General features: G+C 72.0%; 57 protein-coding genes and 1 pseudogene (1 of these 58 only partly in view). 21 read left to right on the top strand and 37 right to left on the bottom strand.

What is annotated here, in order from left to right; genetic code table 11:
- On the bottom strand, positions 1-58 hold the 5' end (the start) of the coding sequence (locus ACWD6N_RS15505; protein WP_354966512.1) for a hypothetical protein. The gene continues 332 nt to the left of window position 1, outside the view; only the first 58 of its 390 coding nucleotides appear in the window; it begins with the start codon at positions 56-58; its stop codon lies beyond the left edge, outside the window.
- A gap of 155 nt (positions 59-213) precedes the next feature.
- On the opposite strand from ACWD6N_RS15505, the gene ACWD6N_RS15500 reads away from it, so the two are divergent.
- A complete protein-coding gene (locus tag ACWD6N_RS15500; RefSeq protein ID WP_354966511.1) occupies positions 214-1,557 on the top strand; it encodes an ABC transporter substrate-binding protein in 1,344 nt (447 codons plus the stop codon).
- Positions 1,558-1,623: 66 nt separating this feature from the next.
- Here the strand turns inward: ACWD6N_RS15500 and ACWD6N_RS15495 are convergent, their stop codons facing one another.
- The gene (locus ACWD6N_RS15495; RefSeq protein WP_387324703.1) at positions 1,624-2,370 is read right to left on the bottom strand and encodes an enoyl-CoA hydratase/isomerase family protein; all 747 of its coding nucleotides are present in this window, start codon (positions 2,368-2,370) and stop codon (positions 1,624-1,626) included.
- Positions 2,367-3,224: a 3-hydroxyacyl-CoA dehydrogenase family protein gene (locus tag ACWD6N_RS15490; protein WP_354966509.1), complete on the bottom strand. Its 858-nt coding sequence runs from the start codon at positions 3,222-3,224 to the stop codon at positions 2,367-2,369. Before ACWD6N_RS15490 ends, ACWD6N_RS15495 begins: the two co-directional genes overlap by 4 nt.
- Before the next feature lie 176 nt (positions 3,225-3,400).
- Here ACWD6N_RS15490 and ACWD6N_RS15485 point away from each other — a divergent pair, with 176 nt between their 5' ends.
- Positions 3,401-3,703, top strand: coding sequence for a hypothetical protein (locus ACWD6N_RS15485; RefSeq protein WP_354966508.1), 303 nt, complete (start codon positions 3,401-3,403; stop codon positions 3,701-3,703).
- 78 nt (positions 3,704-3,781) lie between these two features.
- Here ACWD6N_RS15485 and ACWD6N_RS15480 read toward each other — a convergent pair whose 3' ends face one another.
- Complete coding sequence (locus ACWD6N_RS15480) at positions 3,782-4,561, bottom strand: class I SAM-dependent methyltransferase (RefSeq protein ID WP_354966507.1); 780 nt, start codon at positions 4,559-4,561, stop codon at positions 3,782-3,784.
- Positions 4,562-4,614: 53 nt separating this feature from the next.
- On the opposite strand from ACWD6N_RS15480, the gene ACWD6N_RS15475 reads away from it, so the two are divergent.
- Positions 4,615-5,004 (top strand): PPOX class F420-dependent oxidoreductase, encoded by a 390-nt coding sequence (locus tag ACWD6N_RS15475; RefSeq protein ID WP_354966506.1) that lies wholly within the window; start codon positions 4,615-4,617, stop codon positions 5,002-5,004.
- 70 nt (positions 5,005-5,074) lie between these two features.
- Here the strand turns inward: ACWD6N_RS15475 and ACWD6N_RS15470 are convergent, their stop codons facing one another.
- Both ACWD6N_RS15470 and ACWD6N_RS15465 read right to left on the bottom strand, forming a co-directional pair.
- Complete coding sequence (locus ACWD6N_RS15470; protein ID WP_007073996.1) at positions 5,075-5,284, bottom strand: BldC family transcriptional regulator; 210 nt, start codon at positions 5,282-5,284, stop codon at positions 5,075-5,077.
- Between the two features lie 250 nt (positions 5,285-5,534).
- A complete protein-coding gene (locus ACWD6N_RS15465) occupies positions 5,535-6,374 on the bottom strand; it encodes a hypothetical protein (RefSeq protein ID WP_354966505.1) in 840 nt (279 codons plus the stop codon).
- A 193-nt stretch (positions 6,375-6,567) separates the two neighbouring features.
- Between ACWD6N_RS15465 and ACWD6N_RS15460 the strand changes: the two genes are divergently transcribed.
- Positions 6,568-7,650, top strand: a complete 1,083-nt coding sequence (locus ACWD6N_RS15460) for a Glu/Leu/Phe/Val family dehydrogenase (protein WP_354966504.1) — start codon at positions 6,568-6,570, stop codon at positions 7,648-7,650.
- A 298-nt stretch (positions 7,651-7,948) separates the two neighbouring features.
- Positions 7,949-8,164, top strand: a complete 216-nt coding sequence (locus tag ACWD6N_RS15455) for a DUF3073 domain-containing protein (protein WP_074315844.1) — start codon at positions 7,949-7,951, stop codon at positions 8,162-8,164.
- A gap of 143 nt (positions 8,165-8,307) precedes the next feature.
- On the opposite strand, the gene amcA is transcribed toward ACWD6N_RS15455, so the two are convergent.
- The 5 genes from amcA to ACWD6N_RS15430 all read right to left on the bottom strand — a co-directional run bounded on the left by amcA (position 8,308) and on the right by ACWD6N_RS15430 (position 13,024).
- Positions 8,308-8,544, bottom strand: coding sequence for a multiple cyclophane-containing RiPP AmcA (amcA, locus tag ACWD6N_RS15450; protein ID WP_354966503.1), 237 nt, complete (start codon positions 8,542-8,544; stop codon positions 8,308-8,310).
- Entirely contained in the window at positions 8,513-9,616 is a 1,104-nt protein-coding gene (gene amcB / locus ACWD6N_RS15445) for a cyclophane-forming radical SAM peptide maturase AmcB (protein ID WP_354966577.1), read from the bottom strand. The genes amcA and amcB overlap by 32 nt, the downstream gene beginning before the upstream one ends.
- 131 nt (positions 9,617-9,747) lie before the next feature.
- Positions 9,748-10,902: a phosphoribosylformylglycinamidine cyclo-ligase gene (gene purM / locus ACWD6N_RS15440; RefSeq protein WP_354966502.1), complete on the bottom strand. Its 1,155-nt coding sequence runs from the start codon at positions 10,900-10,902 to the stop codon at positions 9,748-9,750.
- A gap of 62 nt (positions 10,903-10,964) precedes the next feature.
- Positions 10,965-12,503, bottom strand: coding sequence for an amidophosphoribosyltransferase (gene purF, locus ACWD6N_RS15435; protein WP_354966501.1), 1,539 nt, complete (start codon positions 12,501-12,503; stop codon positions 10,965-10,967).
- Positions 12,504-12,670: 167 nt separating this feature from the next.
- Positions 12,671-13,024, bottom strand: coding sequence for a sterol carrier family protein (locus ACWD6N_RS15430; protein ID WP_354966500.1), 354 nt, complete (start codon positions 13,022-13,024; stop codon positions 12,671-12,673).
- 160 nt (positions 13,025-13,184) lie between these two features.
- Between ACWD6N_RS15430 and ACWD6N_RS15425 the strand changes: the two genes are divergently transcribed.
- Entirely contained in the window at positions 13,185-15,242 is a 2,058-nt protein-coding gene (locus tag ACWD6N_RS15425) for a hypothetical protein (RefSeq protein WP_354966499.1), read from the top strand.
- 125 nt (positions 15,243-15,367) lie between these two features.
- Here ACWD6N_RS15425 and ACWD6N_RS15420 read toward each other — a convergent pair whose 3' ends face one another.
- The 4 genes from ACWD6N_RS15420 to purS all read right to left on the bottom strand — a co-directional run bounded on the left by ACWD6N_RS15420 (position 15,368) and on the right by purS (position 19,895).
- Positions 15,368-16,123 carry a 2-phosphosulfolactate phosphatase gene (locus ACWD6N_RS15420; RefSeq protein WP_354966576.1) on the bottom strand — a complete coding sequence of 252 codons (756 nt, stop codon included), beginning with the start codon at positions 16,121-16,123 and terminating at the stop codon, positions 15,368-15,370.
- Between the two features lie 4 nt (positions 16,124-16,127).
- Positions 16,128-18,845 carry a phosphoribosylformylglycinamidine synthase subunit PurL gene (purL, locus tag ACWD6N_RS15415; RefSeq protein ID WP_354966498.1) on the bottom strand — a complete coding sequence of 906 codons (2,718 nt, stop codon included), beginning with the start codon at positions 18,843-18,845 and terminating at the stop codon, positions 16,128-16,130.
- 106 nt (positions 18,846-18,951) lie between these two features.
- Positions 18,952-19,635, bottom strand: coding sequence for a phosphoribosylformylglycinamidine synthase subunit PurQ (gene purQ, locus ACWD6N_RS15410; protein ID WP_354966497.1), 684 nt, complete (start codon positions 19,633-19,635; stop codon positions 18,952-18,954).
- Positions 19,632-19,895 carry a phosphoribosylformylglycinamidine synthase subunit PurS gene (gene purS / locus ACWD6N_RS15405; protein ID WP_030332194.1) on the bottom strand — a complete coding sequence of 88 codons (264 nt, stop codon included), beginning with the start codon at positions 19,893-19,895 and terminating at the stop codon, positions 19,632-19,634. The genes purQ and purS overlap by 4 nt, the downstream gene beginning before the upstream one ends.
- A 354-nt stretch (positions 19,896-20,249) precedes the next feature.
- Here purS and ACWD6N_RS15400 point away from each other — a divergent pair.
- Together ACWD6N_RS15400 and ACWD6N_RS15395 are read left to right on the top strand one after the other, a co-directional pair.
- Positions 20,250-20,932: pseudogene (locus ACWD6N_RS15400) on the top strand (S1 family peptidase).
- Between the two features lie 24 nt (positions 20,933-20,956).
- On the top strand, positions 20,957-21,520 hold the full coding sequence (locus tag ACWD6N_RS15395) for a YbjQ family protein (RefSeq protein WP_354966496.1): 564 nt from the start codon (positions 20,957-20,959) through the stop codon (positions 21,518-21,520).
- A 102-nt stretch (positions 21,521-21,622) separates the two neighbouring features.
- Here ACWD6N_RS15395 and purB read toward each other — a convergent pair whose 3' ends face one another.
- On the bottom strand, positions 21,623-23,047 hold the full coding sequence (gene purB, locus ACWD6N_RS15390) for an adenylosuccinate lyase (RefSeq protein WP_354966495.1): 1,425 nt from the start codon (positions 23,045-23,047) through the stop codon (positions 21,623-21,625).
- A 57-nt stretch (positions 23,048-23,104) separates the two neighbouring features.
- The gene (locus ACWD6N_RS15385) at positions 23,105-24,397 is read right to left on the bottom strand and encodes an acetyl-CoA C-acetyltransferase (RefSeq protein ID WP_387324714.1); all 1,293 of its coding nucleotides are present in this window, start codon (positions 24,395-24,397) and stop codon (positions 23,105-23,107) included.
- Positions 24,398-24,452: 55 nt separating this feature from the next.
- Here ACWD6N_RS15385 and ACWD6N_RS15380 point away from each other — a divergent pair, with 55 nt between their 5' ends.
- The 3 genes from ACWD6N_RS15380 to ACWD6N_RS15370 all read left to right on the top strand — a co-directional run bounded on the left by ACWD6N_RS15380 (position 24,453) and on the right by ACWD6N_RS15370 (position 27,632).
- A complete protein-coding gene (locus tag ACWD6N_RS15380; protein WP_354966493.1) occupies positions 24,453-25,817 on the top strand; it encodes a 3-oxoacyl-ACP reductase in 1,365 nt (454 codons plus the stop codon).
- Positions 25,817-26,782, top strand: a complete 966-nt coding sequence (locus ACWD6N_RS15375) for a MaoC family dehydratase (RefSeq protein WP_387324717.1) — start codon at positions 25,817-25,819, stop codon at positions 26,780-26,782. Before ACWD6N_RS15380 ends, ACWD6N_RS15375 begins: the two co-directional genes overlap by 1 nt.
- A 229-nt stretch (positions 26,783-27,011) precedes the next feature.
- Positions 27,012-27,632, top strand: coding sequence for a DedA family protein (locus ACWD6N_RS15370; protein ID WP_354966492.1), 621 nt, complete (start codon positions 27,012-27,014; stop codon positions 27,630-27,632).
- A gap of 25 nt (positions 27,633-27,657) precedes the next feature.
- On the opposite strand, the gene ACWD6N_RS15365 is transcribed toward ACWD6N_RS15370, so the two are convergent.
- Both ACWD6N_RS15365 and ACWD6N_RS15360 read right to left on the bottom strand, forming a co-directional pair.
- Positions 27,658-28,299, bottom strand: coding sequence for a response regulator transcription factor (locus ACWD6N_RS15365; RefSeq protein ID WP_354966491.1), 642 nt, complete (start codon positions 28,297-28,299; stop codon positions 27,658-27,660).
- On the bottom strand, positions 28,296-29,441 hold the full coding sequence (locus ACWD6N_RS15360; RefSeq protein ID WP_354966490.1) for a sensor histidine kinase: 1,146 nt from the start codon (positions 29,439-29,441) through the stop codon (positions 28,296-28,298). Before ACWD6N_RS15360 ends, ACWD6N_RS15365 begins: the two co-directional genes overlap by 4 nt.
- A gap of 134 nt (positions 29,442-29,575) precedes the next feature.
- On the opposite strand from ACWD6N_RS15360, the gene ACWD6N_RS15355 reads away from it, so the two are divergent.
- Positions 29,576-30,256, top strand: coding sequence for a DedA family protein (locus ACWD6N_RS15355; RefSeq protein ID WP_387324720.1), 681 nt, complete (start codon positions 29,576-29,578; stop codon positions 30,254-30,256).
- Between the two features lie 11 nt (positions 30,257-30,267).
- Here ACWD6N_RS15355 and ACWD6N_RS15350 read toward each other — a convergent pair whose 3' ends face one another.
- Complete coding sequence (locus ACWD6N_RS15350; protein WP_354966489.1) at positions 30,268-30,906, bottom strand: TetR/AcrR family transcriptional regulator; 639 nt, start codon at positions 30,904-30,906, stop codon at positions 30,268-30,270.
- A 69-nt stretch (positions 30,907-30,975) separates the two neighbouring features.
- Between ACWD6N_RS15350 and ACWD6N_RS15345 the strand changes: the two genes are divergently transcribed.
- From ACWD6N_RS15345 to ACWD6N_RS15335, 3 genes are all read left to right on the top strand, one after another.
- The gene (locus ACWD6N_RS15345) at positions 30,976-31,428 is read left to right on the top strand and encodes an SCP2 sterol-binding domain-containing protein (RefSeq protein ID WP_354966488.1); all 453 of its coding nucleotides are present in this window, start codon (positions 30,976-30,978) and stop codon (positions 31,426-31,428) included.
- Between the two features lies 1 nt (position 31,429).
- Positions 31,430-32,644 (top strand): acyl-CoA dehydrogenase family protein, encoded by a 1,215-nt coding sequence (locus ACWD6N_RS15340; protein ID WP_354966487.1) that lies wholly within the window; start codon positions 31,430-31,432, stop codon positions 32,642-32,644.
- 108 nt (positions 32,645-32,752) lie between these two features.
- A complete protein-coding gene (locus tag ACWD6N_RS15335) occupies positions 32,753-34,315 on the top strand; it encodes an AMP-binding protein (RefSeq protein WP_354966486.1) in 1,563 nt (520 codons plus the stop codon).
- Positions 34,316-34,321: 6 nt separating this feature from the next.
- Here ACWD6N_RS15335 and ACWD6N_RS15330 read toward each other — a convergent pair whose 3' ends face one another.
- From ACWD6N_RS15330 to ACWD6N_RS15310, 5 genes are all read right to left on the bottom strand, one after another.
- The gene (locus ACWD6N_RS15330; protein ID WP_354966485.1) at positions 34,322-35,146 is read right to left on the bottom strand and encodes a hypothetical protein; all 825 of its coding nucleotides are present in this window, start codon (positions 35,144-35,146) and stop codon (positions 34,322-34,324) included.
- Between the two features lie 13 nt (positions 35,147-35,159).
- On the bottom strand, positions 35,160-35,690 hold the full coding sequence (locus ACWD6N_RS15325) for a SigE family RNA polymerase sigma factor (protein ID WP_387324725.1): 531 nt from the start codon (positions 35,688-35,690) through the stop codon (positions 35,160-35,162).
- A 51-nt stretch (positions 35,691-35,741) separates the two neighbouring features.
- The gene (gene purD / locus ACWD6N_RS15320; protein ID WP_354966484.1) at positions 35,742-36,992 is read right to left on the bottom strand and encodes a phosphoribosylamine--glycine ligase; all 1,251 of its coding nucleotides are present in this window, start codon (positions 36,990-36,992) and stop codon (positions 35,742-35,744) included.
- A gap of 85 nt (positions 36,993-37,077) precedes the next feature.
- The gene (locus ACWD6N_RS15315) at positions 37,078-37,359 is read right to left on the bottom strand and encodes a DUF559 domain-containing protein (protein WP_354966483.1); all 282 of its coding nucleotides are present in this window, start codon (positions 37,357-37,359) and stop codon (positions 37,078-37,080) included.
- Positions 37,360-38,193: 834 nt separating this feature from the next.
- A complete protein-coding gene (locus tag ACWD6N_RS15310) occupies positions 38,194-39,483 on the bottom strand; it encodes an adenylosuccinate synthase (RefSeq protein ID WP_354966482.1) in 1,290 nt (429 codons plus the stop codon).
- 124 nt (positions 39,484-39,607) lie between these two features.
- Here ACWD6N_RS15310 and ACWD6N_RS15305 point away from each other — a divergent pair, with 124 nt between their 5' ends.
- Positions 39,608-40,684, top strand: a complete 1,077-nt coding sequence (locus ACWD6N_RS15305; RefSeq protein ID WP_387324728.1) for a diacylglycerol kinase family protein — start codon at positions 39,608-39,610, stop codon at positions 40,682-40,684.
- A gap of 340 nt (positions 40,685-41,024) precedes the next feature.
- Here the strand turns inward: ACWD6N_RS15305 and ACWD6N_RS15300 are convergent, their stop codons facing one another.
- Positions 41,025-41,501: a hypothetical protein gene (locus ACWD6N_RS15300; RefSeq protein ID WP_354966480.1), complete on the bottom strand. Its 477-nt coding sequence runs from the start codon at positions 41,499-41,501 to the stop codon at positions 41,025-41,027.
- On the opposite strand from ACWD6N_RS15300, the gene ACWD6N_RS15295 reads away from it, so the two are divergent.
- The gene (locus ACWD6N_RS15295) at positions 41,419-43,332 is read left to right on the top strand and encodes a chromosome partitioning protein (RefSeq protein ID WP_387325155.1); all 1,914 of its coding nucleotides are present in this window, start codon (positions 41,419-41,421) and stop codon (positions 43,330-43,332) included. The genes ACWD6N_RS15300 and ACWD6N_RS15295 overlap by 83 nt on opposite strands.
- 51 nt (positions 43,333-43,383) lie before the next feature.
- Here ACWD6N_RS15295 and ACWD6N_RS15290 read toward each other — a convergent pair whose 3' ends face one another.
- Positions 43,384-43,812 (bottom strand): DUF3151 domain-containing protein, encoded by a 429-nt coding sequence (locus ACWD6N_RS15290; RefSeq protein ID WP_354966478.1) that lies wholly within the window; start codon positions 43,810-43,812, stop codon positions 43,384-43,386.
- 248 nt (positions 43,813-44,060) lie between these two features.
- On the opposite strand from ACWD6N_RS15290, the gene ACWD6N_RS15285 reads away from it, so the two are divergent.
- On the top strand, positions 44,061-45,260 hold the full coding sequence (locus tag ACWD6N_RS15285; RefSeq protein WP_354966477.1) for an LOG family protein: 1,200 nt from the start codon (positions 44,061-44,063) through the stop codon (positions 45,258-45,260).
- 52 nt (positions 45,261-45,312) lie between these two features.
- Here ACWD6N_RS15285 and fbaA read toward each other — a convergent pair whose 3' ends face one another.
- Together fbaA and ACWD6N_RS15275 are read right to left on the bottom strand one after the other, a co-directional pair.
- Positions 45,313-46,338, bottom strand: a complete 1,026-nt coding sequence (gene fbaA / locus ACWD6N_RS15280) for a class II fructose-bisphosphate aldolase (RefSeq protein WP_089018268.1) — start codon at positions 46,336-46,338, stop codon at positions 45,313-45,315.
- 162 nt (positions 46,339-46,500) lie between these two features.
- Entirely contained in the window at positions 46,501-46,884 is a 384-nt protein-coding gene (locus tag ACWD6N_RS15275) for a phage holin family protein (RefSeq protein ID WP_354966476.1), read from the bottom strand.
- 121 nt (positions 46,885-47,005) lie between these two features.
- Between ACWD6N_RS15275 and ACWD6N_RS15270 the strand changes: the two genes are divergently transcribed.
- Complete coding sequence (locus ACWD6N_RS15270; RefSeq protein ID WP_354966475.1) at positions 47,006-47,218, top strand: hypothetical protein; 213 nt, start codon at positions 47,006-47,008, stop codon at positions 47,216-47,218.
- 1 nt (position 47,219) lies between these two features.
- Here the strand turns inward: ACWD6N_RS15270 and ACWD6N_RS15265 are convergent, their stop codons facing one another.
- Both ACWD6N_RS15265 and ACWD6N_RS15260 read right to left on the bottom strand, forming a co-directional pair.
- Positions 47,220-48,284 carry an LCP family protein gene (locus ACWD6N_RS15265; protein ID WP_354966474.1) on the bottom strand — a complete coding sequence of 355 codons (1,065 nt, stop codon included), beginning with the start codon at positions 48,282-48,284 and terminating at the stop codon, positions 47,220-47,222.
- A gap of 2 nt (positions 48,285-48,286) precedes the next feature.
- On the bottom strand, positions 48,287-48,766 hold the full coding sequence (locus ACWD6N_RS15260) for a SigE family RNA polymerase sigma factor (protein ID WP_387324733.1): 480 nt from the start codon (positions 48,764-48,766) through the stop codon (positions 48,287-48,289).
- Between the two features lie 168 nt (positions 48,767-48,934).
- Here ACWD6N_RS15260 and ACWD6N_RS15255 point away from each other — a divergent pair, with 168 nt between their 5' ends.
- Positions 48,935-50,530, top strand: a complete 1,596-nt coding sequence (locus tag ACWD6N_RS15255) for an LPXTG cell wall anchor domain-containing protein (RefSeq protein ID WP_354966472.1) — start codon at positions 48,935-48,937, stop codon at positions 50,528-50,530.
- 143 nt (positions 50,531-50,673) lie between these two features.
- A complete protein-coding gene (locus ACWD6N_RS15250) occupies positions 50,674-51,495 on the top strand; it encodes a DedA family protein (RefSeq protein ID WP_354966471.1) in 822 nt (273 codons plus the stop codon).
- Between the two features lie 170 nt (positions 51,496-51,665).
- Here the strand turns inward: ACWD6N_RS15250 and ACWD6N_RS15245 are convergent, their stop codons facing one another.
- From ACWD6N_RS15245 to ACWD6N_RS15220, 6 genes are all read right to left on the bottom strand, one after another.
- Positions 51,666-52,043, bottom strand: a complete 378-nt coding sequence (locus ACWD6N_RS15245; protein ID WP_007454255.1) for an ArsR/SmtB family transcription factor — start codon at positions 52,041-52,043, stop codon at positions 51,666-51,668.
- 57 nt (positions 52,044-52,100) lie between these two features.
- A complete protein-coding gene (pyrE, locus tag ACWD6N_RS15240) occupies positions 52,101-52,640 on the bottom strand; it encodes an orotate phosphoribosyltransferase (RefSeq protein ID WP_354966470.1) in 540 nt (179 codons plus the stop codon).
- Positions 52,641-52,808: 168 nt separating this feature from the next.
- On the bottom strand, positions 52,809-53,618 hold the full coding sequence (locus tag ACWD6N_RS15235; protein WP_354966469.1) for an SDR family NAD(P)-dependent oxidoreductase: 810 nt from the start codon (positions 53,616-53,618) through the stop codon (positions 52,809-52,811).
- 9 nt (positions 53,619-53,627) lie between these two features.
- Positions 53,628-54,293 carry a hypothetical protein gene (locus ACWD6N_RS15230; RefSeq protein ID WP_354966468.1) on the bottom strand — a complete coding sequence of 222 codons (666 nt, stop codon included), beginning with the start codon at positions 54,291-54,293 and terminating at the stop codon, positions 53,628-53,630.
- 72 nt (positions 54,294-54,365) lie between these two features.
- Positions 54,366-55,205, bottom strand: coding sequence for a hypothetical protein (locus tag ACWD6N_RS15225; RefSeq protein ID WP_354966467.1), 840 nt, complete (start codon positions 55,203-55,205; stop codon positions 54,366-54,368).
- Positions 55,206-55,297: 92 nt separating this feature from the next.
- Positions 55,298-55,794: DUF4178 domain-containing protein (locus ACWD6N_RS15220; protein WP_450004922.1), on the bottom strand; the 497-nt coding region annotated here is incomplete at its 5' end.

Genomic DNA, 55,794 nt, shown 5'->3' with positions numbered 1-55,794 from the left:
GCGCCGAGCGGAGCACGGCGGCCGCGTCATCGAACGTCTGCTGTGGTAGGTCCGTCACTCAGCGCACAGTAGGAGAGGCGGTCAAGGGCCCCGCCGACCGTCACTCTCCGTGTTCAAGGCGGGCGACCTGCGCATTACGCCACCTCCACAGTCCCGCCGCCGGCCCGGGCACGCTAATGTGCGCAGCGGACCTTCGCCGGAGGAAGGACGACCATGCTCGTATCACGCCGCTCGCGGGTGGCCTCACTGGCCGCCTGCGCGACGATCCTGCTTGCCACAAGCGCCTGTGGGAATGACAAGGCCGAGGAGAAAAGCGCCCAACAGGTGCGCCTCTATGGCACGGACGGCAACATGCTCAACTCCTACCCTGCGGAGTTGAAGGAACGTGCCAATCTCGTCGATGGGATGAAGGGAACGACGCCGCTCACCCCGCTACCGGAGGACTTCAAGAGCCGGCTACGGTCCGTCGATCCGGCGCTGACGGACTACCTCTACTCCGCCGAGACGTACGACGCGGTCGTGATCGGGGTGCTCGCCGCCCAACTGGCCGGGAGCACCGACCCGGCGGCCATCGCGAAGCAGATCGTCGGCGTGACCAACAACGGTCAACGCTGCGAGGACCCGGTGACCTGCCTGGCGCTGGCCCGCGCCGGGCGCGACATCGAGTACCGCAGCGTGTCGCTGACCCGGGCGGGCTTCACCGACAAGGGCGAGCCGGCCACCGCGAGCTACGCGACGCTGACCTTCGACGGGCAGCAGATCAACGACGGCAAGACCGAGTTCGTCGGGGCGGGCACCGAGTCGGCGGCGAGCACCAAGACGCCGCCGAAGCCGAAGAAGCAGCCCTCGGGAAAGAACCCCGACCAGGAGCCGCTGATTCTGGGCGGCCTGCTGCCGAAGACCGGTGACCTGGCGCTCTCCTACGCGCCGATGGCGGCCGGCGCGGCGCTGGCGATCAGAGAGGTCAACGCCGCTGGCGGCGCGCTGGGCAAGCCGGTGACCTGGGTGGACGGCGACGACGGCACCAACCCGGCGGTGGCCAAGGCGACCGTGGCCAAGCACGTGGCGGACGGCGTCAGCCTGATCATCGGCGCCGGCGCATCCGGTATCTCCCGGGCGGTGCTGCCGGACGTGGTGAAGGCCGGAATGATCCTCTTCTCGCCGTGCAACACCGACGCCGGCCTGACCGACGTGGAGGACAATGGCCTCTACTTCCGGACCGCCCCGCCGGACAGCCTCCAGGGCCGGGCGCTGGCCGACGTGATCCTCCGCGACGGGTCGCAGAAGATCGTCATCGTCGCCCGCAAGGACTCCTACGGCGAGGGCCTCCAGGCCACCGCCCGCGACGAGCTGCAGAAGGCCGGCATCGCCGAAGACCGCATCAAGCTGCTCACCTATGAGCCGCCGGCCGATGCCAAGGCTCCTCCGGTCGACTTCACCGGTGGTGCGAAGGAGATCAAGGACTTCGGCGCGGACGCCGTGCTGGTCATCGGCTTCGGCGAATCCGCCCAGGTGATCCGGGCGCTCGCCGACAGCGGAGTGCAGATCCGGCACTGAGCACCGACCGCGGACCTCGACGGCCGCACCGGCATCCCGCCGGTGCGGCCGTTTCCGTCCGGGGGGTCAACGGGGCCGGCGGCGCTCCAGAAACTCGGTCATCCGGCGGTGCTTCTCCTCGTCCTCGAAGAGCACCGCCTGGCTGACCAGGTCGAGCTGCGGGTGCGCGGCGGCCGGCGCGTCCACCGCCAGCTTGGTCAGCCGCAGCGCCAGCGACGAGCCCTGGGCCATCTCGTCCAGCAGCCCGTGCGCCACCGCCAGCAGGTCACCGGGCTCGTCCACCACCCGGTTCACCAGACCGATCCGCAGCGCCTCCGTGGCATCCACGCGCCGGCCGGTGAAGAGCAGCTCCTTGGCCCGGGCCTCGCCGATGAGCGCGGGCAGCCGGTGGGTCGCGCCGGCGCCGGCCAGGATTCCCAGCCGGACCTCCGGCTGGCCGAAGACGGCCCGCGCGGTGCACACCCGCAGATCGCAGGCGTACGCCAGTTCCGCGCCACCGCCCAGCGCCGGACCGTCCACGGCCGCCACGCTCGGCATCGGCAGCGCCCTGATCCGGGCGAAGGCGGCCGAGTTGATCGCGGCCAGGGCGTCCGTACGGCCCCGCTCGCGGAGCTGACCGATGTCGGCGCCACCGGCGAAGATGCCCGCCGCGCCCCCCGTGAGCAGCAGCAGCCGGGGGTGCGCCTCCAACTCGGCACAGACCTGGTGCAGCTCGGTGATCAGGTCGGCGTCGATGGCGTTGCGCTTCTCCGGCCGGTCCAGGGTGACCACCAGCCGGTCCGGCCGCTCCTCGATCCGCAGTCCCCCGCTCACTGCTTGGCACCGCCGTCCCACCGGTAGAAACCGTGCCCGGACTTCTTGCCCAGCCGTCCGGCGGCCACCATCTCGACCAGCAACGGCGGCGGCGCGAAGCGATCCCCGTACGCGGCCTGGAGGGTGCGGGCGATGTCCAGCCGCACATCCAGGCCGACGAGGTCGGTCAGCTCCAGCGGCCCGACCGGGTGCCGGTAGCCCAGCACCATCGCCTTGTCGATGTCGGCCGGGCTGGCCACCCCGTCGGCGACCATCCGGATCGCCTCCAGGCCGAGGGTGACCCCGAGCCGCGAGGTGGCGAAGCCCGGCAGGTCGCGTACCACGACGGGGTCCTTGCCCAGCCGGGCGGCGAGCGCGACGGCCGCGGCGGTGGTCTCCTCGGCGGTGGCCGGGCCGACCACGATCTCCAGCAGCGCCATCGCCCAGACCGGGTTGAAGAAGTGCAGACCGAGGAAACGCTCGGGCCGGTCCAGACCGGCGGCCAGGTCACCGATGGCGATGCTGGAGGTGTTGCTGGCCAGCAGCGCCGGGTGCAGCGCGGCGGCGTCACGCAGCACCGCCCGCTTCAGGTCGAGCCGCTCCGGCACCGCCTCCACGATCACCTCGGGCGCGGGGGCGACCTCGGCGAGAGTCGGACGCAGCGTCACCCGCTGACGGTTCGCCGCGGCTTGGTCGGCGTCCAGTTTCCCGCGCTGCACGGCCCGCTCCCACAGCTCGGCGAGCCGGTTCAGCGCGGTCGCGCCCCGGTCGGGGTCCACCTCGACCAGCTCGACGGCGTGCCCGGCGCCGGCCGCCACGTACGCGATGCCGAGCCCCATCGTGCCCGCACCGACGACCACGAAACGATCGCTCATCACGCCTCCCTGTCCCGCCCGGCGGCGCGCGGGGTCCCCGCCACGCCGGCCCGGGTGATCCGCCTGGTCCGCTCGCTCATGGTGCGACCCTATTCAGCACGTGGAGCCGGCCCATGCGTGGGGGAGCGTGGGATCGGGTACAGACGGCCCGTCAACCGAGGGAAGGACCAGTCGACATGAGCCAGGCACCGGAGAGCGTCACCGACCCGGGCAGCACCGACGGGGAGACCGTGGAGACCCGGGGAGACGAGCGGGTCGACCTGCTGCGCGCCGACACGAACAACGACGGCCAAACGGACGTGTGGGTGGTGGACACCGACGGCGACGGCAAGGCCGACCTGTTCCAGTTCGACACCGACGGTGACGGCAAGGTGGACATCACCATGGTCGACATCGACGAGGACGGTACCCCCGACGAGGTGGTCGATGGCGACGGCGGCCTCCCGCCCGAGCAGCTCCCCCCGACCGTCCAGGTCTGAGCCGTAAGGAAGGGCCCCTTGTTATCGCCTGGCGATAACAAGGGGCCCTTCCTAACACTGGGCGGGCGTGCCGGGCGGTCAGTTGGCGAGGCGCAGGGTGGCCAGGTAGTACGGGGCGTCCCGGTCGTCCACATCGGTCAGCCGCCAGGCGCTGCCCCGCACCAGCTCGGCGAACTCGTCGGCCGAGCAGACCAGGTAGTCGAACCACTCGGTGCCCAGCTCCCGGTAGCGCAGGCGGAGCCGGAGCTGGCCGCCGAGCCTGCCCCGGCGGCGGTTGCGCTCGTGGTAGCCGGTGTGCAGCGGGTCGCGGGTGCCGTACGGGTCGGTGCCGTGCGCGATGATCTGCGCCCCCGGCCGGGCCAGCGCGGCGAGAGCGGCCAGGAACTGCGGTGCCCGCTCCCGCCCCTCGAACAGCCCCAGGTTGTTGCCGAGGAGCAGGAACGTGTCGTACCGCTGGCCGTCGGCGACGTGCGTGTCCACGGTGCCGTGCACCAGCCGTTGGACCCCGCGGCGCCGGCTCACCGTCAGCGCACCCGCCGAGGTGTCCAGCCCGGTGACCGGTACGCCGCGCTCCTGCAGCAGCAGCGCGATCCGGCCGGCACCGGTGCCGATGTCCAGCGTCTCGCCCCGGACCCGGTCCACCGCCCGGTGGTCGTACGGCTGCCAGTCCGCTGGCCCGTCCAGGTAGTGCGCGGCCGGCGCACCGTTGATCAACCCGTCGTCCCGCTCGATGATCTCGATGACCGGCCGGGGCAGCCGCCCGCCGACCAGCGGTCGGGGGCCCACCCCGGTGGCCACGGCGAGCGTGTCCCGCAACAGTTCGCCGATCACGTCACCGACTTTAGGCTCCCCCGTCATGACGTCACGCTATCCGGCCACTCAGCGGCCCGCAGCGGCCGTATCCTGGCGGCGTGACCATGCTGGACCGGCTGTCGGTTGAGAAGTACATCCTGCTCACGACCTTCCGCAAGGACGGTCGGGCGGTGCCGACGCCCGTCTGGTCGGTCCGTGACGGCGAGACATTGGCGGTCTGGACCCGGGCCGACTCCGGCAAGGTCAAGCGGATCCGCCGCAACGGCGACGTGACCGTGGCGCCGTGCGACGTGCGGGGTCGGCCGCACGGGGCGGAGGTGACCGCCCACGCGACGATCTGCGACGGCGGCGACACCGGCCGGATACGCGACCTGCTCAAGCACAAGTACCGGCTGATCGGTCGACTGAGCCTGCTCGGCAGCCGGCTGCGCCGGGGTGAGGGTGGCACGGTCGGCATCCGGGTGACGCTGGCCGAGGAAAAGGGCTGAGGCCGGCCGGGCATGGAAAGGGGCGGTGGATCGCGATCCACCGCCCCTTTCCCGGAAAACTACTGCCGGCTCAGTCGCCCTGCCGCTGCTGCGGGATCTGGCCCTGCAACAGCGCCCTGACCTCCGACTCGCGGTATCGACGGTGACCACCCAGCGTGCGGATGGCGCTGAGCTTGCCAGCCTTGGCCCACCGGGTCACCGTCTTCGGGTCGACACGGAACATCGACGCCACCTCGGCCGGCGTGAGTAGCGGCTCTGGTTCGTGCGTTCGCGATGCCATCGGTCACTCCTCCACATGTATAGACATCGGCCGGGGTCCCGCCGGCCGACGCGTCTCCCATGGTCCGGCTAGTCCCCGATGTCCGACATGGGCCGAACGGATGAAGGTCCCTAGACGGACGGATGAACCATGCCCGATTTTTACGACTTTTACACGGAAGAAAGTACCTTATTCGGACTCATGATCACGGTTCGTGATGCGTCAACTACGAGCGCACCTCGCCTTGGGAGCGCTGTGCGGGTGATTTGCCTCAGTTGCACCGCTCCAGCAGCTGCACCGCGCGCCACCGTGCCACCAGCTTGTCGTACGCGGCGGACGCCTCGTCGGCCTCACCACGGGACAACCCGGCGAGACCGCCGGCGACCAGCTCAGGGGAATCGTCCGCGGCCAGCGTCTCATCGGAGAGCAGGTCGACCAGACCGCCGTAGTCCAGCTCCACCACCGAGCGCGGGTGGAACTCCTCCAGCCAGCGGGCCGCCTCCTCCACCGCCTCCGTGATCGGCGCCTCGCCCACCGACTTGCGCAGCACCGAGAGCGCCCGCGACGAACGGCGGCGGGCCTTGGATATCTCGGTGCGGTAGCGCAGCGCGCGGCGGCCCGGCTGGGTGACCAGGTCCCGCTCCGCAGGGTCGAAGAGCACGAACCAGCGCAGCGGCACGCCCCAGGTGGCGATCTGCTCGTGCACCCGGGGCACCCCGTGCTCCAGCACCCGGGCGCCGCTGCGCCAGTCGTCCACGACCGCTCTGGCCTGCCCGGCCAGCACCTGCGGCACGAAGGCGTCGGCGAGCACCGAGGGCACCCCGTCCCGGGCGCTGAGCGCCGCCTCGGCGACCCGGATCCGCAGGTTCCATGGGCAGACCAGCAGGCTGTCGTCCGTCTCCAGGACGTACGCCTCGTCCGGCGGGTCCGGCAACCGCGTCCAGCCCGCACCCAGTGCCTCGATCACCGCCGTCCGCTGCCGGCCGGGGCCCTCCACCGGGGCCACCGCCCGCCCCTCGGAGACGTAGCGACGCCAGTAACTCTGGCGGTCCCGGTCGAAGGCGGTCAGCGGTTCGTACACGCGCAGGTAAGAAGCGAAGAGCGACGGCACGGCGCGATCCTCCCACGAACCGCACCCCTACGCGGTCAGCGGCCGGACCACGCGCGCCGCAACGTGAGACGGCGGCGGCGCGTCGGGCGACGCCACGGCGGCCGATACTAGGCTCGACCACACCGGCAGCATCCCCGCCGGGGTCCACCAGGTCCGCGTCCCACAAGGGCGCACACCACTCCAGGAGCAAGCCATGGGCGTATTCGCGAGCACCGACGACCCGGTATCGACCGGTCACGAACAGATCGTGTTCTGCCAGGACAAGCAGAGCGGCCTGAAGGCGATCATCGGGATCTACTCCACCGCGCTGGGGCCGGCGCTGGGCGGCACCCGCTTCTACCCGTACGCCAACGAGGACGCGGCGCTCGCCGACGTGCTCGACCTGTCCCGCGGGATGGCGTACAAGAACGCTCTCGCCGGGCTTGACCTGGGCGGCGGCAAGGCGGTCATCTGGGGCGACCCCGAGCAGATCAAGAGCGAGGCGCTGCTGCGCGCCTACGGCCGCTTCGTGGAGTCGCTGGCCGGCCGCTACTACACCGCCTGCGACGTCGGCACGTACGTGGCGGACATGGACATCGTGGCCCGGGAGACCAGCTACGTGACCGGCCGCAGCGTGGAGCACGGCGGTGCGGGCGACTCCTCGATCCTGACCGCCTGGGGCGTCTTCCAGGGCATGCGGGCCGCCGCCGAGCACGTGTGGGGCACCCCGAGCCTGCACGGCCGCCGGGTGGGCGTGGCCGGCCTGGGCAAGGTCGGCAAGTACCTGACCGGGCACCTGCTGGAGGACGGCGCCGAGGTGGTGGCCACCGACGTCAACCCCAAGGCGCTGGAGTGGGCACGCACCAACCACCCGCAGATCACCCTGGTGGACGACGCCGCCGCGCTGGTCGCCGCCGACATCGACGTCTACGCCCCGTGCGCGCTGGGTGGCGCGCTGAACGACGAGACCGTGCCGGCGCTGCGGGCCAAGGTTGTCACCGGGGCCGCGAACAACCAGCTCGCCCACCCGGGCATCGAGAAGCTGCTCGCCGACCGGGGCATCCTGTACGCGCCGGACTACGTGGTCAACGCTGGCGGCGTGATCCAGGTGGCGGACGAGATCGAGGGCTTCAACTTCGACCGGGCGAAGCTGCGCGCCACCCGGATCTACGACACCACCCGTCAGATCCTGCACCTGGCCGATGCCGAGGGCGTGCCGCCGGCGGTGGCCGCGGACCGGCTGGCGGAGCGGCGGATGGCCGAGGTCGGCCGGCTGCGCACGATCCACCTGCGCTGAGCGTTCCCGGAGGCGGACCGACCGGATCCGCCTCCGGGCCCCGCGCCGGTCCGCGATCGGTAGGCTGGGGTCGGGTCAACTTCAGGGTGTTTGTCCGGTGTCACGGGTGCTCTCCGCTCCGCTCCTTACCAGGTACACTGGGTGACGGCCGGTTCGCCGCGACTCGCAGAGCCGGCTGACGGTAACCCGAGGTGCCGAACGATGGCATCCCCATGTACCGTAAGAGCCACGAGAGATGCCTGACGTCATCGGGGCCCGCCTTCGGGCTGCCCCGCATTCTGTGCGAGGGGGTCGAGCCATGGGGCGCGGCCGTGCTAAGGCCAAGCAGACGAAGGTGGCCCGGGAGTTGAAGTACCACTCCCCGAACACCGACCTCACCGCCTTGCAGCGTGAACTGGCGGGTGCTGGTAAGTCTGAGCACCACTTCGACGACGACTCTAAAGAGTTCGTCGACGACGATGATGAGGATCACGCGGACGACGACCCGGATCCCTGGATCCGTCCGACCCGCTGACCTCTCGACGTAGCTGAGCACGCGGTGACCCCCGCGTGCTCACGCATGTGCCCGTCGGGAGCGACACCGGTGCCGACGATCAGGGGCCTGTCCTGGCCGGAGACCACTCCGGCCGGCCGACAGGCCCCTGATCGCGGTCACCGTCAGCGCGGGCGGTTGTTCCAGTTGTAGAAGGTCGGGATGTTCTCGAAGTGGTTCCAGGCGCAGACGGCGCTGGTGCCGCCTCCGCCCGGCACCTCCGCCCGCAGCCGTCGCGCGTCCTCGGCCTCCTGCAGGAGCGCGACGAGCCCTGGGGCCGCGTCCCGCACCCGCTCGGCGACGCCGTCCGGAGCGTCATCCGCTCCGCGCTCAGGGCGCCGGTGACTGGTGGTCTCGGGCATGCTCCAACACTCCCTCCAATAGGCGGATCTTGCTGTTGCGGCAGTGCTCGGTCTCCGTGCCGTCGAACCGCCCCAACTCGAAGTAGCGGTTGGCGGCATGACCGCCGCCGCAGAACCCGAAGTACGAGCAGGAGGCCCGACACGCCTCCACCCCGGCCAGGAACTCGCCCACCCACGGGGTCGCCCCGGCGCCGGTGAGAATCTCGGCCAGCGGGGTGGTCAGCACGTTACCGCTGCTGAAGTCGCCGTAGCGGGGGTCGGTGAAGCCGGCGAGTTCCGGGGAGAGCACGGTCACCGAACCGTCGTGCCCGATGGTCGGGATCGGGTCCAACCGGCGGGGCAGCACCGCGTCCGCCGAGTCATCGAGCACCGCCGCCGCGTAGCGCAGTGACCACTCGATCTCGCGCAGGTGGATCCGCGGCTCCCGGCGCCAGACCGCCACCAGCTCCGCCCAGAACGCGGTCACCGCCGCCCGGTCGTGGCGGTTGTCCCGGGTGTTGACCCCCTCGGTCTCCTCGATGTTGATGCCCAGCACGTCACAGCCCAGGCCGAGGAAGTAGTCGTACAGCTCGGCGGCGAGCCCCGGCTCCGGCCGGGACACCACGGCCAGCGCGGAGAAGGGCAGGCCGTGTCGGCGCAACGCGTCCACCCCGCGCAGAATCCGGTCGTACGCGGGCTGACCACCCCGGTTGACCCGGTCGCCGTTGCGCTCCCGGGGCCCGTCAACGCTCACGCTCACCCGCACGTCATGCTCCGCGAAGAAGGCGCACCAGTCATCGTCGATCAGCGTGGCGTTGGTCTGCACGTGGTGCTCGACCTCTGGCCCGAACGGCGCGATCAGGTCGCCCAACCATTCCCGGCCGGCCGCCAGCGGCTCTCCGCCGTGCCAGACCACGGAGAAGCGGCCGGCCGCCGCCCACGGGTTGACCACCGCCGCCACCGCCTCGGCCACCGACACCGGCATCCGCCGGTCGGCGGCCCGGAAGGGCAGGTAGCAGTACGCGCAGTCGAGGTTGCAGAGGGTGGTGGGCTGCATGACGACGTACGACGGGACCGTGGCCAGGCCACGCATCCCGCTGAACGACCGTCCCCGAGCAGCCATCGCCCTCCTCCACCTAGCCTGAGGGGTGCCCTTCAGGCTAGGCGGCGTTGGCCACTCGGGTGAAGCCCTGATCAGGTGCCCGTACGATCACCAGAGCGTGATCAGCCGCGGGTGTGCTGGCCAACCATCTGCACCTTGCCGGTGCCCTCGATGATCTCGCCGGCCTGCCACGCCTCGACCCCACGGCCGGTCAGCGTGGCCAGCGCCCGGTCGGCGTCCTCGGCCGAGACGATCGCGAACATGCCGACACCCATGTTGAAGGTCGACTCCATCTCCGGGTCGTCGATCCGGCCCTTCGACTGGATCAGGTCGAAGACCGGCTGCGGCTTCCAGGTGGACCGGTTGACCACCGCGTCGACGTGCTCCGGCAGCACCCGGACCAGGTTGCCGGGGATGCCACCACCGGTGACGTGGGCCAGCGCCCGCACCTCGGCCTCGGCGATCAGCTTGAGGCAGTCCTTGGCGTAGATCTTGGTCGGGGTGAGCAGCTCCTCACCCAGGGTCCGCTGCCGGCCGAAGTCGTCGATCACGATGTCCAGCCGCATCCGGGCCGCGCCGAGCAGCACGTGACGGACCAGCGAGTAGCCGTTGGAGTGCAGGCCGGAGGAGCGCATGGCGATCACCACGTCACCCACCTCGACCCGATCCGGGCTGAGGATGTCGCTCTCCTCGACCACGCCGACGCCGGTCGCCGAGATGTCGTACTCGTCCGGGCGGAGCACACCCGGGTGCTCCGCGGTCTCCCCGCCCAGCAGCGCGCAGCCGGCGTACCGGCAGCCGTCGGCGATGCCCGCGCCGATCTCGGCGACCTTGTCCGGGACAACCTCGCCGGTGGCGATGTAGTCGAGCAGGAAGAGCGGCTCGGCACCGCAGGCCACCAGGTCGTCGACGACCATCGCGACCAGGTCGATGCCGACCGTGTCGTGGATGTCCATCTGTTGGGCGATCACCAGCTTGGTGCCCACACCGTCCGTGGAGGAGGCCAGGATCGGGTTCTTGTACTTCGTCGTGTCCAGACGGAACAGGCCCGCGAAGCCGCCGAGGTCGCCCAGTACCTCGGGGCGACGGGTCTGGCGCACCTTCGACTTGAGCAGTTCCACCGCGCGGTCGCCCGCGTCGATGGAGACACCGGCGTCGGCGTACGAGACCGAGCGTTTGCGCGCCTGACGGCTGGCGCCGGCCGTCCAGAGCTGGCGGTCGCCGCCGGCGCCGGTCGGGCTGCTTCCTGCGCCGCTGCGCTCGGACACGTGCGTCACGGTTCTCCCCTTTGTGGTTCTCGGTGCCGCGCCGGCGGTGGCCGGGCCGCGCCAGTTTGGTGCTACGGGCGGTTTGCGGTCACGCCACCTGGAGTGGCGACGAGCGGGCCGTCGGTGTGCGGGGCCTCCGGTGCCGAGTTGGCGACCCGTCGGCCCACCCCTTCGAGCACGTGCTTGCCGATCAGGTTGCCAGCCGGCAGCTCGATCGGGTACTCCCCATCGAAACACGCCCGACACAGCCGGGTCTTCGGCTGCTCGGTCGCGGCGATCAGGCCAGGAAGCGAAACGTAACCCAGCGTGTCGGCACCGATGGACCGCCGGATGCCGTCGTTGTCCAACCCGTTGGCCAGCAGCTCCGCCCGGGTGGCGAAGTCGATGCCGTAGAAGCACGGCCAGCTGACCGGCGGGGAGGAGATCCGGACGTGCACCTCCAGCGCCCCCGCCTCGCGCAGCATCCGCACGATGGCCCGCTGCGTGTTGCCGCGGACGATCGAGTCGTCGACGACCACCAGCCGCTTGCCCCGGACGTTCTCCCGCAGCGGGTTGAGCTTCAGCCGGATGCCGAGCTGGCGCAGGGTCTGCGACGGCTGGATGAAGGTGCGCCCCACGTACGGGTTCTTCATCAGGCCGGCGCCGTAGGTGATGCCGGACGCCTCGGCGTAGCCGATCGCGGCCGGGGTGCCGGACTCGGGCACCGGGATCACCAGGTCGGCCTCGACCGGGTGCTCCTTGGCCAACTGCCGGCCGATCTGCACCCGCGCCGCGTGCACGTTGCGCCCGGCGATCGTGGCGTCCGGGCGGGCGATGTAGACGTACTCGAAGAGGCAGCCCTTCGGCTCCGGCGACGCGAACCGGGTCGAGCGCAGCCCGTCCTCGTCGATCGCGATCAGCTCGCCCGGCTCGACCTCGCGCACCACGCTGGCGCCGACGATGTCCAGCGCGGCGGTCTCGCTGGCCACCACCCAGCCGCGCTCCAACCGGCCGAGCACCAGCGGGCGTACGCCGTGCGGGTCGCGGGCCGCGTAGAGCGTCGTCTCGTCCATGAAGACGAAGCTGAACGCGCCCCGCAGCTGCGGCAGCACCTCCAGCGCGGCCGCCTCGACCGACAGGTCCGGACGGCTGGCCAGCAGCATGGTCACCAGCGAGGTGTCGTTCGTCGAGCCGTCCGCGACGAGGCCGCGCTCGGCGACCTCCTTCTCAAGCTCGGTGGTGTTGACCAGGTTGCCGTTGTGGGCCAGGGCGATGGTCGTGCCGGAACTCGTCGACCGGATCGTCGGCTGGGCGTTTTCCCAGTTCGAGGCGCCGGTCGTGGAGTAGCGGGCGTGCCCGATCGCCAGGTGGCCGCGCAGGCTGGCCAGGGTGGGCTCGTCGAAGACCTGGGCCACCAGGCCGAGGTCCTTGTAGACCACCACGCCGGAGCCGTCGCTCACCGCGATGCCCGCCGCCTCCTGGCCGCGGTGCTGCAGCGCGTAGAGACCGAAGTAGGTCAGGTTGGCGACCTCTTCACCGGGGGCCCAGACGCCGAAGACGCCGCAGGCATCCTGGGGGCCGGGTCGTTGGGGGTCAAGGTCGTGGCTCAGCCGGCCGTCGCCTCGGGGCACTACCGCTCCCTCATGCTGGTCTGGACCGGCTTGGCGGGGATCACGGGTGGATCCACACTCCTCTGCCGGGACCACTGTCGTCGCCTGACAGTGTACGCGAATCGCCGTCAATACAGAAAGTCACGATTTCCCTGCCGAGCGTCACGGAGAGCTGGACATCCGGGCAGCTAGAGGGGCAGATATGCCGAGAGGTCCGCCCGGACTCCGCTCACCTGGATGCGACCCTCGGTGACCGCCTCGACCCAACCAATTCGCCCGGTGGCCAGCGCCAGCCAGGTGTCCGGGGCCATCTCGACCACGTTTGGCGGGTTTCCCCTGGTGTGTCGAGGGCCAGGAACGCACTGGATCGCACCGTATGGTGGGACGCGCACCTCCACCGATCGGCCGGGGGCGCGCTCCGCGAGGCCGGCCAACAACGACCGGACCGCCTCCCGGACTACCGGCCTTTCGGGCGTACGCCCCTCGTCGAGCGCCGACAATACCGCCGCAACGGCGGCGGACTTTCTGTACGGAGAGGACACGACGGGACGATACGACCCGCGGGCAGAGTGCCCGACGTTGGCCCTGGGTCGCGCCGATCCAGTCAGACAAGGCATAGTTGCCGACGGCGTATTCGTACCGTGATAATCCCCGGCCCGGCGCCCCGCCGGTCAAGGGAAGTCAGTCCGGAAGGCGGTGGACGTGTCAACACACCGACGTGCCTGGAAGCAGCGGGCCGGTGTGGTCGTAGCGCTGGTTGCCGGCGCTCTGCTCGCCGTCCCCGCCACACCAGCCCTGGCCGCAAGTGTCGACGTATCACCTGGGTCGGTCACCGTGAGCGCCGGCAGCGACGCCACGATCACCGTGCGCGTCACTCCCGATGACAGCGACCGTAACGCGAAGATCAGCCTCTCCGGGCTACCGTCGGGCGTCAGCTGCGCCAGCGGGTGCGGCGACGTCGATTTCCCCGGCCTTGGCAATCCCCAAGCGAAGTCGGTGCTGGTCAGGATCGCGGCCAACGACAACGCGGGCGACGCGACCGCCACCGTCACGGTGGCCGTCGAGGCCGACTCCGGCCCGGACACCAAGACCTTCTCGCTGACCGTCAAGGGCAAGGCCGCGCCACCACCGCCGCAGGCGCAGACCGTGAAGTCGGTCTCCGGCAAGGTGATCGTGCAGGCCAACGGCGACGCCGTGCCGAACGCCGTGGTGATGCTCCTGGACAGCGCGGGCAAGCGCCACGACACCACCAGCGACGGCAGCGGTAACTTCCGCTTCACCGGCACCACCGGCAACCCGATCGCGCCCGGCAGACTCGAGCTGGGCGCCAGCTTCGACAACGTCCTCGGCCGGAAGACCATCAACGCGGGCGCCGGGCAGTCCGTCACCGGCCAGCGGGTCAGCCTGGCCCTCAAGGTCGAGGTGACCCCGAGCCCCACCCCGTCCGCCAGCGCCGAGGCCACCCCCACCGAGGAACCGGTCGAGGAGGGCACCGAGGAGGAGGCCACCGAGGAGGCCAGCGCGGGCGCCCCGGCGAACGCCTCCAACGAGGAGGACGGCGGCGGCCTCAGCTCGTACCTGATCATCCTGCTCGGCGGTCTGCTCGTCGCCGCTGGTGTCGGCACGATCGTGCTGCTCTGGATGAAGCGCAAGGAGAACGGCGACGAGGACGACGACCCTGCCGGTGCCGGCGCCGTGCCGGCGGCCCGGGGCGGGTTCCGCGGGGCCGACGACCAGACGCGGGTGGTCAACCGCCCGCTCGGCGCACCGGACCCGACGATGGTCGGCGGTGCGGGGCTGAGCGAGGCGCCGACGATGATGCACCGCCCGGTGGTCGACGACGTCCCACCGGACCCGTACGGCGCGCCGGCGCAGCCGTACGGCGCGGCGGGCCAGCAGAGCTGGGGCGGCACCGGCTACGGCGACGAGCCGGCACCCGGCGGGTACGGCGCGGGCGGCTACGGCAACGCCTCCGCCTCGGGTGGCGGCTACGGCACGGCGGCAACCCCCGAGGGTGGCTACGGCGCAGCCGGTGACGGCTACGGTGCGGGCGCAGCTGGCGACGGCTACGGCGCTGGCGCGGCTGGCGACGGCTACGGCGCGCCCGGCTCCGGTGCGGGCTATGGCGGCGCACCGTCCTCCGGCGGCGGCTACGGCGGCACGCCGTCCTCCGACGGCGGCTACGGGAGCCGCGACTACACGGCCCCGGCCGGTGCGGCCGGCTATCCGCCGGCTCCCGCTGGCGGTGCGGGCTACGGCGAGCGTTTCGACGAGCCGACCGGCCGGTACACCGGCGACAGCACGCAGTACCCGGCTCCGGCCGACCCGTACGCCACCGGCGTCTACCAGCCGGAGCAGGGCCAGGGGTACGGCCAGTCCGACCCCGCCCCGTACGGCGGTCGGGCGGCAGAGCCGACCGGTGGCTACGGCCAGCAGGCCGGCGGGTACGACCAGGGTGGCTACGGTCAGCAGCCCGCTGGCGGGTACGACCAGGGCGGCTACGGCCAGGAGCCCCCGGCCCAGCGCGGCGGCGGCTACGACGACCGCGGCTACGACCAGAGCGGCTACGGCCAACAGGCCGCTGGCGGGTACGACCAGGGCGGCTACGGCCAGGAGCCCCCGGCCCAGCGCGGCGGCGGCTACGACGACCGCGGCTACGACCAGGGCGGCTACGGTCAGCAGTCCGGCCGGGCTCGGCCGGCGGACAGCCCGCCGCCGACTGAGCGGGGGGGTCGACGCCTCGACTGGCTGGACGACTGACCCGGCACGCACTGCCTACGGCACAGCGAAACGGCCGCCCGGAGATCCGGGCGGCCGTTTCGCTGTCGGAAGGTTCACTCGTGGACAGTGAGGTCGGGGTGTAACGGCAGGCCGACGCCCGGCGGTCAGGCGGCGGAGAACACGCCCTGGCGGAGCACCGGAACGACGTCCGACACGCCGACCTGGACGGCGACGTCGACGTCCTCGGCGAAGCCACCCTCGGTCAGCTCCCGGCCCGAGACGCTACCTCTCACCGCGGCGGGCACGTCCGGAGTGCTCGCCAGGGCGGCGAGCGCCATGGCCGCCTCCACGGAGAGCCCACCCGGCACGCCGGAGAGGCCGTCGAGCACGCTGGCCGCGCCGAGCTGGTCCTCCACCGACGGGCGCAGCGAACCGTCCGGCCACCGCTCCCCCGACGCGATCACGCCGATCGGGGCGTCCGTCGTGCCGTACCCCTGGCGGCGCAGCCAACGCCCGACGGCCCCGGCGTTGCGCAGGCACGCCGCGACCACCGGCAGCCCGGTGGCGCTGGCGGCGGCGCTGATCGCGGAGCCGTTCGGCGAGGGCAGCACCAAATCCGCCACCACCGGCGCGGTGCTCAGCGCGGCGGGCGAGAGCGACCACGGATGCTCCGCTGTCACCCGCCGACGGCCCACCGCGGCCACCGCGCCGACCCGCAGCGCGTACTCGGCGGCCTGCTCACCCCACGGGAACGGGTGCACCCGCATGCCCCGGCCGACCGCCACCTCCACCGAGGTGGTGAACGAGAGCACGTCCACCACCACCAGCGCGGCGCAGACCCGACCCAGCTCCGCCGCCCCGGTCAGCCCCCAGTCGAACCGGGCACCGGAGCCGGGTTGGCCGTAGACGGCGGCCGCCAACGCCTCAGCGCTCGTCAGGCGACGGCTCGGTGACACCGGAGTCAGCCTCGGACGACTCACCGGGCCCGGCGGGCTCGGTGTGCTCGACCGGGCTCTCGGCAGCCTCGGCGACCGGCTCGACGGCACCGGCCTGCGGAACCGGGCCGGCCGACGCGATCGGCTCGGAGACCACCGCCGCCACATCAACGGGCTCGGCAGCAACCAGCTCGGCCTGCGCGACCGGCAGCGGCACGGCCTCGACCGCCCCCGCCACGCCAGCAGCCGGTGCGGGCACCTCGACGGCGGCGGCGCCGCCGAAGAGGCGCGGCAACGTCTCGGTGTGCGCGGCGCGCAGCTCGTCCAGCCCGATCCGGAACTGGCCGTGCACCTCCAGCGCGCCGCCGGCCGGGTCGGTGACGCCGATCAGCTCGAACGGCACCCAGCGCTCGGCGCAGAGCGCCGCGAACGCCTTGTCGTGGCCGCGCGGCACCGACACCAGCGCCCGTGCGGCCGACTCGCTGAACAGGTACACGAACGGCATCGAGCCGCCGGCGAAGTGCTCCGGCACCGCGATCCGAGCGCCGACGCCGCGGCGCAGGCAGGCCTCGACCAGGCTCTGGGCGAGGCCACCGTCGGAGAGGTCGTGCGCCGAGGTGAGGTGGCCCACCCGGGCGGCCTCGGCCAGCAGGTCGGCCAGCGCCTTCTCGCGGGCCAGGTCGACCTGTGGCGGGATGCCGCCGAGGTGCTCGTGCGTCACCCAGGCCCACTCCGAGCCGGAGAGCTCCACGTTGGTCTCACCGAGCAGGTAGAGCTGGTCGTGGTCGCCACCGGCGCGCGGGACGAAGCCCATCGGGACCCGGTCGGCGACGTTGTCCAGCACGCCCAGCACGCCGACCACCGGGGTCGGGTGGATGGCCGCCGCGCCGGTCTGGTTGTAGAAGCTGACGTTGCCGCCGGTGACCGGGATGCCCAGCTCCAGGCAGCCGTCCGCCAGACCGCGTACAGCCTCGGCGAACTGCCACATCACGCCCGGGTCCTCCGGGGAGCCGAAGTTGAGGCAGTTGGTCACGGCGATCGGCTTCGCGCCGGTCACCGCCACGTTCCGGTACGCCTCGGCCAGCGCCAGCTTGGTGCCGTTGTACGGGTCGAGCCGGGCGTACCGGCCGTTGCCGTCCACGGACAGCGCCACGCCGAGCCCGGTCCGCTCGTCGATCCGGATCACGCCGCCGTCCTCCGGCTGGGCGAGCACGGTGTTGCCCAGCACGTAGCGGTCGTACTGCTCGGTGACCCAGGTCTTGTCGGCCAGGTTGGGCGACGCGATCATGCGCAGCACGGTCTCCCGCAGCGCCTCCGGGTCGGCCGGGCGGGGAAGCGTCTCGGCCCGGTCGGCCTGGAGCAGGATCAGGTCGGCCGGCTCACGCATCGGCCGCGCGTAGACCGGACCGTCGTCGACCAGCGAGCCCGGCGGCACGTCGACCACCAGGTGGTCCTGCCAGGTGATCAGCAACCGACCCGGGCTGCCGTCCGGCTCCGGCGCGGTGACCTCGCCGATGGCGGTGGCCAGCACGCCCCACTTCTCGGCAGTCTTGAGCACCGCGTCGAGCTTGTCCGGCTCGACGACCAACAGCATGCGCTCCTGGGACTCGCTGGCCAGGATCTCGTGCGGGTCCATCGACGGCTCACGCAGCGGCACGCGCTCCAGCCAGACCCGCATGCCGGTGCCGGCCGCGGCGGCGGTCTCGGTTAGCGCGCAGGTCAGCCCGGCGCCGCCGAGGTCCTGGATGCCGACCACCAACTGGCCGTCGTACAGCTCCAGGCAGGCCTCGATCAGCAGCTTCTCGGTGAACGGGTCGCCGACCTGCACGGCGGGGCGGCGCTGCTCGCTGCCCTCGTCGAAGGTGGCGCTGGCCAGCACCGAAACACCGCCGATGCCGTCCCGGCCGGTCTTGGCGCCCATCAGCACGACCACGTTGCCGGGGCCGGCGGCGGCCTTGTTCTGCAACCGGTCGACCGGCAGCACACCCAGGCAGAGGGCGTTGAGCAACGGGTTGCCCTGGTAGGAGGGGTCGAAGACCAGCTCGCCACCGATGTTGGGCAGGCCGAGGCAGTTGCCGTAGCCGCCCACGCCGGCGACCACGCCGGTGAGGACCCGGGCGGTGTCCGGGTGGTCCGCGGCGCCGAAGCGCAGCGGGTCCATCACCGCGACCGGGCGGGCGCCCATGGCGAGGATGTCCCGGACGATGCCGCCGACACCGGTCGCCGCACCCTGGTACGGCTCGACGAAGCTCGGGTGGTTGTGCGACTCGACCTTGAAGGTCACCGCCAGCTCGTCGGAGACCTGCACCACGCCGGCGTTCTCGCCGATGCCGGCGAGCAGCCGGTCGCTGTGCGGGGCCTTCTCACCGAATTGGCGCAGGTGCACCTTGCTCGACTTGTAGGAGCAGTGCTCGCTCCACATGATCGAGTACATCGCCAGCTCGGACTGGGTGGGCCGACGGCCGAGGATCTGCCGGATGCGGTCGTACTCGTCGTCACGGAGCCCCAGCTCGGTGTACGGCTGGAGCTCTCCCGGGGTGCCACCGGCGCGCGGCACGGTGTCCACGCCCTCGGTCCAGTCGACGGCGGCCGGCTGGGCGGGAGCGGTCGCCGGGGCGGCGGGCTGCGCCGGGCTCGGCTCGGTCGGCTGCGCCGGGGCGGAGTACGCCTCCGGTGTGTCCCGTACCGGGTCCGGATGGGTGGTCATGACCTCTCCTCGCTGCGCTCGTGCCCGCCCGACCGGCGGTTGAGCTGACCGATGATCGTGCCGCCGGTCACCGCCCCACACTTCGTTCGCGGTTCACTCCTCGCGCTCACGCCGGCGCCCCCACCAGGTGCTTGAGGACCGAGGTGAAGAAGCCGAGGCCGTCCAGCGAGGGGCCGGTGAGCGCCTCCACCGCGTGCTCGGGGTGCGGCATGATGCCGACCACGTTGCCGGCGGCGTTGGTGATCGCGGCGATGTCACGCTGCGACCCGTTCGGGTTGCCGCCGACGTAGCGGGCGACCAACCGACCCTCGGCCTCGAGCTGATCCAGCGTGGCGGTGTCGGCGACGTAGCAGCCCTCGCCGTTCTTCACCGGGACGAGCACCTCCTGGCCGGGCTGGAACGCGTTGGTCCACGCGGTGCCGGCCGACTCGATGCGCAGGATCTGGTCCCGGTTGCGGAAGTGCAGGTGCTGGTTGCGGGTGAGCGCCCCGGGCAGCAGGTGCGCCTCGCAGAGGATCTGGAAGCCGTTGCAGATGCCGAGCACCGGCAGACCGCCCTGGGCGGCGTCCACGATCGTCTCCATCACCGGAGCGAACCGGGCGATGGCGCCGCAGCGCAGGTAGTCGCCGTAGGAGAAGCCGCCGGGCAGCACGACCGCGTCCACCCCGTGCAGGTCCGGGTCACCGTGCCAGAGCCGGACCGGCTCGGCCCCGGCGATCCGGACGGCTCGGGCCGCGTCCCCGTCGTCGAGCGAGCCGGGGAAGGTGACCACACCGACCCGGGCGGTCACGAGCGGGCGTCCGCGGTCTCGTCGGCCTCGACCAGGCGGACGGTGAAGTCCTCGATGACCGGGTTGGCGAGCAGTTTGTCGGCGATCTCCCGAGCTCGGTCCAGGTCCGGTTCACCGGTGAACTCGATCTCGATCCGCCTGCCGATCCGAACCGAGGCGACGTCGCTGACGCCGAGCCGGGGCAGCGCGTTTGCGACGGCCTGGCCCTGCGGATCGAGGATCTCGGGCTTGAGCATGACGTCGACGACGACGCGAGGCACTGGGCACTCCTGACTGTGTACGCAGTTGGGTGCCGACCCACAACGGGCGAGCGCAGCCAGCGTACCTGGCAGATACCGCCGCGGCCGCACCGGCCGGCTGCAGTTCAGGCAGTGCTCGGCACAACCGGCGGCCGGGACGGGCCGCCACGCGGGACACGCGGCCTCACCAGGGCATATACGGCGCTGAGGGTGGCCGAACCGTTACATTGGTTAACCTCGATCGAATTCTTGAAAACAGTCGCCGGGGGCTCTACTGTATCGACATCGTTCGATGTCAGCGACGGCGGGGACCCCCGCTGTCGCCCTCCCGCACCCGGCGACCCCGGGGTCCGCCCCGCCCAAGGAGTCCACCCGATGCGCATCCGTCCCCTGCTCGCCCTGCTCGGCATCGCGCTCGCCGGCGTCCTCGGCGCCGCGTCCGGCGCGACCGCCGCCCCGGCCGGCCCGCAACCCATCATCGGCGGCGGCACCGTCTCGTCCGCCCCCTGGGCCGCCGCCGTGATGAGCAACGGCTCGTTCACCTCCTCCGGCAGCGTCATCGCCCCGCAGTGGGTGCTCACCGCCCGGCACTGCATCAGCGGCACCATGTCGGTCCGGGTCGGCAGCGTCTACCGCTCCTCGGGCGGGGTCACCCGTACCGTCAGCGCCACCTACACCCGCAACGACCTGGCCCTCATGCGCCTCTCCAGCGCGGTCAGCACCTCGGCGGTGAGCCTGGCCAGCAGCAACCCGCCGATCAACTCGACCAACTCGATCTACGGCTGGGGCATGACCTGCTACAGCGGTTGCTCGGCGTCCAGCCAGCTCAAGACCGCCACCGTCCGGGTGACCAGCAACAGCGCCACCGACGCGTACGGCGGCCAGGCGATCCGCAGCAGCAGGATCAACGGCAACGCCTGGCGGGGCGACTCGGGCGGCCCGCAGTTCTACAACGCCAGCAGGTCGGGGTGGCCTCGACGGCCGACGGCTCCAGCATCCAGAACTACGGCAGTGTCGCGTACAACCGGGCCTGGATCACCTCGGTGGCCGGTGTCTGACGGTTAGCGCCCCACGCGGCGTGGATGGCAGGCCCTGCGCCGGCCGTCCGCGCCGCGTCGTTTTGCAGCATCCGATCAGGTGAACAATGCGCACGATCGGGTCACGCCGCTCCTGACAGCATCGGAATCGTGCTGGTCGTGACGACGGAGCAACTGCCCGGCTACGAGATCCGCCAGATTCTCGGTGAGGTGGTGTCATCGATGGCCAGGACGCGCAACCCGTACCGCGAGGGGGTCAAGAACCTGCGCGGCGGCGCGTACGACCCGATGGCCCCGGACAACCTGACCCGCTGGCGCACCGACTCGGTGGCCCGGCTCGGCGAGGAGGCCCTGCGGCTCGGCGCCAACGCGGTGATCGGCATGCGGTTCGACAGCCGGGACTGCGGCGAGATGTGGATGGAGATCTGCGCGTACGGCACTGCGGTGATCGTCGCACCCGTCATGCCGGACGTCATGCCCGCCGACCAGCCCGCCATCGCTGCGGAGACCGCGCAGCAGCCAGCAGTCGTGGAGGCACCGGGCGGCATCGCCGAACCAGCCAGCGCCCCCAACCTCCGCACCGCGCCCGAAACCCCCACCGGCGATTGACCCAACCGCCCCGGCCCAGCCCGGTAATCATGAAGTTAGTGCCCTTCGCCTCGGCGTGTCGGGGCAATAACTTCATGATCAACCAGTGAAGGGTCCAGGGGGTTAGAGGATGGGGGGCGGGGAGTAGGTGGCGGCTTCGGGGTGGGCCGTGACCACCTCGGTGATGCGGCGGGTTACCGCTGCCACCTGGGCGGAGGCGGCGCCGACGAAGGCGGTGCGGTCGGCGACCAGGGTGTCGACGTCGGCGCGGGACAGGTTGAGTCGGCCGTCCGCCGCGAGCCGGTCGAACAGGTCGTTCTCCGGCGAGCCCTTCTCGCGCATGGCCAGCGCCACCGCGACCGCGTGCTCCTTGATCACCTCGTGCGCGACCTCCCGGCCGACGCCGCGTCGGACCGCCGCCACCAGGATCTTCGTGGTGGCCAGGAAGGGCAGGAACCGCTCCAGCTCCCGGTTGATCACGGCGGGGTACGCGCCGAACTCGTCGAGCACGGTGAGGAAGGTCTGGAACAGCCCGTCGGCGGCGAAGAAAGCGTCCGGCAGGGCGACCCGGCGGACCACCGAGCAGGACACGTCCCCCTCGTTCCACTGGTCACCGGCCAGCTCGCCGACCATCGACAGGTAGCCCCGGATGATCACGGCGAAGCCGTTGACCCGCTCGGACGAGCGGGTGTTCATCTTGTGCGGCATCGCGCTGGAGCCGACCTGACCCGGCTTGAAGCCCTCGGTGACCAGCTCCTGGCCGACCATCAGCCGGATCGTGGTGGCCAGCGACGACGGCGCGGCGGCGGTCTGCGCCAGCGCGGCCAGCACGTCGAAGTCCAGCGATCGTGGGTAGACCTGCCCGACGCTGTCCAGCACCCGGGAGAAGCCCAGATGCTCGGCGACCCGGCGCTCCAGCTCGGCCACCTTGTCGGCGTCGCCGTCGAAGAGGTCGAGCTGGTCGGCGGCTGTGCCGACCGGCCCCTTGATCCCGCGCAGCGGGTAGCGGGCGATCAGTTCCTCCAGCCGCTCGTACGCGATGAGCAGCTCCTCTGCCGCCGACGCGAAGCGCTTGCCCAGCGTGGTGGCCTGCGCCGCCACGTTGTGTGAACGGCCGGTCATCACCAGCTCGGTGTGCTCGTGGGCGAGCCAGGCGAGCCGGGCCAGGGTGGCCACCACACGATCCCGGATCAGCTCCAGCGAGGCGCGCACCTGGAGCTGCTCGACGTTCTCGGTGAGGTCCCGGGAGGTCATCCCCTTGTGCACGTGCTCGAACCCGGCGAGCGCGCTGAACTCCTCGATCCGTGCCTTCACGTCGTGCCGGGTGACCCGCTCCCGCTCCGCGATGGAGGCGAGGTCCACCTGGTCGAGCACCCGCTCGTACGCCTCGACCACGCCGTCCGGCACGGCCACACCGAGATCGCGCTGCGCGCGGAGCACGGCCAGCCAGAGCCGCCGCTCCATCCGGACCTTCTCCTCCGGTGACCAGAGGGCGACCAACTCGGGCGAGGCGTACCGGTTGGCGAGCACGTTGGGGATCGTCGTCACGTACCTCATTGTCCCGCACGTGCCGGCCAGCACCCGGACCGGGCCGAGGATGCCCGCTCAGCGTTCGAGGATGGCCGTCACGCCCTGACCTCCGGCGGCACAGATTGAGATCAGCCCGCGTCCGCTGCCCTTCTCGGCCAGCAGCTTGGCGAGGGTCGCCACGATCCGCCCGCCGGTGGCGGTGAACGGGTGCCCGGCGGCCAGGGAGGAGCCGTTGACGTTCACCCGGTCCCGGTCGATGGCGCCGAGCGGGGCGTCCAGGCCGAGCCGGTCCTTGCAGAACTCCGGCGACTCCCAGGCGGCGAGGGTGGCCAGCACCTGCGAGGCGAACGCCTCGTGGATCTCGTAGTAGTCGAAGTCCTGGAGCGTCAGCCCGGCCCGGGCCAGCATCCGGGGCACCGCGTACGCGGGGGCCATCAGCAGCCCCTCGTCACCGTGCACGAAGTCCACCGCCGCCGCCTCCGACCAGCTGAACCAGGCCAGCACCGGCAGGTTGTGCGCCTTCGCCCAGTCCTCGCTGGCCAGCAGCACCGTGGACGCGCCGTCGGTGAGCGGCGAGGAGTTGCCGGCGGTCATGGTGGCCTGCTCGGCGTCCGGGCCACGGGTGCCGAAGACCGGCTTGAGCGTGCCCAGCTTGTCCAGGCTGGTGTCGGGGCGGAGGTTCTGGTCGCGGGTGAGGCCCAAGTACGGCGTCATCAGGTCGTCGAAGAAACCCCGGTCGTACGCGGCGGCCAGCCGCTGGTGCGAGCGCAGCGCCAGCTCGTCCTGGGAGCGCCGGTCGATCTGCCAGCCCAGCGCGGTGCGGGCGGCGTGGTCTCCCATGGACAGCCCGGTACGCGGCTCGGCGTTGCGCGGGATCTCCGGCTTGAACGGCTGGAGCGGGCGCAGCTTCGCGGCGATCTTGAGCCGTTCGCCCAGGGTGCGGGCGGAGTTGAGCTTGAGCAGGGTCCGGCGCATCTCCTCGTTGACCGCCAGGGGCGCGTCGGAGGTGGTGTCGACGCCACCGGCGATGCCCACGTCCAGCTGCCCGAGGGCGATCTTGTTGGCGACCAGGATGGCCGCCTCCAGGCCGGTGCCGCAGGCCTGCTGGATGTCGTACGCCGGGGTGTGCGGATCGAGCCGGGACCCGAGCACGACCTCCCGGGTCAGGTTGAAGTCACGGGAGTGCTTGAGCACCGCCCCGGCCACCACCTCGCCGACCCGCTGCCCGGCCAGCCCGTACCGGGCGATCAAACCGTCCAGCGCCGCGCCGAGCAGGTCCGCGTTGGACGCTTCCGCGTAGCGGGAGTTGGAACGGGCGAAGGGGATTCGGTTGCCCCCGATGACCGCGACCCGCCGGATGCTCTGCACGATCCGCCTCCTCGACATGTGTTGCTCGAACCCTACTCGCCAGTAGGCTACGCCCATGACCGACAGGTACGCGAGCTTCGTCCAATCGGCCGCCGGTCGCACGCTGGTCAAGCGCCTGGGGCTGCCCGACCCGCCGCGACTGCGCCGACACCACCCCGGCGACCCGCTGCTGCCCGGGCCGGCGCTGCTCGGCGCGGCCACCGGCGGCCGGCTCGCCGAGCCGGTCGCCAGGATCCTGACCACCGCCGGGGTCGAGCTGGCCGACCCGGCCGCCGCGACCCACACCGACACCCCGCAGCGGTACGGCGCACTGCTCTTCGACGCGACCGGAATCACCGACTCGACCGACCTGCGCCAGCTCTACGACTTCTTCCACCCGCAGGCCCGGGCCGTGCTGCCCAGCGGTCGGGTGATCGTGCTGGGCACCCCGCCGCGGGAGTGCCCGACGCCCCGTGCGGCGACCGCCCAGCGGGCCCTGGAGGGGCTGGTCCGCAGCATCGGCAAGGAGTTCGGCCGGGGCGTCACCGCCCAACTGGTGTACGTCACGAAGAACGCCGACGCGGCCACCCAGGTCAGTCTGGAGTCCACGCTCCGATTTCTTCTGTCCGGCCGGTCCGCGTACGTCTCGGGGCAGGTGATCAGGGTCGGCACCGGCACCGCGAGCGCGCCGGCCGACTGGGACCGCCCGCTGGACGGGCAGGTCGTGCTGGTCACCGGCGCCGCCCGGGGTATCGGTGCCGCGCTGGCCCGGGTGCTGGCCCGCGACGGCGCCCAAGTGGTGGCGCTGGACATTCCCGCCGCCGGGGACGCCCTCGCGGCGGTGGCGAACGACATCGGCGGCACCGCCGTCCAGCTCGACCTGACCGCGCCGGACGCGCCGACCCGGCTCGCCGACCACCTGGCCAGCCGGCACGGCCGGGTCGACGTGGTGGTGCACAACGCCGGCATCACCCGCGACAAGACGCTCGGCCGGATGGACGCCGACCGGTGGGACCAGGTGATCGACGTCAACCTCTCCAGCCAGGAGCGGATCAACGACGTGCTGCTGGAGCGGAAGCTCATCCCCGCCGGCGGGCGGATCGTGTCGGTCTCCTCGATCGCCGGGATCGCCGGCAACCGGGGGCAGACCAACTACGCCACCAGCAAGGCCGGCGTGATCGGTCTGGTCGACTCGCTCTCCCCGGCCCTGCACGACCGGGGGATCAGCGTCAACGCGGTGGCCCCCGGCTTCATCGAGACCCGGCTGACCGCGCGCATCCCGCTGGTGGTCCGCGAGGCGGGTCGGCGGATGAACAGCCTGGCCCAGGGCGGGCTGCCGGTCGACGTGGCCGAGACGATCGGCTGGCTCGCCTGGCCGGCCAGCGGCGCGGTCAGCGGCAACGTGGTCCGGGTCTGCGGCCAGAGCCTGCTGGGGGCGTGATGGGCGCGCGGAGGAAGCCGGACGACGACGTCTCCCTGCACGAGCTGATCGACGGCCCGACGGAGGCGCTGTCGGCGGAGACGCTGGCCGCGGCAGGCTTGCCGGAGTCGGGCGGCCGTACCCGGGTCGAACTGCCCCGGATGCCGGAAGCCGGGGCGCTCTACCGGCGGGCGTTGCTCGGCGCGCTGCCCGGCCTCGGCGGCGGGCGGCGCGGGCCCGGCCTGCCGGCGGTCGAGTTGGCCGCGAGCGGGGTCACCGTCGACCGGGCGCACCTGGCCGACTACGACCGGGTCTGCGGGTTTCGGCTCACCGACCGGCTGCCCGCGACGTTCCCGCACGTCATGGGCTTCCCGCTGGCCCTGCGGCTGATGACCGCGCCGGAGTTCCCCATTCCGCTGACCGGCGTGGTGCACGTGGGCAACCGGATCACCGTGCGCCGCCCGATCACCGCCGACGAGACCCTCGACTTCACGACGTACGCCCAGGACCTGCGCCCGCACGACCGGGGGCGGCAGGTGGACGTGGTGCTGGTCGGCTCGGTCGACGGGGAGGAGGTCTGGCGCGGCGTGTCGACGTACCTCGGTCGGGAGCGCAAGCCCGGAGGCGGTGAGCGGCGCCACCAGAGCGGACGCCCCGAGGCGCCGGTCGCCACGGCCCGCTGGCGGGTGGAGCCCCGCGTCGGCACGCGGTACGCGCGCGTCTCCGGGGACCACAACCCGATCCACACCTCCCTGCTCGGGGCGCGGCTGTTCGGCTTCCGCCGACCGATCGCGCACGGCATGTGGAGCAAGGCGCGCTGCCTGGCCGCACTGGAGAACCGGTTGCCGGACGCCTACACCGTCGAGGTCGCCTTCAAGTTGCCTGTACCGCTACCGAGCACGGCGAGCTTCGCCCTGCTACCGGACGGCGGGTTCGCCCTGCACGACTCGCGCGGTCGACCACATCTGGCGGGTCTCGTGAGCTGACGCCCCCGCCGAGTCGGATTCGGGCTTGGCAGGACCCGACCCTGCCGCTGGCCGACCCCCGCAGCCGGTGGTACTGACCTCGGACGGTCCCACCGCTGGCGACAAGACCCCGCACGTCCCACTGCTCGCCCCACCGGCTCTGGCCCGCTCGGTCTGACGCTCGTGGCCACACTCGGGTGATCCGGCGACTCGGCCACCCCGCCGGGTCGCACCCGGCGAGCATGAAGGCATGGATTCCGCGCTCGACCTGCTCCGACAGCTGGTCACCTCACCCTGGGTGTACCTGCTGATCTTCGGGCTCACCGCGGTCGACGCGTTCTTCCCCGCGGTGCCGGGCGAGGCGGCGGTGATCACCGCAGCAGTGCTCGCCGCCAACGGCGGCCACCCCAACCTGGCCCTGGTGATCATCAGCGCCGCCCTCGGTGCGCTCGTGGGTGACCACATCTCGTATGCCGTCGGGCGGGGCGGCGGCGCGCACCGGCTCGCCCGGTTTCCCGCCGGCAGCCGCCGGCAGGCAAGCACCAAGTGGGCCCGACGCGCGGTGGACCGGCGCGGCGGGGTGATCCTGACCACCTCCCGGTACGTGCCGGGTGGCCGGACGGCGGTCACCCTGACCATGGGCGCGGTGCGGTATCCCCGCCGGACGTTCCTGCTCTACGACACGATCGCGGCGATCACCTGGGCGCTGTACTGCGGTCTGCTCGGCTACTTCGGTGGACTGGTCTTCGAGCGCCACCCCATCAAGGGAATCCTCGCCGGGATCGGCCTCTCGGTGGCGATCACGTTCCTGCTGGAGTTGATCCGCTGGCTACGCCGCCGGGCGCGTCGCCACCCCACCCCCCGCCAGTGACCGGGCCGGGGTGGGCTGCCACCGCTCACAGCAGGTCCGCGTCGTGCACCAGGATCGCCAGCTGCACCCGGTTGTCCGCCTGGAGCTTCGCCAGCGCCCGACTGACGTGCGCCTTCACAGTGGCCTCGCTCATCGTGAGCCGCCGGGCGATCTCCGCGTTGCCGCGCCCGCGCGCCACCTCCCGGACGATGTCCAGCTCGCGGTCGGTGAGCCGGGTGAGCCGCTGGCGGGCCGCGTCCCGACGGGCGGGACCACGCTCGGCGAACGAGCTGATCAGTCGCCGGGTCACCGTCGGGGCGAGCATCGCGTTCCCGGCCGCCACCGTGCGGACGGCTGCGGCCAGCTCCCGGGGAGGGGTGTCCTTGAGCAGGAAGCCCACCGCTCCGGCCCGCAACGCCCGGTGCACGTACTCGTCGAGGTCGAAGGTGGTCAACATGACTACCTTGGGGCCGGCGGCGACCACCTCGGGCGCGGCGGTCAGCCCGTCGATGCCCGGCATCCGCACGTCGAGCAGCATCACGTCGGGGCGTAACCGGTGGGCCTGCTCCAGCGCGCCGGCACCGTCCGCCGCCTCGCCCACCACCACGATGTCCGGCGCCGCCTCCAGAATGAGCCGCAGCCCGGTGCGGACCAGTTGCTCGTCGTCGACCACCACCACCCGGATCACGCCGCACCCGCCACCGGGAGCAGGGCACGGACCAGGAACCCACCTTCCACGGGCGCCGCCTCCAGGCGGCCGCCGAGCAGCTCCACCCTCTCGCGCAGCCCGAGCAACCCGTGGCTGGCACCGGGCAGGGCCCGCCCGCCCGTGGACGGGCCGTTGCGGACCGCCACCTCCAACCCGCCCGGCAGGTAGCGCAGGCAGACCGTCGTCTCGGCGTCGGCGGCGTGCTTGCGCACGTTGGTCAGCGCCTCCCGCACCACCCGGTACGCGGTGCGTCCCACAGTTGCCGGCAGCGTCGTCGCCACGCCCTCGTCCCGCCGGGACACCCGCAGCCCGGCGGCGCGGGACTCCCCGATCAGTTCGTCCAGCGCGTCGAGTGCCAGCTCGGGCACCGGGGTGGCCTGTCGCAGCACGCCCAGCACCTCGCGCAGGTCGGTGAGCGCCTGCCGACCCGTCTCGCGGATCAGCGCGGCGGCCTCGACGGTCTCGGGGTGGGTGGCGGTCACCTCCAGCGCCCCGGCGTGCACCACCATCAGCGACACCCGGTGCGCCACCACGTCGTGCATCTCCCGGGCGATCCGGGTCCGCTCCTCGGCGCGGACCCGGTCGGCGCGGGCCTCCTGTTCGCGTTCAAGCCGCTCGGTTCGGTCTCGCAGGGCGGCGAGCGTGTCCCGACGGGCCCGCACCCAGAGGCCGACGACCAGGGGAAGCCCCACCAGGCAGGCGGTCAGCAGCAGCACGTTGCCGAAGGTGGCGGTGGTGAGTCGACGCACACCGCCCACTGCCAGCCCGACCAGCACGCCACCGGTCAGCACCAGGGCGACCCCGACGAGGTACCTGGTGAGCCGGCGGCCACGCAGCCGCAGGCCCGCCTGGTACGAGGCGACCACTCCGGGTGCCGCGGCGGCGAGCACCAGCCAGCTGACCGCGGCGGCCAGGAACAGTGGCCAACGGCGGGTCCGAACCAGGCCGACCGCCCAACCCGAAGCCAGCGCCACAAGCAGTGCGACGACCCCCGGCAACGGCGAGCGGACCCCGATCGCGCCGGTCGCGCTGGCCCATACGGCGGCGGCGACCACGACGGCGAGCAGCAGCGGGGCGTACCGGTCGACGACCCACCGCAGGACGACGGCTTGGGAAACCACGCAGCGAGCGTAGGGCTCCACTGCCGGATCGTGCCGTCCGCGCCCGACAGACCCGGGTGCGGTGGGGGAAGACCCCTACCCGCCGTCCGGGCCGGACGCTACCTAAGTCGTGTCGCTCGGCTGACCACTGGCCGATGGCGGCGGCCGCCGCCGGCACCAGCATCGGGATCATGGACCTGCTCGACCTGCTGCACCAGACAATGTCCTCGCCGTGGGTGTACCTGGCGATCTTCGCGATCGCGGTGCTCGACGGCTTCTTCCCGGTGGTGCCGAGCGAGACCGCAGTGATCACCGCCGGGGTGTTCGCGGCATCCGGCGCGCCATACCTGCCCGCGGTGATCCTGGTTGCCGCCGCCGGGGCTCTCGTCGGCGACCACGTCTCGTACGCCATCGGTCGGCGCGGTGGCGGCCGGCTGATCGACCGGGTGCCGTCCGACGGACGGCGCCGGGCCGCCATCGAGTGGGCCCGTCGGGGGATCGCCAACCGGGGCGGCCTGATCCTCACCGTGGCCCGCTACGTGCCGGGCGGTCGAACCGCGGTCACCCTCACCATGGGAGCCGTCCACTACCCCCGTCGACGCTTCCTGGCCTTCGACGCGCTGGCCGCCGGCTCGTGGGGGCTCTACTCGGCGCTGGTCGGCTACCTCGGCGGGATGGCCTTCGAGCAGGACCCGGTGCGCGGCCTGCTGCTCGGTCTGGGTCTCGCCCTGACGGTGACCCTGGTCGTCGAGGTGGTCCGCTGGCTCCGCAACCGTCGCCGATCCGCGGGACCGGCTCAGACGGCCGAGCCGGTGGGTCGGACACCGGTGCGGTGATGTCCGGGCGGTCAGTCGGCCGGCGGACGCCAGGTGACGCCGTGCAGGAGTTGGCCGGCGCCGAGCCAGGCCACGTTCATCATCCGGGTGGCGGTCTTCTCCGGGTCGGCCTCCGGGTGGTCGGCGAGCCAGTCGGCCAGCGACTCGGTCGCGCCCACCAGGGCGTACGCGACGACCTCCAGGTCGACGGCGGTGACCTCGCGGCCCTCGGCGCGCAGCGCGTGGTCCAGCATCCCGGCGACCACCTCGACCAGCCGGGCCCGCATGGTGGTGAGCTCGCCGGCGAACGGCTGCTCGCCCCGGGCCTGCCGGTAGAGCACGGCCCAGCCGTCGCGGTACGCGCCGACGAAGCCGAAGAACGCCCGCAACCCTCGCCAGAGCCGTTCGTCGGCCGGCAGGTCGGGCGCGGCGGCGCCGGCGATGGCCTGCATCATCCGGGTGCCCTCCCGGTGCAGGCAGGCGACGAAGAGCTCCTCCTTCGTGCCGAGATACGCGTAGACCATCGGCTTGGAGATGCCGGCGTCCTCCGCGATCTCGTCCATGCTGGCGGCGTGGAAGCCACGCCGGGAGAAGACCTTCACGGCCGCGTCGAGCATCTGCTGCTCACGGACGGCCCGTGGCAGGCGCTTGAAGGCGGGAGCGGTGGACACCTTGCGAGCATACCTACTCGTGCGTAGGGTTACGCGCGAGTAGCCAAATCTTCCCGGAAGGCGCGTCTCATGACTGACTTCGACCCGGCCACCTTCGCCAACGTGGGCCCCAAGGAATTCGCCCAGCTGGTCAAGTCCACCCCGGACGACAAGATCGCCCAGGTGATGTCCGGTGATCTGCGCGGCAAGGTCCTGGGCGAGGTGTTCGACCGGATGCCGTCGCTGTTCCGCGCGGACCGGGCCGGCTCCACCAACGCGGTCATCCACTGGGTCATCACCGGTCGCCCGGACGGCGGCAGCGACACCTACGAGGTGGTCATCGCGGACGGCAAGTGCGACGTGAACGAGACCCCGCAGCACGACCCGAAGCTGAGCCTGACCATGGGCCCGGTGGAGTTCCTGAAGATCGTCTCCGGTGGCGCCAACCCGGTGATGATGTTCATGACCGGCAAGTTGAAGGCGAAGGGCGACCTCGGTCTGGCCGCCAACATCGCCAACCTGTTCGACATCCCCAAGGCCTGAGATGGCCGAGTTCTCGCTCGACCTGACCGAGGAACAGCGGGATCTGCGCGACTGGGTGCACGGCTTCGCCGCCGAGGTCGTGCGCCCGGCCGCCGCCGAGTGGGACGCGCGGGAGGACACCCCGTGGCCGGTGATCCAGGAAGCCGCCAAGGTCGGCCTCTACGGCTTCGAGTTCCTCGCCACCTGCTGGGCCGACCCGACGGGGCTCTCCCTGCCCATCGCCAGCGAGGAACTCTTCTGGGGTGACGCCGGCATCGGGCTGAGCATCTTCGGCACCGCGCTCGCCGTCGCCGCCATCTACGGCGCGGGCACCCCCGACCAGATGGTCGAGTGGGTGCCACAGTGCTTCGGCGACGTCGACTCGCCGGCCGTCGCCGCGTTCTGCACCAGCGAGCCGGAGGCCGGCTCCGACGTCGGCGCGATGCGCACCCGGGCGGTCTACGACGAGGCCACCGACGAGTGGGTGCTGACCGGGCAGAAGGCGTACGCCACCAACGGCGGGATCGCCGGGGTGCACGTGGTCACCGCCTCGGTCGACCCCACGCTCGGCTCCCGGGGCCAAGCGGCGTTCGTCGTACCGCCGGGCACCCCCGGCCTGGCCGCCACCCGCAAGCTGCGCAAGCTGGGGCTGCGCGCGTCGCACACCGCCGACGTCTTCCTCGACGACGTACGCGTGCCCGGGCGCTGCCTGCTCGGCGGCCGGGACGCCCTGCTGGAACGCCTGGACCGGGCCCGCTCCGGGCAGCGGGCCAGCGGGCAGGCCGCGATGCGCACCTTCGAGCTGTCCCGACCCACCGTCGGCGCGCAGGCGCTCGGCGTGGCCCGGGCCGCCTACGAGTACGCCCTGGAGTACGCCAAGGAGCGGGTCCAGTTCGGACGGCCGATCATCGAGAACCAGGCGGTCGCGTTCGCGCTGGCCGACATGCGGATGGAGATCGACGCGGCTCGGCTGCTGGTCTGGCGGGCCTCCTGGATGGGCCGCAACAACCGCCCGTTCACCGCCGGCGAGGGGTCGATGTCCAAGCTCAAGGCCGGCGAGGTCGCGGTGTCGGTCACCGAGAAGGCGGTGCAGTTGCTCGGCGGAGCCGGCTTCCTGCGCGACCACCCGGTGGAGCGCTGGTACCGGGACGCGAAGATCTACACCATCTTCGAGGGCACCTCCGAGATCCAGCGGTTGGTGATCTCCCGGGCGATCTCCGGAATGCAGATCCGCTGATCACAGCGGTTGGGCAGCCCGGCGGATCCGGTGCATGATCGACAGCAGAGTCCGAGGATGGGCCCCTCCGGGGGCCCATCCGTGCACCACTGAAGGAGGCCCAAGGGCATGGACCTGCCGTTCGTCGTCGCCACGCTGACCCGACGCGGCCTGCTCACCCCCGGCCGACCCATCCGCGTCGCCGCACAGCTCAACGCCCTGCGCACCTGGGGCTGGAGCCTCGCCGGTGAGCTGCGCCAAGCCGCCGCCCGGGACCCCGGCCGCCCGGCGGTGCTCGACGAGCACGGCACCCAGCTGACCTATCAGGAGCTGCTCGACCGGGCCGAGCGGCTGGCCCGCGCGCTGCGCGCCGCGCTCGGCGTACAGGCCGGCGACCGGATCGGTCTGCTCTGCCGCAACCACCACGGCCTCATCGAGACGATCGTGGCCGCGACCCTGCTCGGCGTGGACTCGGTCCTGGTCAACACCGGCCTGTCCGCCGCGCAACTGGCCACCGTCGCCGAGGAGCAACGACTGCGGGTGCTGGTGCACGACGACGAGTTCGCCGAGCTGGTCCTCGGGCTCCCGGCCGAGCTGCACCGGGTCGACGAGCGCGCCCACGCGGAGCTGATCGCCGGGGCACTGCCGGGCGAGCTGCGCCCACCGGAGCGGGACGGCCGGATCATCGTGCTGACCTCCGGCACCACCGGCTCGCCCAAGGGCGCCCGCCGGCCCACCCCGAACGGCTTCGGCCCGCTGGTGTCCATCATCGACCGGATCCCGCTGCACACCCGGGACACGGTCATGATCGCCGCACCGATCTTCCACACCTGGGGGTACGCGGCGCTCCAAGTGTCCTTCGCGCTGCGGGCCACCATCGTGCTGCACCGCCGCTTCGACCCGGCCGCCACGCTGGCAACGCTCGCCGCGCACGGGTGTGACGCCCTCTTCGCCGTACCGGTGATGCTCCAACGGCTGCTGGAGGTGCCGCCACCGGACCCGCGGCCCGCGCTGAAGGTGGTCGCGGTCAGCGGCTCGGCGCTGCCCGGCGGGCTCGCCCCGGCGTTCATGGATGCCTACGGCGACGTGCTCTACAACCTGTACGGATCGACCGAGGTCTCCTGGGCCTCCATCGCCGGTCCGGTCGACCTGCGGGAGGCACCCACCACCGCCGGCCGACCCCCGCACGGCACCCGGTTGGAGATCCTCGACGACAACGGCGAGCCGGTGCCCGGCGGCCGGGTCGGCCGGATCCTCGTCGGCAACGAGATGCTGTTCGAGGGGTACACGTCAGGCGCGACCCGGGAGACCCACGACGGCCTGCTCGACACGGGCGACCTCGGCCGGGTCAACGCTGACGGCCTGCTCTTCGTCGACGGCCGCGCGGACGACATGATCGTCTCCGGTGGTGAGAACGTCTTCCCGTCCGAGGTGGAGGACCTGCTCGCCCGGCTTCCGCAGGTTCGTGAGGCCGCGGTGATCGGAGTGCCCGACCCGGAGTACGGCCAGCGGCTCGCCGCGTTCCTCGCCCTGCACCCCGGCGAGACGCTCGACCCCGAGGCGGTCCGCGAGTATGTCCGGCACTACCTGGCCCGCTTCTCCGTACCCCGTGACGTGATCTTCGTGAAGTACCTGCCGCGCAACGCCACCGGCAAGGTGGTCAGCCGCGAACTGCGCCGCTACTACGGCTGAGCCCGGTCAGGGATAGAGCGTCAGGCCGGGCGTGGTGGCGATGGCCGTCAACTGCTCCATGCTGATCAACCGCGGCGGGGCGGGATCCAGCGAGCGGGGACCGTCGGGATTCTTGTCGAGGTTCTCTACCATGGTCAGGAAGTTGCTGGTGCTCACCAACACGTGGGTGCCGTCGGTTCGCCACACCTGCGCCGAACGCTGGTCCACCCCCTTGTGCATCGGATTCAGCGCTGTGCTGGTAGTGAGAAGGCTGCCATCCGCAAGACGGGTGCTCGTGCAGCTGCTGCCATCCGTCACGGCATCGCATCCCCGCGGCTCGTCGACACCCGCCGGGCCCAGCGTCACGGACAGATCCTCGACCTGCTCTCCCCTCCTGACTTCCGGGCTGGTCCCGTAGGACGGCGTGCTCGGGGAGTAGCGGAACTGGACCAGGTCACAGGTGGGCTGCCGATTGGTGATTGTCAGCCCGGCCGGCAGGTGCTCCTCCAGGGCCCGTCGCAGCACGCCGGTCAGCCGGGCCACGCCCTCGTCGGGTGGCTCGGTCGGGCGGGCGCGCACCGTGTCGTACGTCTGAAGTGGCGGTTCGGGCCGATTGGACGGCCGTTTCCATTCCGCACAGAGCGACGGGCCGGCGGACGGTGAGCCGCCCGGCAGCTTCAGAGTGTCCGGAACCGGCCCGACCACCAGTGCCGATGTCAGCGCGAGCGCGACAACCGCCGTCCCCGTACCCGCCATCGCCCAAGCACGGTGGCGGCGGTGCTGCCGGTCGTCGGCGATCAGCCGGTCGACGTCGATTCCGGTGGGCGGCGACGACGCCACCGCCGCGCGCATCTGGTCGGAGAGTTCATCCATCGGTGCCTGCCTCCTCGGCTCGCGCCGACGCACCGACGAGGCGCCCCCGCAGCGCCTCGATCGCCCGCGCCGACTGGCTCTTGACGGTGCCCGGGGTACAGCCCAGTTCGCGCGCGGTCTCCTCGACGGACAGGTCGCAGAAGTAGCGCAGCACGAGGACCGCGCGCCGGCGTGGTGGCGGCTCGGCCAGCAGGGCGAGGATGGTCAGCCGGTCCGCCGTGCCCTCGGTGCCGCCGCCCGTCGCCGGACGGTCCGGCACCTCCGCCCAGGCGGCCTCCCGCCGCCAGGGCCGGCGCCGCTCGTCCAACCAGACCCGCAGGAGGGTACGGCGGACGTATGCGTCCGGACTGTCCATCCCGGACACACGGCGCCAGTGCCGGAGCAGCTTCACCAGCGTCGCCGACACGAGGTCGTCGGCCGTGTGCCAGTCACCGCAGAGCAGGTACGCGGTGCGGCGCAGCGGCTCCAGCCGCGCACCCACGTGCTCGCGGTAACCCTCGATGTCGGCCGGCAATCCAGCCACCTCCTCGCCTCACGGTTCAAACGGAGGCGGGACGGGCGAGGGTTGCCCGAATCAGCCGGGAATTCTGATCCGGCCGTCGATTGCAGCGGCGGCGATGTCGGTGCGGTGCTGCGAGCCGGCCAATTCCACCCCGTCCACCAGGGCGTACGCGGCAGCCCGTGCGGCGGCCAGGTCGGTGCCGGTGGCCGTACCGCAGAGCACCCGGCCACCGGCGGAGACCAGGGCCCCGTCGTCGGCTCGGCGGGCGGTGCCGGCGTGGATGATGCCCGGCCGGTCCGCGCCGGTGATCACGTCGCCGGTACGCGGCGCGGCCGGATAGCCCTCGGCCGCGAGCACTACGGTGACCGCGGCGCCGGACCGCCAGCGCAGCGGCGGGTGCCCGGCCAGCGTGCCGGTGGCCGCCGCGTGCAGCAGCCCGCCCAACGGCGTCTCCAGCAGCGCCAGCACCACCTGGGTCTCCGGATCGCCGAACCGGGCGTTGAACTCGATCACCCGGGGGCCCGCAGCGGTCATCGCGAGCCCGACGTAGAGCAGGCCGCCGAACGGGGTGCCGCGGCGGCGCAACTCGCCCAGGGTGGGGTGGACCACGTCGCGCATGACCTCGTCGACCAGGCCGGGCGAGGCCCAGGGCAGCGGCGCATACGCGCCCATGCCTCCAGTGTTCGGGCCGGTGTCGCCGTCGCCGATCCGCTTGAAGTCCTGCGCGGGCAGCAGCGGCAGCGCCGCCTCGCCGTCGGTCACCACGAAGAGGCTGACCTCCGGCCCGTCGAGGAACTCCTCGACCACGACCCGGCCACACTCGCGGGCGTGCGCCAGCGCGACGGACCGGTCGTCGGTGACCACCACGCCCTTACCGGCGGCGAGCCCGTCGTCCTTCACCACGTACGGCGCGCCGAACTCGTCCAGCGCCCGTCCGGTGCTCTCGTCATCCGTGCAGGTGTAGGCCCGCGCGGTCGGGACACCGGCGGCGGTCATCACGTCCTTGGCGAACGTCTTGGAACCCTCCAGCCGGGCAGCCTCGGCCGACGGCCCGAACACGGCGATGCCCTTGGCGCGTACCGCGTCGGCGACCCCGGCGACCAGCGGCGCCTCCGGCCCGATCACCACGAGGTCCGCCGCGGTCTCCACGGCCAGCGCGGCCACCGCGGCCGGGTCGGTCGGAGTCACCGCCCGCAGCTCGGCCACGCTGGCGATCCCCGGATTGCCCGGCGCCGCGATCAGCGCGGTAACGGCCGAATCGTTGGCCAACCCGAGCGCGAGCGCATGCTCCCGCCCCCCACCACCCACCAGAAGAACCCGCACGACCCAGGATCCTACTGTCCCCCACCCCCACCCCCGTTGATCATGGGGTTGGCGGGCCCATTGGCGATCCACTGAGCCGCCAACCTCATGATCGACGAGAGCGGGCGGCGGCGAGGGCTTGGCGGACTGTCCAGGGGATGTAGTCCGGCTGGAGGGTGTCCGACCAGGTGAAGCGGAGGACGGTCCAACCGGCGTTGACCAGGCGGTTCTGACGGCGGCGGTCGGCGAAGGCCGCCTGCGGCGAGGCGTGCGCGTCCCGGCCGTCGGCCTCTGCGATCACCCGCGGGGCGCGCCAGCCGAGGTCGCCGATTCCGAGCAGATAGCCGTCGACGTCGCGGATCTCTAGCTGCAACGCGTCGGGCGGCACTGCCGTCGACGCAGCGGAGTCGGGTACGGGTCTCCAGCGGCGACTGCGCCCGCCCGTCCGCCTCTGCCAGACAGACCCGCGCCGCGACCGCACCCCGCCGGCCGCAAATCAGGCTCGGGATCATCGCCAGTTGCGCTGAGGTGAGCCGGCCCTGGTTCAGTGCTGAGTCGAGGACGGAGACCGCTGGGTAACGATCGACTTGGAGAATGACGTCGGAGACGTTCTGGAGCGGGGAGGTGGCACGGACACCCGCGACCACGGTGATGTCGCCGGGACCGACGGTCAACTGGTGCACGACGAGCCACGGCGCCAAAGCGCGCTGGGATCGTGGCCGGTCAATCGCAACCGAGACGTGAACCTGCGAAGCCCGGCGAAGCCCCGCGATGCCGTACAGCTCCAGTGCGGTGTCGAAGACAGCGAAGGCACCTGGGCCAAGGCTTGTCACTGCTGCCCGAACCCGCGCCCGGTGCAATGCCGCGTCACTCAACTCGGCGGTCGGCACGAAACAGCTCCGGACGAGGCGTTGCCACCTGCCGGATCGGCAAAGCTGTCGGACCTGGTCCCGGGTCAGGCCGGCGCGTAACGCTTGCGCCAGGGTGACCATCCCATCCTGCTCGGCCGCGACGTCGCGAAGAAGCTGGTGTGGTCCCACCGCCCCACTCTGCCCACGCACCCCACCCCACCAAAGCCCCTGTGGATAACCCCCACAACCCTGTGGAGAACCAGTTCCCACACAGTTGACCAAGAGGTTCGCGTCAGTTTGGAGCCGGATCCTGACGCAAACCTCTTGATCAGCGGGGTGAGAGGCCGGGGGGCCGGGGGCCCGGGGTGGGGTTAGGGGAGGAGGGGGTGGAGGAGGACGTTTTCGTCGCGGCCGGGGCCTACGCCTACGACGCTGACTCTGGTGTTGCAGAGTTCCTCTACGCGGGCGATGTAGCGGCGGGCGTTCTCCGGCAGTTCGTCAGCCGTGCGGGCCTTGGTGATGTCTTCCCACCAGCCGTCGAGCTCCTCGTACACGGGCGTGGCGTGGTGGAAGTCCGTCTGGCTCATCGGCATGTCGTCGACCCGGACGCCGTTGATCTCGTAGCCGACGCAGATCGGCACCTTGGGCAGCCCGGTGAGCACGTCCAGCTTGGTGATGACCAGGTCGGTGACGCCGTTGAGGCGGCAGGCGTACCGGGCGACCACCGCGTCGAACCACCCGCACCGGCGTTCCCGCCCGGTGGTCGTGCCGTACTCCGCGCCGATCTTGCGGAGGTGCTCGCCGCTGGCGTCGAACAGTTCGGTCGGGAACGGGCCCGCGCCGACCCGGGTGGTGTACGCCTTGCTCACCGCGATCACCTTGCTGATCGCGGTCGGCGGGATGCCGGCACCCACGCAGGCGCCACCGGCCGTCGGGTTGGATGACGTCACGAAGGGGTACGTGCCGTGGTCCATGTCGAGCATGGTGGCCTGGGCGCCCTCGAGCAGCACCGTCTCGTGCCGGTCCAGCGCGTCCCAGAGCATCGCCCGGGTTTCGGCGATGTACGGCTTGAGCCGCTCCGCGTATCCCAGGTACTCCTCGACGGTCGCCTCGAGGTCGATCGCCTTGCGGTTGTAGACCTTGAAGAGGATCTGGTTCTTCTCGCGCAGCGCGAGTTCCAGCTTCTTGCGCAGGATGCCCGGGTCGAGCAGGTCCTGGAGCCGGATGCCGATCCGGGCCACCTTGTCGCCGTACGCCGGGCCGATGCCCCGGCCGGTGGTGCCGATCCGGGACGAGCCGAGGTACCGCTCGATCACCCGGTCCAGCGCCCGGTGGTGCGGCATGATCAGGTGCGCGTCGCCGGAGATCCGCAACCGGGACACGTCCACGCCCCGCTCGGCCAGCCCGTCGATCTCGGTGAGCAGCACCTTCGGGTCGACCACCACGCCGTTGCCGATGACGATCATCGCGCTCGGCGAGAGCGCGCCGGAGGGCATCAGGTGCAGTGCGTACTTCTGGCCGTCCGGGGTGATCACCGTGTGGCCCGCGTTGTTGCCACCGGAGTAGCGCACGACGTAGTCGACCCGCTCACCCAGCAGGTCGGTAACCTTGCCCTTGCCCTCGTCGCCCCACTGAGCGCCGAGGAGCACGATCGCTGGCATCTTTTCCGCCTCCAGAAGGCTCGGGTGCCAGGTGGCGACCGGTTGGCGAGCCCGGGGTGTCAGGTTAACAAGTAGTGACGGCGCGGCCGGCAGGGGTCGCGGCGAGAGGCAGGAGGCTCCTTCGGTGTACGACGTGGTGCTGCTCACCCTCGGTTCGGAGCGGGACGCTTCCGGGGGGTGCGGCAGCGGCGGGACCTGCTGCGGCGGTGCGACCGGAGCCGACACCGACCCGGTAACCGGCGGTGACACGACCGGCGGTGACACGACCGGCGGTGACACGACGGGTGACGGCGGTGGGGCGCGGGGCGATGCGGACGGGTGCGCCACCGAGCGGCCCCGGGTGCCGGTGCTGGCCTGCGCCGACGCCCTGACCGCCCGGGGCGCCCGGGTGCAGACGGTCACCGCGCGTTCGGACGCCGAGATCGACGAGGCGCTGTCCCGTCTCGACGGTCCGCCGCGCCCGGACGGCCTCACCTGGCCGGACCCGGACGGCAAGACCCGGCTGGTCGTCGCCACGGCCAGCGACGGGCAGTTGCGCGCAGTGCTGCGCCGGCTGGTCCGGCGGTACGCGCCAGCGCCGAGCCGCCGCCCGGCGGACCTGCCCGCTGATCGAACCCTGCCCGACCTGCCCCCGGTTGCCGTACTCCCGCTCGACCCGGCGCGCGGCGGCACCCACCGGGACCTGGCCGCGCAGCTCGGGCTGCCCCGCGACCCCGCTGCGGTGGCCGCCGCGGTGCTGGACGGCACGCCGCGCCGGCTGGATCTGCTGCGAAACGACGGCGGCTCGGTGACCCTGGACGGCGCCCTGTTCGGCGCCGCCGACGACGCCGGCCGGCCGCTGCACTGGCGGGCCCGGGTCGAGGTGGACGACACCGTCCTCACCGACGGTGACGAACTGTTGCTGGCCTGTGCGATCGGTAACGCCGGTGGGTACGCGATGCTCGACGACGTGACGCTGCTGGCCGCGCCGGACCCGGCCGACGGCCAGGTCGAGGTCGCGGTGGCCGTGCCGGTGGTCGGCCGCTCGGCGCTGGGCAGGAAGCGGGTACGCCTGGAGGTGCGGCGTGCTCGCGGGCGGGCGGTGTCGGTGCTGCCCCGGGAGGGAAAGGTGCCCTACCTCGACGACGGTGTCGAAGGCGAGCTGACCCGGAAGCGGTCCTGGTGGATCGAACCGGGCGCCTGGGCGATCTGGGCGATCTGACCCCGGCTGCGCCGACCGACCCTCGTCGGCCGGTGGGCCTATCCTCGCAGGAGGACTGGGGAGGAACCGTAATGGACGAGAACGCCGACCGGGCGCAGCTGCCCGGCCAGCAGCCGGTGCCGGAGCGGGACATCGAACCACTCTGGCCACCGGATCCGGCCGACCCGGGAGCGGATGCCGCGGCACCGCCATGGGCGTCGATCTCCGAGCAGCGAGGTGGCCCGCCGTCGGCCGCACCGCCGTCGACCGTGCCGCCACCTGTGGCCGCGCCGCCGATGGGCCGTCCTCCGGTACCCGGGCAGCCCGGGGCAGCGGCGCGGACTCCACCGTCACCGTCCGACTATCCGTCGCTCACGGGTGCCGTGCCGGCGCCCGGCGGCTGGGGCGTCACCGGCCCCTCCGGCGGCGCGTCGGGCTGGGCCCCGGCCCGGCCGAGTTGGCCACCGCCGGCCGACCCACCGACCCCCGACGCTCCCGGCGGGACGGCTGACGACGCCCGACCGACGCCGTCGACCACCGGTGCCGCGCCCAGCACCCCGGCGACCGGCCCAGCCCCATCGACCGGCCCTACCCCGGCTACCAGCCCGGCCCCGGCTACCAGCCCTGCCCCGGCGACCGGCGCGGTGGTCGGGGCCGCCGGTTCGGCGACCGGCTCGACCAGGCCCGCGAGCAGCAGCACCGACACACCCGGCGGCAACGGTGGCCCGGCCAGCGCCGCGACACCGAGCACCGCGCTGACGGCCACGAACAGCCCGCCCGGGCCGGCAGGCAACGCGTCCGCGGCAGCCAGCTCCACGCCCGAGGCGGCCAGCGCCACGCCGCAGGCACCCGGCCCCGCGCCACAGGCAGCCAGCCTCGCGCCGCAGGCGGCCGGTCCCACGTTCGAGGCAGCCAGCGCCACTCCGCAGGCAGCCGGTCCCGCGCCGCAGGCAGCCACTCTGCCCGGGTCGGAGCCTTCCGCGTCGGGAACGGCACCGGGGCGGGCCGACAATCCGGGTCCGGTCGCCGTCCCGGCCCCGCCGATCGTGCCGGGTGGCGTCGACCTGGACCTGCCGTTCTCCCTGGACCGCCCGGCGGCGTCCGCCGCGCCCGCCGCCGGCCCGGATCCGGTCGCACCGGCAGCACACGAAGTCGCGACCGCGGACCCCACCACGGCTGGGCCGGCGGCGAGCCGGGCCGGCACCGGTGAGGACGGATCTGCCGGAACGGCACGGCCGGCGACCGAGTCGCCCTGGGCGTATCCGCCGCAGCGGCCGGCCGGCGCGACCGGGACGGCCCACGACGAGGCGGCCGCCGGAACGCCGCCGGTCCCCGCGCCTCCCGTCCCACCGCCACCGCACCCGGCCGCCCCGAACGCCGGGCCCGGCCAGACGCACCCCGGCCAGACGTATCCCGGCCAGACGTATCCCGGCCAGGCGTATCCCGGCCAGGCGTACCCGCCGGCGATCCCCGGTCAGGCCGGCCCGGCACCGATCCCGCCCCCGCCCGGCCCGACGCAGTTCGCCGAGCCGCCGCACGGCAGCCCGGCGCCGCAGCAGGCTGGCCCGGTGGCCCCGCCTCCGGGGCCGTTCCCGCCGTCGCCGGGCTGGTATCCGCCACCCTGGCAGCAGAGCGCCCCCGGAGCACCCCCAGCGCAGCCGCAGTCGTATCAGGAGGCCGCGGGGGTGACCCGGGTGCCGGCCACCGGCTATCCGGACGCCACCTGGGAGCCGGAGACCACCGCGGCGCCGACCGCGGAGGACTTCGCCCGGCGCCGACAGGTACGGCCGGCCGATCCGGTGGCCACGATGGGCGTCCGCGCGGTGGTCAACAAGATGGGGCTGCTCCGGCTGGCTCCCGGGCGGCACGAGCAGGAGCTCAAGCGGGACATCGAGATGGTGCGCCGCAACTTCGGCGGGCTGCGGCAGGTGACCGTGGTCAATCCCAAGGGCGGCGCCGGAAAGACCGTGGCCATCCTGCTGCTCGCGATGACGTTCGGCCAGAAGCGCGGCGGCTACGTGCTGGCCTGGGACAACAACGAGACCCAGGGCACTCTCGGGATGCGGGCCCAACAGGACTTCCACTCCCGCACGGTGCGCGACATGCTGCGCGACCTCGGGCAGTTCCAGGGCGCCCACGGGCGGGTCGGCGATCTGTCGCAGTACGTCCGCTCGCAGGGCGAGGGGATGTTCGACGTGCTCGCCTCGGACGAGTCGGCCACCGGCGGCGAGATGCTCACCGCGGCCGCGTTCGCCGAGATCCGCGAGGTGGTCAGCCGGTTCTACAAGCTGATCTTCGTGGACACCGGGAACAACGTCCGGGCGCAGAACTGGCAGGCCTCGATGGACGCCACCGACCAACTGGTCGTCACCATGTCCGCCCGTAACGACTCGGCGGAGACGGCCGCCCGGATGCTCGACCACCTCGAGCAGAGCGGCCGGCAACGGCTGGTCCGGCAGGCGGTGACGGTGGTGTCGATGCCACCGTCCCGCAAGGAGATCGACCTACCGGCCATCCAGGAGCACTTCGCGGCCCGGACCAGGGCGGTGCTGCTGGCGCCGTACGAGCGGCTCATCGACAGCGGCGAGCCGATCCGGTACGGGGGGCTCTCCTCGGCCACCCGGGACGCCTGGCTCAAGATCGCCGCCGCGGTCGCCGAGGGTCTGTAGCCCGCCGTCGGCCGGCCCGGACGTGTGCCGGACCGGCCGTCGGGTCGGGTGTCAGTTGCTGGCCAGCGCGTCCGCCGCCGCCGGGTCACAGTCGCGGAGGAACTGGGCGCAGCGGGCCGCCTCGTCGGCCTCGCCGATCTCGTCGGCGGCCCGGGAGAGCACGTACAGGCAGCGGAGGAAGCCCTGGTTCGGCTCGTGCGACCACGGCACCGGGCCGTGGCCCTTCCAGCCGCTGCGGCGCAGCTGGTCCAGGCCCCGGTGGTAGCCGGTGCGCGCGTAGGCGTACGCCGTCACCACCTGGCCCTGCGCGAACGACCGGGCCGCGAGCTCGGCCCAGGCGGCGCTGTAGGTCGGGAATCGGGCCGCCACCTCGGCGTACGCCTGGTCGCTGGCTGCCTGTTCGGCGGCGGCCAGGGCTGCGTCGGCCTCGTGGTTCGCGGGTAGGAGGGTGGCCGGTGGCTCTGGCAACAGGTTCTGCATCGTCCCATTCAACCCGCTGGACAGGGCGACACGCGAGCGGGTCGGCCGACGTGCTCCGCTGAACGGCTGAGGAGTTGGTCACGCCTGCGGCCTATGCCGCCGCCAGGTGTTTTCCACTACAACTAATGGTCCGGAGCCTCCCCAGGACCCGGTTACGCAGGAGCCCGGTGGCCACGGCCGCCGGGCTCCTGTCGGTTCCGCCCCGGCCCGGGGTTTGGCTGGTCCCGGCGGACGGGCAGGATGGCCGGGTGCCGACCCCACCTCCCGCGGACATCATCGAGCCGCACCTGCACGTCAACGAGGTCCAGACCCGCGACGAGTTCGACCAGCAGCTGGCCACCGGCCGCCTGACCGGCCTGACCGTGCAGGGGCTCCGCCTCGACCTGGCCCCGGTGCCCGACCTGACCGGCGTCGAGGTCACCGGCACCCTCTTCGTCGGCTGCCGGTTCGCCTCCCGGGAGGTCGGCGCCGACCTGGTCCGGCGTGGGGCGAACGTCGTGCCGCCGTTCTCCGGGCTGCCGTACCCGACCCAACCGGCGCACCTCTACACCCCGGAGGAGCTGGCCGCCGGGTTCGCCGAGGGCGGGTTCACCGGGATGTACGACACCCGGGTGTACGAGCACTACCGGGCGCACGGCGGCGCGCTGCCGGACGTCAAGGAGGCGCTCGGTCAGCGTCTGCACGACCACGGCGTGGACAACGCGTTGACCGACGCCACCCGGGCCTGGCTGGACGAGCACGGGCCGCAGTCGGTGGTGGGCATCATGGGCGGGCACGCGGTGCGGCGCGGCAGCCCGGCGTACCGGATGGCGGCCGTGCTGGGTTGGGAGCTGGCCCGGGCCGACCGGCTGGTGGTGACCGGCGGCGGTCCCGGGGTGATGGAGGCGGCGAACCTCGGCGCCTACCTGGCGGACCAGCCGGCGGCGGAGTTGACCGCGGCGATCGACCTGCTGGCCACCGCGCCCGACTTCACCGACCACCAGCGGTACACCGCCGTGGCGCTGACGGTCCGGCAGCGGTACGCGGGCGTGCCCCGGCAGCGCGGCGCCGACGCGGGATGGGCGCGGGCCGGCGGGCTGGCCATCCCGACCTGGCTGTACGGGCACGAGCCGGCGAACCTGTTCGCGGGGCGGATCGCCAAGTACTTCTCGAACGCGATCCGGGAGGACACCATCCTGCGGCTCGCCCGGGGTGGCATCGTGTTCGCCCCCGGGCGGGCGGGCACGGTGCAGGAGGTGTTCCAGGCGGCGACCAAGACCTACTACGGCACCGACGGTGTCAGCGGCGCCTACGTCTTCCTCGACCGGGCGTACTGGACCCGGGAGCTGCCGGTGGAGGCGCTGTTGCGCCCGCTGCTGGCCGCGTCCCCGTTCGGCGACCTGTCGTCGACGATCCACCTGACCGACGACGTCCGCGAGGCCGTCCGCCTGCTCACCGCGTCCGCCTGACGAAACGACGACGGCCGGCTCCCCGAGGGGGCCGGCCGTCGGTGGGACGTCGTTACTTGGACATCGTGGTGCCGGTGGAGCGCAGGTGCTCGCACGCCTCGACGACCCGGGCGGCCAGGCCGGCCTCGGCGGCCTTGCCCCAGGTACGCGGGTCGTACTGCTTCTTGTTGCCGACCTCGCCGTCGATCTTCAGCACGCCGTCGTAGTTGCGGAGCATGTGGTCCGCGACGGGCCGGGTGAAGGCGTACTGGGTGTCGGTGTCGATGTTCATCTTCACCACGCCGTAGTCCAGCGCCTCGCGGATCTCGCTCAGCAGGGAGCCCGAGCCGCCATGGAAGACCAGGCTGAGCGGCTTGTCCTTGCCGTACTTCGCGCCGACCGCGTCCTGGATCTGCTTGAGGATCTCCGGCCGGAGCTTGACGTTGCCCGGCTTGTAGACGCCGTGCACGTTGCCGAAGGTCAGGGCCGCCATGTAGCGGCCCTTCTCGCCGAGGCCGAGCGCCTCGACCATGGCCAGGCCATCCTCGACGGTGGTGTAGAGCTTGTCGTTGATGGCGTTCTCGACGCCATCTTCCTCGCCACCGACGACGCCGACCTCGATCTCAAGGACGATCTTGCCCTTGGCGGCCTCGTCGAGGAGCTGGGAGGCGATCTGCAGGTTCTCCGCCACCGGCACGGCCGAGCCGTCCCACATGTGCGACTGGTACAGCGGCTGCTCGCCCCGCTTGACCCGCTCCTGCGAGATGCCCATCAGCGGCCGGACGAAGCCGTCCAGCTTGTCCTTCGGGCAGTGGTCGGTGTGCAGCGCGATGTTGACCGGGTACTTCTTGGCCACCTCGTGCGCGTACGCGGCGAACGCCACCGCGCCGGTGACCATGTCCTTGATCGAGGGGCCGGACAGGTACTCGGCGCCACCGGTCGAGACCTGGATGATGCCGTCGCTCTCCGCGTCGGCGAAGCCCTTGAGCGCCGCGTTCAGCGTCTGGGAGGAGGTGACATTGATCGCGGGGTACGCGTACCGGCCAGCCTTGGCGCGGTCCAGCATCTCCGCGTAAGCCTCGGGGGAAGCGATGGGCATATCGAACGCTCCTTACTTACCACTCTCGGCCGTGCTGGCCGCTGTTGTTCACGGGTGCGCCGGACCGCGCTGTCCTCCGCCCGGCAGTATCCCGTAGGTGAGGTGCGCCGAAACAACCGACCCGGCCCTGGCCCACCCGTCGGGCGGTGGCAAGGGATCCGGTCACCGGTTGCCCAGGCGGTCCGGCACGATGACGCTGATCAGCCAGGTGACCACGGTCATCACGATGGCGCCCCAGAACGCCGCCCAGAAACCGTCCACCTGGAACGGCAGGTCGAGCCCGCGGGCGATCCGGTCGGTGAGCAGGAACAGCAGCGCGTTGACCACCAGCGCGAACAGGCCCAGGGTCAGCAGGTAGAACACGCAACCGACGACCTTGATCACCGGTTTGAGCACCGCGTTGATCACGCCGAAGATCAGCGCGACCACGATCAGCGTGAGCACGGTGTTGCCACCCGAGCGTCCGTGCACCTCGACCCCGGGCACGATCAGCGTGGTCACCCACAACGCGACCGCGGTGATCGCCAGCCGGATGAGGAAGCCCACGGCCCCATCCTGGCACCGGGCCGCGCCGCCCATGGGTGATTCGACCGACTCGACTTCCGCGCGGCGCCGGCACAGCCCGTACGGTGGGTGGGAACCGTGCACCGAGCCCCCGGGAGGAACGATGGGTCAGCCCGATGAGGACTTCACCCCCGGCGACCACCTCGCCCCGGACGAACGCGACCCCGAGGCGGAGCCGGCCGACGCGGTCGAGCAGGCCGCGGTGGTCGGCCCCGCCGACGTCGACGGCGAGCCGCACCGCGGCCTGGAGGTCGACGACTGGGACGCGATGGAGCAGGCCCGGGTGGTCACCGGGGACGAGGACGACTACCGCTGAATCAGCGGCCGGCGTCGACCAGCTTCGGGTGACGGGCCGTCCATTCGTCGAGCCGGTCCTCCCGCAGCGCGGTCAGGAACTCCGGGGCGAGCTTCGGGTTGAGGCGCAGGTACCGGTCCTGCCCTGTCGGCTCGACGACCGGCAGGCTGAGCCCGACCGGCTCGACCGATCGCAGCGCGGGGACGAGCCGCAGCAGGTCCAGCACGGCGGCCCGGTCGGGTGACACCACGAGGTCCGGGCCGACGGCGGCCAGCAGTCTGGTGAGGCGTACCGGATCGGTGAGCACGCCCTGGTCGGTGGCCTGGCGGACCAGACCGGCAGCGAAGAGCCGGGCGTTCCGGTCCCGGTCGTGGCCGCCCTCGGGCAGACCGTAGCGCTGGCGGAGCAGGTCGACCGACGCGGCGCCGCCGAGACGCTGACAGCCCGCCGGGAAGACCCGCTTCGTGTGGACGGAGAGCACCCGCTCGGGCAGACAGACCGGCACTCCGCCCACGGCGTCGGTCAGCGCGCGCACGGTGGGGTACGTCAGCACCACACCAGCGTCCACCCGGATCCCGGTCAACTCGGTCACCGTACGCCGAGTCAGCTCGTAACCCTTGGTCATCTCCGGCCGGGTGAACCCGGCACCGAACGGAAACGCGGCGTTCAACTTGTTGGTGCCGTAGCCCGGGATCGGCACCCCCAGGTCACGCGGCAGCGAGATCAGGTACGGACGACTGTGGTCGGCCGGGATGTGCACCAACAGCATCGCGTCAGTTCGCGACACCTCCCGCCGGTCGCCGTCGAGGCCGAGCAGCAGGATGTTCAGCGCGCCCGTCGGCACCGGCCGACCGGACTCGCCGATCAGATCGGCGGCGGGCGGCGGTCCGGCGCGCTCCGGAGTCAGCAGGGGCACCCCGATCCCCAGTGCACCGAGCAGCGCCAACGCCGCACTGCCGGCCTGCCACCGGCGGCGACGACGCCGCCGCCGGGTCACCAGGCGGTCGATCGTGGCCCGCAGCGGACCGGTCGGCGGGGTCATCGGTTCGTGCCGGGCGAAGGCGGCACGCAGGTCATCCTCGATCATGTTCACGCCTCCACGTACTCGGCCCGGAGCGTGGCCAGGGCCCGGGAGATGGACGAACGTACGGTCCCGACGGCGCAGCCGAGGATGTCGGCGATCTCGGCGTCGGGCAGGTCCTCGTAGTAGCGCAGCACCAGGGTGGCCCGTTGCCGGCGCGGCAGCCGGGACAGCCAGGACCAGATCTGGTCCCGGTCGACGGCGGACTGGGCGTGGTCGACGGGTGCCGCCAGCGCCTCATCGGGCTCCCCGCGCAGCAGCACCCGGCGCATCCAGGAACCGCGCTTCCAGTCGACGTACTGGTTGGTGAGCATCCGGCGCACGTAGCGCTCGGGTGAGTCCGCTCGGGCGACCCGTCGCCAGTTGAGCTGGACCCGGACCATCGTCTCCTGCACCAGATCCTGCGCCTGGTGCGGATCGCCGGTGAGCATCACCGCGTACCGCAGCAGCGGGGCCAGTCGCGTGTCCGCGAACTCCTCGTACGTCACTGCACCTCCCGGGGCTCCTGCCTCAGATGACGGAAGCGGGGCGATCGAACGTTGCGGTGACGCCGATCAACCTTTCGGCCGGTCTTGGCATTCGGGGCGGCGGCCAACCTTAGCGATTCCTTAGGATCCGCAGGCTCCACCTGAATCCCCCACTGGAGGAACCCCCACATGCTCACCCACTCCACCCGGCGTTTGCTCGCCGGACTGGGCGTAGCAGGCGCGTTCGTCGCCGCCTCCGCCAGTCCGGCCATCGCCGATCCGGCTGCCGAATTCGACCTCTACTTCCAGGACGTCACCGTCGCGGCCGACTCGCCCGGCGTCGTCCGGGGGCCGAAGCTGTTCGGCTCTGAGCCGACCGTCCTCAACGAGGTCACCGTCCGCTACGACTACCGCTCACTGGCCGACAAGATCACCTTGGCCGGCGACACGGGCAACGACTGCTCCGCCGACGATGCCGGAGTGCTGGTCTGCACGGAACCTTTCCCGGTGGTCGTCGACGAGCTGTACGGAGGATTCCTCGGGGACGTCATCATCGCCCCGACCGACAAAGCGGCTACCGGCGACGCCGGCGAGCTGAAGGTCAGCCTCCAGACCGCCGGCAAGGACGTCGCCAACTACGTCTCCCGCATCCGCGTCGGCGAGGGCGTCGACCTGGCGGGCGGACCCGAAACCCAGGTCAAGGCAGCGCCCGGTGCCGCGTTCCAGGCCCCGCTGACTGTCCGCAACGTCGGCAAGACCGACATCGAGGGTGTGGTGGCGTTGTTCGACAACGACTACGGCATCCGGACCAAGGAGCGGTTCGACAACTGCTACTACGCCGAGGACTTCCTGTTCGCCTGCGAGTTCGACGAGAAGATTCCGGTCGGTGAGGGCGCTACGACGACCCTGAACTACGAGCTGGCCAAGGACACCTACGCACCGAGCACCGAGTTCGGCGACATCTGGTTCATGACCACGGGAGACTTCGAGGACTTCGCCGGCGTCCGCGAGGAGGCCGGCGCCAAGGCGGCCCGCCTGGGTACGGGCAAGACCTTGTCGCTGACCCAGGCCCCGGGTGCGAGCCGCGCCATGCAGACGGACACCGACCCGAGCAACAACCACAGTGCGCTGCGGGTGGAGGTCACCGGCAAGAACGGTACGGACCTGGAGGCCGTCGGCGCCAAGTTCACCGGCGCCAAGGGTGCGGTGGTGACCGCCGCCCTTGGTTTCCGCAACAACGGCCCGGCCACCCTGGAGTACATCCGCACCGAGACCGACGTCACCTTCGTCGACGTCACGGTGCCGACCGGCACCACCGCGGTGGAGGTGCCGGCCGAGTGCGCCCCGCGTACCGGTGAGGACGCGGAGTGGGAGGACGCCGGGACTCCCGGCGCTGCCGAATACCGCTGCTATCCCGGGCCGTTCGCCCCGGCCGGCGAGGAACTGACCGGCGAGTTCAAGTTCCGTATCGACAAGGTCATCGCCAACGCCACCGGCGCGGTGAAGGTCAACGTCCCGTGCGAGTGCGAGGGCGGCTTCTACGCCGACCTGAAGCCGGCCAACGACACCGCCAAGATCCTGGTGAACGCGTCCGGCGACCAGGGCGACCAGGGCGACCAGGGCGACCAGGATGGCAGCGGCGGCCAGGGTGGTGACGACGGTGGCGCGCTGCCGATCACCGGCCAGTCCACCGGCCTGATCGCCGGCATCGGCGCGCTGCTGCTCGCCGCGGGCGTCGGCGGCTACCTGGTGGCCAAGCGCCGCCGGACCCGCTTCGTCGCCTGATCCAACCCGCACCACCGGTGCCCCGCCGACCATCCCGGTCGGCGGGGCACCGTCGTTGCGACACCCTTCGCCTCGGGGGATGCGCCAGCGGGTGGTGTGGGTACGGTCCGGCGCGGCAAGAGACGCGGTCTTCGGTACCCTTTGTGGCCGTGGACACAGCTGAGAAGACCCGCACGCTCGCGGAGAGCGTCGCCCTGAACCCGCTCGATCCCAAGGAGCTGTTGCAGACCTTCGGGCTGATCGGCGTCTGGGTGATCCTCTTCGCCGAGACCGGCCTGCTGGTGGGCTTCTTCTTCCCGGGCGACTCGCTGCTGTTCCTGGCCGGGGTGGCCGCCTCGCCCGTGGCGGACGCCATCTTCGGCGACGGCACCCGACTCTCCCTGGCCGGCCTGCTGATCGGCGGTCCGATCTGCGCGATCGTCGGCGCCCAGGTGGGGCACTGGCTCGGCGCGCGGTACGGCCGGCGGATGTTCGAGCGGCCCAACTCCCGGCTCTTCAAGAAGGAGTACGTGGAGAAGGCGGAGTACTACTTCCAGAAGTTCGGCCCGGCGAAGGCCGTGGTGCTGGCCCGCTTCATCCCGATCGTCCGGACGTTCCTCAACCCGGTCGCCGGCGCGCTCGGCATGCCGGCCCGGCAGTTCCTGCTCTGGAACATCGTCGGCGCGGTGCTGTGGGTGGACGGCATCCTGCTGATCGGCTACCTGCTGGCCGAGCAGATCTACCAGGCCATCGGGGACAAGATCGACCACTACATCCTGCCGGTGGTGGCCCTGATCATCGTGATCTCGGTGCTGCCGATCTTCTTCGAGTTCCTCCGCGACCGGCGGGCACGCAAGCGTGGCGAGGCGGTCGCGGTGGTCGCGGCGGCCAGCGCCGTCGGCGCGGTCGAAGCAGTCCGCGAGACGTTCGACCACGACGAGCACCCGCACGGCCGCCAGCGTCCGGAGCACGGGCAGGAGCGCTGAACCCTGGGTACGACGACGGCCGGCCCCCTGGTGAGGGGGTCGGCCGTCGGCATGTCGGACCCGGCCTCCGGCGGTGCGGCCGGGGACGAGCAGGCGTCACCGAGCGGTGGCGCCACCCCTGGCTCGCCACCGAACACCATCCCGGCGCGGGACGGCGTGCAGCGCCTGCTTCAGCGGGCCTTCTTGGTGGCCCGCTTACGCGGCGGGGTCAGCAGGTCGGCGATCGTCGCGATCGCACTCGGGACCAGCCGGTAGTACGCCCAGACACCGCGCTTCTCCCGCTCCAGCAAGCCGGCCTCGGTGAGGATACGCAGGTGGTGACTGACCGTCGGCTGAGAGAGGCCGAGCGGCGCCGTCAGGTCACAGACGCACGCCTCGCCCTCAGGGGCCGACTGGATCAGGCTGAGCAGCCGCAACCGAGCGGGATCGGCAAGGGCCTTGAGGACCCCCGCGAGACGCTCGGCATCGGCACGTTCGATCGGCTCACCGGCAAGCGGCGAGATCTGAGGCATAGTCATTTCGGCCAACGCAGTTCCCACGTATTCCATCCTTCCACCAGCAGCATCGATCCGCCTGCATATCAGCAGATCCGAATCGGCAAACTTTTACGCCACAAGGCCGAGGTCAGCCAACGTATAGGCCGCCCTGTACGGCAATCCGGCGGCTCGCACCGCGTCGCCGGCGCCTCGATCAACAATAACCGCCACGCCCACGACTTCAGCCCCGGCCTCACGAAGCGCCTCGACCGCGGTCAACACACTTCCGCCTGTCGTGGACGTATCCTCCACCGCCAACACTCGGCGGCCGACCACCTCCGGTCCCTCGATGCGCCGTTGTAGACCGTGCGCCTTACCCGCCTTGCGCACCACAAAAGCGTCCAGGGCCCGACCGGTCGGAGCAGCGGCGTGCAGCATCGAGAGCGCGATGGGGTCCGCGCCCAGGGTGAGCCCGCCGACGGCGTCGTACTCCCAGTCGGCGGTGAGGTCGAGCAGCACCCGGCCGACCAACGGGGCGGCCCGGTGATGGAGCGTGACGCGACGCAGATCGACGTACCAGTCTGCCTCCCGCCCCGAGGAGAGCACGACCCGTCCGTGGACCACAGCCAGGTCGGTAATGAATTTACGCAGGTCGTCGTGGTCCCCCATGGCGATAGAGGTTACTGCGCAAGTCTGGACGCCGCGTGTGGGGTCCACCCTGATCAGCCCGCTGGGGGACAGATGGTTGGCGATGTCCGACTACGCTCAGCAATCGGCCCGATCGCGGTGAGCCAACGTACCGGCACTGGCGCCGGGAGACCGGGCGGCCCTGGGTGCTCAGCGCTCGTCTCGACCGATCCTGCCGCGGGTGTCCCGGGCGACCGCCTGGAGCAGCCTTCGCGGCGCGTGCCGCAGGCCGGCAACGGCCACTTTGTACTTCCACGCCGGAATGCTGACCAACTTGCCTTTGCCCAGGTCACGCAAGGCTTCGTCGACCACATCCTCGGCCCGCAGCCACATCCACTCGGGCGTCTTCGACATGTTGATGCCGGCCCGCTGATGGAACTCCGTACGGGTGTAGCCGGGGCAGAGGGCCATCACCCGGACCCCGAACGGCCGTGCCGACTGGCCGACGGACTCACTGAAATTGGTGACCCACGCCTTGCTGGCCGAGTAGGTCGATCCCGGCATCACCGCGCCGAATCCGGCAACCGAAGAGACATTTATCACTGCCCCATCGCGCCGTTCGGTCATCGGCCGCAGCGCCGCCAGGGTCAGCCGCATGACCGCGTGCACGTTGAGCCGCAGCAGGCGGGCCTCGTCCTCGGCAGAGGAGCGCAGGAACGGTTTGTTGAGGCTGATCCCGGCGTTGTTGACCAGCAGGTGCACGGGGCCGCCGTCCGTGAGCCGCTGCTCCACCACGGCGCAGCCGTCGTCGGTGGACAGGTCCGCCGAGATCGTCTCGACCTCGCGGCCGTGTCGGGCACCCAGCTCGGTGGCCAGTTCGGTCAACCGGCCCGCGTCCCGGGCGACCAGCACCAGGTGCCAGCCGTCAGCGGCCAGCCGGCGGGTGAACGCAGCGCCGATGCCGGCGGTGGCGCCGGTGATCAGGGCCCGTCGCTCGGCGATCGCGGGGTCGAGCGTCACGGGCGGTCCTCACCTGGGCGGGTACGGGGGCGCGGTCTGCGCCGGCGGGGGCTGGTGCGGGGCGGGTGGGAACCCGGGCGGAGCGGACGGCACGGTAGGCGTTGTCGGACGGTGCCGACCGAACCAGGCGTTGGCCGCCGGCAGGGCCAGCAGCGTAGCTACCACAAGGTAACCGAGGCCCTGTCCAACCGAAAGTCCGGCGTTGAGCGGGATCCACCACGACGGGTACGCGTCACCGATCAGGCCCAGCAACTCGGCGGTGGCCCGCTCGCCGGCGCCCAGCCGCAGCGGCGCGGCCCGTTCACCGATGAGCACCGCCACGCTGCAGCAGCCGGCGAGCAGGCCGAGCCCGCAGACGACCCAGGTGGCCACCCGGACGCCGGCACGACCCGCCAGCAACCCGACGGCCAGACCGGCGAGCACCGGCGTGGAGAGCGCCGCCACCACCGCCGAGACTGCCGCGGACACGCGCAGCAGGGTCACCACATCGTCGACCTGCTGCGGACTCGCCGAGGTGTCCCGGGCGGCGGAGCGGAACGCGTCGACCGTGCGGCCGAGCACCGCCAGGTCGATGACGGTGTACGCGAGTGCGGCGATCGCCATCACCAGCAGCACGGCCGCGGCCAGCAAGACCACGGCCGGCCGGCGCGCCGGTGCCGATTCCGGGTACGACACGACGAATCCCTCCGGTAGGCGTCGGGTTGCAACCTACTCGGAGGGATCGTCGGCGTCGTGGTTATCGAACGGTCAACTCGTCGACGGCGGGGTCGGCCCGGGACGGTCGGCCGGCGGCGTGTCGTCCGGTCGGTCCGTGCCGGACGGGCCCGACGAGGGCGACGGGCCGGGCGGCGGCGGGTAAGCCGGCTCCGACCCGGTCGTCTGGCCCGGCGTCGACGGGTAACCCGGCTCGCCACTCGACGGGTTGCCCGGCTGTCCGGGGGCCTGCGGGTAGCCGGGCTGGCCCGGCGCCTGCGGGTAACCCGGGTAGCTGGCGCCCGGGGTCGGCGGCTCCCAGCCCGCGGTGGGCTTGCGGAAGTACTCGTTGGCCTTCGGAAGCGCCAGCAGGATCAGCGCCGCGAGCAGCGCGAGCAGGCTGATCACGCCGAGCAGGAGGCTGACCGGGGTGATCCAGGAGGGCAGCGCCTCGTCCAGCCGGCGCTGGATCTCCTCGCCGCTCGGCATGTCGCCGCCGGTGTCCACGCCGGTGGTGAAGCTGCCGGCGGCCCCGCTGAGCAGGGTGCCGCCCACGCAGCAGACCATGATGCCGCCGATGATCCAGGTGGTGATCCGGGCGCCGTTGCGACCCTGGTTGTTGAGCAGGGCCAGCACGGCCAGGGCGACCGCGAGCAGCAGCAGCACGATGCTGCTGCCGATGCCGAAGGCGAAGAAGAAGTCCGCCACCTGCTCGGCACCGTTCGCGGAACTGCCCTCGTACGCCTCGCGGAGCACGTCACGGGTCTTGCCGATGGTGGCGAGGGTGAGGATCAGACTGATCACCTGGCACGCCAGGAACAGGAAGAGCAGGTAGCTGGAAATCGTCACGATGGATGGCCGCTGGCGGGCCGGCGTGCTCTGGGAATCGACCACGATTCTCCTTCCCTAAGATCGCGCCCACACCGTATCGGCAACTGGCCACTCTGGCATGCCGTGGCCAACCCGGCGCGCCCGTCGGGACCGGCTCAGCGCTCTTGGGTGGTGGGTCGAATCGTCAGCTCGGCGGGGTCGAGCAGGTCGCCGCCGGCGACCCGCCAGCCCTCTTCGCCGTACGCCTCGAAGGAGAGTCGCGCGCCGCCGCCGGACTCGTAGTCGTGGTAGCGCATCGTCCCGGCCGCCGGCAGCCCGGTCTCGCCGGTGGCGGTGTACCGCGCCTGCCCGGTCTCGGCCCAGGTGTAGCGCCGCCCGCCGAGGTCGATGGTCGGGGCGCCCGGGGTGACGGTCGCGCCGGGTTCGGCGGTCCAGAGCACCAACTCCAGGTCGGGGCCGTCCTCCACGGACAACCGGTGGCGGGTGCCGGAGGCGTCGTCGAGCAGGTGCTGCACCCAGCTCCAGTCCCCCTCGACCAGGCGGATCGTGCCGCTCACCGCGTACTCCCGCTCGCGGATCCGCACGCGGTCGCCGGGGGCCAGACGGTGCGGGCCACCGCGCAGCGACTCCGCCGCGGGGGGGGGGGGGGGGC

This window comes from Micromonospora sp. NPDC005163, from assembly GCF_053599835.1.
The sequence above is the reverse complement of the archived record's forward strand: the minus strand, read 5'-3'. Positions and strand labels throughout refer to the sequence as shown.

Bases quoted from the DNA above. Each gene is read 5' to 3' on its own strand.
- ACWD6N_RS15500 (WP_354966511.1), top strand. From the start codon at position 214: ATGCTCGTATCACGCCGCTCGCGGGTGGCCTCACTGGCCGCCTGCGCG.
- ACWD6N_RS15490 (WP_354966509.1), bottom strand. From the start codon at position 3,224: ATGAGCGATCGTTTCGTGGTCGTCGGTGCGGGCACGATGGGGCTCGGC.
- ACWD6N_RS15485 (WP_354966508.1), top strand. From the start codon at position 3,401: ATGAGCCAGGCACCGGAGAGCGTCACCGACCCGGGCAGCACCGACGGG.
- ACWD6N_RS15480 (WP_354966507.1), bottom strand. From the start codon at position 4,561: ATGACGGGGGAGCCTAAAGTCGGTGACGTGATCGGCGAACTGTTGCGG.
- ACWD6N_RS15470 (WP_007073996.1), bottom strand. From the start codon at position 5,284: ATGGCATCGCGAACGCACGAACCAGAGCCGCTACTCACGCCGGCCGAG.
- ACWD6N_RS15460 (WP_354966504.1), top strand. From the start codon at position 6,568: ATGGGCGTATTCGCGAGCACCGACGACCCGGTATCGACCGGTCACGAA.
- ACWD6N_RS15455 (WP_074315844.1), top strand. From the start codon at position 7,949: ATGGGGCGCGGCCGTGCTAAGGCCAAGCAGACGAAGGTGGCCCGGGAG.
- amcA (WP_354966503.1), bottom strand. From the start codon at position 8,544: ATGCCCGAGACCACCAGTCACCGGCGCCCTGAGCGCGGAGCGGATGAC.
- amcB (WP_354966577.1), bottom strand. From the start codon at position 9,616: ATGCGTGGCCTGGCCACGGTCCCGTCGTACGTCGTCATGCAGCCCACC.
- purL (WP_354966498.1), bottom strand. From the start codon at position 18,845: ATGACCACCCATCCGGACCCGGTACGGGACACACCGGAGGCGTACTCC.
- ACWD6N_RS15395 (WP_354966496.1), top strand. From the start codon at position 20,957: ATGGCAGGCCCTGCGCCGGCCGTCCGCGCCGCGTCGTTTTGCAGCATC.
- ACWD6N_RS15380 (WP_354966493.1), top strand. From the start codon at position 24,453: ATGACCGACAGGTACGCGAGCTTCGTCCAATCGGCCGCCGGTCGCACG.
- ACWD6N_RS15375 (WP_387324717.1), top strand. From the start codon at position 25,817: ATGGGCGCGCGGAGGAAGCCGGACGACGACGTCTCCCTGCACGAGCTG.
- ACWD6N_RS15370 (WP_354966492.1), top strand. From the start codon at position 27,012: ATGGATTCCGCGCTCGACCTGCTCCGACAGCTGGTCACCTCACCCTGG.
- ACWD6N_RS15355 (WP_387324720.1), top strand. From the start codon at position 29,576: ATGGCGGCGGCCGCCGCCGGCACCAGCATCGGGATCATGGACCTGCTC.
- ACWD6N_RS15345 (WP_354966488.1), top strand. From the start codon at position 30,976: ATGACTGACTTCGACCCGGCCACCTTCGCCAACGTGGGCCCCAAGGAA.
- ACWD6N_RS15340 (WP_354966487.1), top strand. From the start codon at position 31,430: ATGGCCGAGTTCTCGCTCGACCTGACCGAGGAACAGCGGGATCTGCGC.
- ACWD6N_RS15335 (WP_354966486.1), top strand. From the start codon at position 32,753: ATGGACCTGCCGTTCGTCGTCGCCACGCTGACCCGACGCGGCCTGCTC.
- ACWD6N_RS15330 (WP_354966485.1), bottom strand. From the start codon at position 35,146: ATGCGCGCGGCGGTGGCGTCGTCGCCGCCCACCGGAATCGACGTCGAC.
- ACWD6N_RS15310 (WP_354966482.1), bottom strand. From the start codon at position 39,483: ATGCCAGCGATCGTGCTCCTCGGCGCTCAGTGGGGCGACGAGGGCAAG.
- ACWD6N_RS15290 (WP_354966478.1), bottom strand. From the start codon at position 43,812: ATGCAGAACCTGTTGCCAGAGCCACCGGCCACCCTCCTACCCGCGAAC.
- fbaA (WP_089018268.1), bottom strand. From the start codon at position 46,338: ATGCCCATCGCTTCCCCCGAGGCTTACGCGGAGATGCTGGACCGCGCC.
- ACWD6N_RS15270 (WP_354966475.1), top strand. From the start codon at position 47,006: ATGGGTCAGCCCGATGAGGACTTCACCCCCGGCGACCACCTCGCCCCG.
- ACWD6N_RS15265 (WP_354966474.1), bottom strand. From the start codon at position 48,284: ATGATCGAGGATGACCTGCGTGCCGCCTTCGCCCGGCACGAACCGATG.
- ACWD6N_RS15255 (WP_354966472.1), top strand. From the start codon at position 48,935: ATGCTCACCCACTCCACCCGGCGTTTGCTCGCCGGACTGGGCGTAGCA.
- ACWD6N_RS15245 (WP_007454255.1), bottom strand. From the start codon at position 52,043: ATGGAATACGTGGGAACTGCGTTGGCCGAAATGACTATGCCTCAGATC.
- pyrE (WP_354966470.1), bottom strand. From the start codon at position 52,640: ATGGGGGACCACGACGACCTGCGTAAATTCATTACCGACCTGGCTGTG.